The sequence below is a fragment of the Herpetosiphonaceae bacterium genome, assembly GCA_036374795.1.
In the GTDB taxonomy this organism is placed as follows: domain Bacteria; phylum Chloroflexota; class Chloroflexia; order Chloroflexales; family Kallotenuaceae; genus LB3-1.
In genome coordinates this window covers 1-43,406 of record DASUTC010000339.1, presented here as the reverse complement: position 1 = coordinate 43,406, position 43,406 = coordinate 1, and the positions used below count along the sequence as shown (strand labels likewise).

General features: G+C 63.8%; 39 protein-coding genes and 1 tRNA gene. 29 read left to right on the top strand and 11 right to left on the bottom strand.

Annotated features, from left to right (window positions below):
• Window positions 1-44: 44 nt before the first annotated feature.
• Window positions 45-131 (bottom strand) — tRNA-Leu (locus tag VFZ66_26060).
• A gap of 259 nt (window positions 132-390) precedes the next feature.
• A complete protein-coding gene (locus tag VFZ66_26055) occupies window positions 391-1,392 on the bottom strand; it encodes an endonuclease/exonuclease/phosphatase family protein (protein ID HEX6292675.1) in 1,002 nt (333 codons plus the stop codon).
• Between the two features lie 280 nt (window positions 1,393-1,672).
• Here VFZ66_26055 and VFZ66_26050 point away from each other — a divergent pair, with 280 nt between their 5' ends.
• The 3 genes from VFZ66_26050 (at window position 1,673) to VFZ66_26040 (ending at window position 5,976) form a co-directional block, all read left to right on the top strand.
• Window positions 1,673-2,008, top strand: a complete 336-nt coding sequence (locus tag VFZ66_26050; protein HEX6292674.1) for a hypothetical protein — start codon at window positions 1,673-1,675, stop codon at window positions 2,006-2,008.
• A gap of 128 nt (window positions 2,009-2,136) precedes the next feature.
• Window positions 2,137-3,924 (top strand): peptidoglycan DD-metalloendopeptidase family protein, encoded by a 1,788-nt coding sequence (locus tag VFZ66_26045; protein HEX6292673.1) that lies wholly within the window; start codon window positions 2,137-2,139, stop codon window positions 3,922-3,924.
• A 60-nt stretch (window positions 3,925-3,984) separates the two neighbouring features.
• A complete protein-coding gene (locus VFZ66_26040) occupies window positions 3,985-5,976 on the top strand; it encodes a GAF domain-containing protein (GenBank protein HEX6292672.1) in 1,992 nt (663 codons plus the stop codon).
• Between the two features lie 97 nt (window positions 5,977-6,073).
• On the opposite strand, the gene VFZ66_26035 is transcribed toward VFZ66_26040, so the two are convergent.
• Together VFZ66_26035 and VFZ66_26030 are read right to left on the bottom strand one after the other, a co-directional pair.
• Window positions 6,074-6,442: a type II toxin-antitoxin system PemK/MazF family toxin gene (locus tag VFZ66_26035; GenBank protein HEX6292671.1), complete on the bottom strand. Its 369-nt coding sequence runs from the start codon at window positions 6,440-6,442 to the stop codon at window positions 6,074-6,076.
• Window positions 6,408-6,659 (bottom strand): hypothetical protein, encoded by a 252-nt coding sequence (locus tag VFZ66_26030; GenBank protein ID HEX6292670.1) that lies wholly within the window; start codon window positions 6,657-6,659, stop codon window positions 6,408-6,410. Before VFZ66_26030 ends, VFZ66_26035 begins: the two co-directional genes overlap by 35 nt.
• 123 nt (window positions 6,660-6,782) lie before the next feature.
• Here VFZ66_26030 and VFZ66_26025 point away from each other — a divergent pair, with 123 nt between their 5' ends.
• Window positions 6,783-7,568, top strand: a complete 786-nt coding sequence (locus tag VFZ66_26025) for a TatD family hydrolase (GenBank protein ID HEX6292669.1) — start codon at window positions 6,783-6,785, stop codon at window positions 7,566-7,568.
• 48 nt (window positions 7,569-7,616) lie between these two features.
• Entirely contained in the window at window positions 7,617-10,091 is a 2,475-nt protein-coding gene (locus VFZ66_26020) for a transglutaminase domain-containing protein (protein HEX6292668.1), read from the top strand.
• 122 nt (window positions 10,092-10,213) lie between these two features.
• On the opposite strand, the gene VFZ66_26015 is transcribed toward VFZ66_26020, so the two are convergent.
• From VFZ66_26015 to VFZ66_26005, 3 genes are all read right to left on the bottom strand, one after another.
• Complete coding sequence (locus VFZ66_26015) at window positions 10,214-11,485, bottom strand: cation:proton antiporter (protein HEX6292667.1); 1,272 nt, start codon at window positions 11,483-11,485, stop codon at window positions 10,214-10,216.
• 294 nt (window positions 11,486-11,779) lie between these two features.
• A complete protein-coding gene (locus tag VFZ66_26010) occupies window positions 11,780-12,601 on the bottom strand; it encodes a formylglycine-generating enzyme family protein (GenBank protein HEX6292666.1) in 822 nt (273 codons plus the stop codon).
• An 11-nt stretch (window positions 12,602-12,612) separates the two neighbouring features.
• On the bottom strand, window positions 12,613-13,293 hold the full coding sequence (locus tag VFZ66_26005) for an HAD family phosphatase (protein HEX6292665.1): 681 nt from the start codon (window positions 13,291-13,293) through the stop codon (window positions 12,613-12,615).
• A 215-nt stretch (window positions 13,294-13,508) separates the two neighbouring features.
• Here VFZ66_26005 and VFZ66_26000 point away from each other — a divergent pair, with 215 nt between their 5' ends.
• The 16 genes from VFZ66_26000 to VFZ66_25925 all read left to right on the top strand — a co-directional run bounded on the left by VFZ66_26000 (window position 13,509) and on the right by VFZ66_25925 (window position 31,021).
• The gene (locus tag VFZ66_26000; GenBank protein ID HEX6292664.1) at window positions 13,509-13,967 is read left to right on the top strand and encodes a chemotaxis protein CheW; all 459 of its coding nucleotides are present in this window, start codon (window positions 13,509-13,511) and stop codon (window positions 13,965-13,967) included.
• Window positions 13,957-14,322 carry a hypothetical protein gene (locus VFZ66_25995; GenBank protein HEX6292663.1) on the top strand — a complete coding sequence of 122 codons (366 nt, stop codon included), beginning with the start codon at window positions 13,957-13,959 and terminating at the stop codon, window positions 14,320-14,322. The genes VFZ66_26000 and VFZ66_25995 overlap by 11 nt, the downstream gene beginning before the upstream one ends.
• Complete coding sequence (locus tag VFZ66_25990; protein HEX6292662.1) at window positions 14,319-15,803, top strand: methyl-accepting chemotaxis protein; 1,485 nt, start codon at window positions 14,319-14,321, stop codon at window positions 15,801-15,803. Before VFZ66_25995 ends, VFZ66_25990 begins: the two co-directional genes overlap by 4 nt.
• A gap of 269 nt (window positions 15,804-16,072) precedes the next feature.
• Window positions 16,073-18,439, top strand: a complete 2,367-nt coding sequence (locus tag VFZ66_25985; protein ID HEX6292661.1) for a hybrid sensor histidine kinase/response regulator — start codon at window positions 16,073-16,075, stop codon at window positions 18,437-18,439.
• A 207-nt stretch (window positions 18,440-18,646) separates the two neighbouring features.
• Window positions 18,647-19,006, top strand: a complete 360-nt coding sequence (locus VFZ66_25980; GenBank protein ID HEX6292660.1) for a response regulator — start codon at window positions 18,647-18,649, stop codon at window positions 19,004-19,006.
• A gap of 107 nt (window positions 19,007-19,113) precedes the next feature.
• On the top strand, window positions 19,114-20,544 hold the full coding sequence (locus tag VFZ66_25975; protein ID HEX6292659.1) for a chemotaxis protein CheB: 1,431 nt from the start codon (window positions 19,114-19,116) through the stop codon (window positions 20,542-20,544).
• Window positions 20,544-22,064: a CheR family methyltransferase gene (locus tag VFZ66_25970; protein HEX6292658.1), complete on the top strand. Its 1,521-nt coding sequence runs from the start codon at window positions 20,544-20,546 to the stop codon at window positions 22,062-22,064. The genes VFZ66_25975 and VFZ66_25970 overlap by 1 nt, the downstream gene beginning before the upstream one ends.
• 17 nt (window positions 22,065-22,081) lie before the next feature.
• Window positions 22,082-23,155 carry a PP2C family protein-serine/threonine phosphatase gene (locus tag VFZ66_25965; protein ID HEX6292657.1) on the top strand — a complete coding sequence of 358 codons (1,074 nt, stop codon included), beginning with the start codon at window positions 22,082-22,084 and terminating at the stop codon, window positions 23,153-23,155.
• Window positions 23,156-23,253: 98 nt separating this feature from the next.
• Complete coding sequence (locus tag VFZ66_25960; protein ID HEX6292656.1) at window positions 23,254-24,801, top strand: tetratricopeptide repeat protein; 1,548 nt, start codon at window positions 23,254-23,256, stop codon at window positions 24,799-24,801.
• A gap of 17 nt (window positions 24,802-24,818) precedes the next feature.
• A complete protein-coding gene (locus tag VFZ66_25955) occupies window positions 24,819-25,244 on the top strand; it encodes an ATP-binding protein (protein ID HEX6292655.1) in 426 nt (141 codons plus the stop codon).
• A gap of 102 nt (window positions 25,245-25,346) precedes the next feature.
• Complete coding sequence (locus VFZ66_25950; GenBank protein ID HEX6292654.1) at window positions 25,347-25,691, top strand: STAS domain-containing protein; 345 nt, start codon at window positions 25,347-25,349, stop codon at window positions 25,689-25,691.
• Between the two features lie 137 nt (window positions 25,692-25,828).
• Entirely contained in the window at window positions 25,829-26,779 is a 951-nt protein-coding gene (locus VFZ66_25945; GenBank protein ID HEX6292653.1) for a DMT family transporter, read from the top strand.
• The gene (locus tag VFZ66_25940) at window positions 26,776-27,438 is read left to right on the top strand and encodes an HAD family phosphatase (protein HEX6292652.1); all 663 of its coding nucleotides are present in this window, start codon (window positions 26,776-26,778) and stop codon (window positions 27,436-27,438) included. The genes VFZ66_25945 and VFZ66_25940 overlap by 4 nt, the downstream gene beginning before the upstream one ends.
• Window positions 27,435-27,770, top strand: a complete 336-nt coding sequence (gene cutA, locus VFZ66_25935; protein HEX6292651.1) for a divalent-cation tolerance protein CutA — start codon at window positions 27,435-27,437, stop codon at window positions 27,768-27,770. Before VFZ66_25940 ends, cutA begins: the two co-directional genes overlap by 4 nt.
• Window positions 27,767-29,449, top strand: coding sequence for a GAF domain-containing sensor histidine kinase (locus tag VFZ66_25930; GenBank protein HEX6292650.1), 1,683 nt, complete (start codon window positions 27,767-27,769; stop codon window positions 29,447-29,449). Before cutA ends, VFZ66_25930 begins: the two co-directional genes overlap by 4 nt.
• Before the next feature lie 60 nt (window positions 29,450-29,509).
• Complete coding sequence (locus VFZ66_25925) at window positions 29,510-31,021, top strand: HD domain-containing phosphohydrolase (GenBank protein ID HEX6292649.1); 1,512 nt, start codon at window positions 29,510-29,512, stop codon at window positions 31,019-31,021.
• A gap of 171 nt (window positions 31,022-31,192) precedes the next feature.
• Here VFZ66_25925 and VFZ66_25920 read toward each other — a convergent pair whose 3' ends face one another.
• Both VFZ66_25920 and VFZ66_25915 read right to left on the bottom strand, forming a co-directional pair.
• Entirely contained in the window at window positions 31,193-31,615 is a 423-nt protein-coding gene (locus VFZ66_25920; GenBank protein HEX6292648.1) for a hypothetical protein, read from the bottom strand.
• On the bottom strand, window positions 31,612-32,499 hold the full coding sequence (locus VFZ66_25915; GenBank protein ID HEX6292647.1) for a deoxyribonuclease IV: 888 nt from the start codon (window positions 32,497-32,499) through the stop codon (window positions 31,612-31,614). Before VFZ66_25915 ends, VFZ66_25920 begins: the two co-directional genes overlap by 4 nt.
• A 260-nt stretch (window positions 32,500-32,759) precedes the next feature.
• Between VFZ66_25915 and VFZ66_25910 the strand changes: the two genes are divergently transcribed.
• From VFZ66_25910 to VFZ66_25890, 5 genes are all read left to right on the top strand, one after another.
• On the top strand, window positions 32,760-33,908 hold the full coding sequence (locus tag VFZ66_25910; GenBank protein HEX6292646.1) for a response regulator: 1,149 nt from the start codon (window positions 32,760-32,762) through the stop codon (window positions 33,906-33,908).
• A gap of 386 nt (window positions 33,909-34,294) precedes the next feature.
• Entirely contained in the window at window positions 34,295-35,551 is a 1,257-nt protein-coding gene (locus tag VFZ66_25905) for a S8 family peptidase (GenBank protein HEX6292645.1), read from the top strand.
• A 235-nt stretch (window positions 35,552-35,786) separates the two neighbouring features.
• Window positions 35,787-36,641 (top strand): bifunctional DNA-formamidopyrimidine glycosylase/DNA-(apurinic or apyrimidinic site) lyase, encoded by an 855-nt coding sequence (mutM, locus tag VFZ66_25900; GenBank protein ID HEX6292644.1) that lies wholly within the window; start codon window positions 35,787-35,789, stop codon window positions 36,639-36,641.
• A gap of 3 nt (window positions 36,642-36,644) precedes the next feature.
• Window positions 36,645-37,652, top strand: a complete 1,008-nt coding sequence (locus VFZ66_25895; protein HEX6292643.1) for a glycosyltransferase — start codon at window positions 36,645-36,647, stop codon at window positions 37,650-37,652.
• Window positions 37,653-37,753: 101 nt separating this feature from the next.
• Window positions 37,754-38,374 carry a sulfite oxidase-like oxidoreductase gene (locus VFZ66_25890; protein ID HEX6292642.1) on the top strand — a complete coding sequence of 207 codons (621 nt, stop codon included), beginning with the start codon at window positions 37,754-37,756 and terminating at the stop codon, window positions 38,372-38,374.
• Between the two features lie 78 nt (window positions 38,375-38,452).
• On the opposite strand, the gene VFZ66_25885 is transcribed toward VFZ66_25890, so the two are convergent.
• Window positions 38,453-39,061: a GNAT family protein gene (locus tag VFZ66_25885; protein HEX6292641.1), complete on the bottom strand. Its 609-nt coding sequence runs from the start codon at window positions 39,059-39,061 to the stop codon at window positions 38,453-38,455.
• A gap of 239 nt (window positions 39,062-39,300) precedes the next feature.
• Here VFZ66_25885 and hflX point away from each other — a divergent pair, with 239 nt between their 5' ends.
• The 3 genes from hflX to VFZ66_25870 are packed head-to-tail and all read left to right on the top strand — an operon-like array spanning window position 39,301 to window position 41,901.
• A complete protein-coding gene (hflX, locus tag VFZ66_25880; GenBank protein ID HEX6292640.1) occupies window positions 39,301-40,677 on the top strand; it encodes a GTPase HflX in 1,377 nt (458 codons plus the stop codon).
• Between the two features lie 39 nt (window positions 40,678-40,716).
• The gene (locus tag VFZ66_25875; GenBank protein HEX6292639.1) at window positions 40,717-41,349 is read left to right on the top strand and encodes a deoxynucleoside kinase; all 633 of its coding nucleotides are present in this window, start codon (window positions 40,717-40,719) and stop codon (window positions 41,347-41,349) included.
• Between the two features lie 45 nt (window positions 41,350-41,394).
• Complete coding sequence (locus VFZ66_25870; GenBank protein ID HEX6292638.1) at window positions 41,395-41,901, top strand: nitroreductase family protein; 507 nt, start codon at window positions 41,395-41,397, stop codon at window positions 41,899-41,901.
• A gap of 81 nt (window positions 41,902-41,982) precedes the next feature.
• Here the strand turns inward: VFZ66_25870 and hisS are convergent, their stop codons facing one another.
• Complete coding sequence (hisS, locus tag VFZ66_25865; protein HEX6292637.1) at window positions 41,983-43,281, bottom strand: histidine--tRNA ligase; 1,299 nt, start codon at window positions 43,279-43,281, stop codon at window positions 41,983-41,985.
• Window positions 43,282-43,406: the final 125 nt, after the last annotated feature.

The window sequence follows — 43,406 nt, the reverse complement described above, 5'->3', positions numbered from 1 at the left end:
CCTCCGCAGGGAAGCGCTCTAATCCACTGAGCTACGGGGTCACATGGTGCCGAAGGTGGGACTCGAACCCACACGAGCGCATGCTCACTACGCCCTGAACGTAGCGCGTCTGCCAATTCCGCCACTTCGGCTCGTTTGTTTGCAAGGTGCGTTTCTCAACAGCGCGGGTATTATACCAATTGTCGGATACTTGTCAAGCGGCATTCGGCCCGGTTTTACAAACAGCGCAGAGCAGCACGTCGTATATTTTTTGCCGCGATAGCAGCCTACGATCCAGGTATAAGGTGAGTGTGTGCGCGCTTGAAGCGCGCACACACTCACAAAAAAGATCCAGTACCGCTCTGCCGAAGGCTCGTGCAGACCACCACCTGACGCCTGTCACCTGGAGGATCACGACGTAGCAACCAGCATGTCGACCAGAATCTGCCGATGGTCCATGCCCTCGCCGTTATCGGCGCGCGGATGCCCATCGTAGCCGCCGAGCACCGAGCCGTACGGCAGACTGACGGTGCCATAGGTGCCGCCGCAGGTTGTACACGGGCTGCCAAAATTCGAGTAGGCATGATCCAGATGGCGCTTGACCAGCCCGCCGCTATAGATCGCGCTGTACTCGCCGGAGTGCGTTACCAGATTCCAATGCTGACCGCGCGAATAGTTGATCTTAAACCCGGCGGGACGCTGGATCTCGCTGTCGACATCCGTATTCCAATCACCGCCGATGATCACGCGCGTGCCGGCCGCCAGCGTCCCCCAGTAGCGGTTGATCTCTTCGACACGACAGCTCGTATCCGAGGAGTTCGGATGAACCGCCACCGCCGTAATCGTCGCCTGCCCGGCCAGCAGCAGCCTTGCCCGGAAGCCCGTAAAATCATAGCTACAGTTGGCCTTGCCGTAGCTGTCGTTGCGACCATAGGCCGACAGCGCGCTGCCCGAAACATAGCTCACCCGCGACGTTTTCCAGGCGATACACTCGTGCTCATGCGACGCATTGCTGGCATTCCAGGCAACCAGCGCGCCGGTCATCCGATCGCGGCTTTCACCGCAGATTCCGGTATAGCCCGGCGGCAAGATCGGGCCGTTCATCGCCGTGCCGGTCAGTTGATCTTTACGATACACCTCGGAGAGCATGATAATATCAGGCTTCCAGGCGGCAATATAATTGCGCAGATTTTGCACGTCCTGCGCCCGGCACAGCTTGTACTCCCAGCAGCCATACTGCGGCGACGCATTGCCGACGTTGATCGCGAGATAGCGCAGCGGAATACTGGCCTGGAGCTGCTGCGAAACTGCCGTGCGGCTGCTCGCCATGTGGGCGATCACGACGATTGCCAGCAGCGCCACGGGAAGCATGCTCCGTCGATGCCAGACCGATCCATGAACTGTACGCAACATACAACGCTCCTTGAGAACACAGATTTTCGAGAATGTATTGAGCCGATGCGATCTGGTTCAAAGCCGATAGATGCGTTCGCCAGCTCCTCCTTTCCGGCAGACGCGCCGCCCGATCGTCAGGGTGTCCAGCCCTTGCAGCAAGTATCGCATACCTTTCAGTAATCGTGGCATGCGCATTGATAGATAGTCGTAGAACCAGTCGGCTGAGGTGCGCCTAGCAAGCCGTCACACGGGCAGCACTCGCCGAAGCCATGCAGCCTAGCCAAAGGAGCGTTCAGCTATGGATAGCAACGTATTGCGGCAACCCGACGATCAGGCTCAAGCCTTCGATGCGCAGGGCGTCGATGTCACCGAGGATAGCCCGCTGCCCGACGTGCCCGATGCCGGTGCCGACTCGCTGCCGCTGGTGCCGCCGGAGCCGGTCGATATTTCCACCGACAGGCTCAACATCGACGCGGCGCTTGTGGCGGGCACACTCGACGAGGGCGAGGGCCGCACGCTCTATGAGCAGGCGATCGACGCCTACGAGGAAAGCGACGCCCGCAATCCGCCTGCTGTAACGCCACAGCGGAGAGCAGGCGACCGCCGCGCCCGGATCTACGACAGCGAGCGCTAGCCGAACGATCCGCGCTCCGATCGGCGTGCGCCTGCCGTCACAGCCCCGGCATGGCGCACGTTGCCGTTCCCCGGTCTTTCCGTTATACTCCCAGGCACCTACCCTGACGTAGCTTGTGGAAGAAACGTATGCGCCACCGGGTTGTATTCATCACATGTAGTTTAGTCATCGCAACGCTGCTCACCTCGCTGCTTGTCCACCAACAGACCAGTCTACTGCTTGAGGCCAACGCCGCCCCCACCCGCCCGACCACGCCGGTCGAGCGGCAGCTTGAGGCACAGCCGGAGCGCACTAGCGAGCCTGCGCATCCCGGCCACGAGCCGGGCGGACCACCCACCGTCGGGCCGGAAGTGCCGCCGCCAGATCCGCCGCGCGCGGCGCTGATCGAGCGGCAGCGGTTTTTCTACGAGCCGGACTTTTATGGCCCGCAGATCCAGGCGTTTCTTGAGACTCAGCCCGGCCCGCTCAAGCACTATCGCGCCACCGTCGGCAACCGTGAGCACTCGTTCGCCGATCTGCTGAGCAGCCAGACGACGCTCTACAGCATCAATCCGAAAGTCGTGCTGGCGCTGATCGAGCAGCAGAGCGGTATCCTGAGCACTGGCGCGCCCTCGGAGGATCAGCAGCGCTTCATGCTTGGCTTTCGCGGCGAAGAAGAGCGCCGCGCGGGCTGGGTCGCGCAGCTGCGCTGGGCGATCCGCGAGCTCCATCGTGCGCAGCGCGATTTTCCGGGCGTGCCCGATCTGGTCTATGCCGACCAGACCCACTCGCCGATGCCGCCCGGCCTCTCGATCGCGGACTACGCGGTGATGCGCGTGCTGGCGGCGACGACAACCGCTGATGGGCTGCCCGCGAAGCTCGATCAGGGCAGCGGCTCGTTCGTGGCAACCTACGCCCGGCTCTTCGGCGATCCGCGCGACCCCGTCGCGGGCTGGCCTGAGCCAGCGCAGCCGTTCCTGTCGCCGCCGATGGAAGCCCTGCACGAGACGACCTCGTTCTTCGATCATGACGCGCCCTTTCTGACGCAGGACGGCTCGATCGTCACCTATCGCGGCGACCGCGACGAGCAGCTGAGCTACGACGGACACGACGGCTGGGACTACGGCATGCTGCCGCCGGAGCCGGTTCTATCCGCCGCCGACGGCACCGTCGTCTTTGCGGGCAACTCCGACGACGGCTGCGGCATCGCGCATGTTGTGATCATCGAGCATCACAACGGCTACCGCACGCTCTACTGGCACCTCGCGCGGGCAACCGTCGAGCCTGGGCCGATCAAGCGCGGCGAGCACATCGGCATCGCCGGGTCGTCGGGCTGCGCCACGGGGCCGCACCTGCACTTCCAGGTGCAATACCTGGGACGCGACACCGATCCGGCGGGCTGGTGCGGTCCCAAGGGCGGCGATCCCTGGGCCAACCATCCGGCGGGCCAGATCAGCACCTGGATCTGGCGCGACGTGCCCTCGCCCTGCGCGCTGCCGCAAGACGCGATCGTCGTGGATACGACCGATCCCAGCTTCAAGCGGCTCGGCGACGGCTGGGATGAGATCGCGCAGGGCATCGGCGGGACGGCGCTGAACGTGATCAGCCGACCGGACAGCAGCAGCCAGCTAACGATCGGAACGTGGCGACCGAAGCTGCCGGGCGTCGGCACGTATCGCGTGCTGGCCTGGGTGCCGTACGTGCCGAACGGCTTGAAAGACGCGGGCACCGCGCGCTACGTCGTCGGGCACGCCGACGGCTCCGGCGACGCGCAGGAGGTGACGATCAGCCAGATGGATACCGCCAACGGCTGGGCCGACCTGGGCGTGTACGACTTCGACCCGGCGCGGCGTCCGTTCGTCGGGCTGGCCGCCAATGATACCGAGGCCGGAAACAATGTATGGTACGATGCGATCATCTGGATTCCCGTCAAGTAGGCCGCGCTCCACGCTCCCACTGCTGATTGTCACGCGGCCATCGCCTACGCGAGTATGTGTATGACTGTTTCGTCTATCGATAGCCTGCTGCCTGAGCTCCATCAGCGCCTTGAAAGCAGCAGCTCGCAGACGCTCGGCCTGATCGACGAGCTGGTGCGCGAGGCCGACACACAGGCGTGGCGGGCGCGCGCCTTCTGCCTGGGCTACATGTGGCACGACGAGCAGCGACCGCCGGACGATCTGGCCCGGCTGGGGCTGACCCTCGCGCCGTCGCTCCAGCTCGATCCGGCTAATCTGGTCAGCGAGCTGCTGCTGGGCTACGCCGCGTCGCGTGAGGATAGCCGCTCGCGGGAGTGGGAGCACCGGCTGATGCGTCAGGTAGCCGAGCTTGACGGGCTGCACCATATCGTCAGCGCGGCCAACTCGTCGCTCGACCTTGAGGCATCGCTCCAGACCGTTGCCGAGACGGTCGCCAACGTGATGAGCACCGATGTCTGCTCGGTCTTTCTCTTCGATCGCAACACCGGCAACCTGACGATGCGCGCAACACATGGCCTGGATCATGGCGCGATCGGTCATGTGGTGATCCGCCTCGGCGAGGGCGCGACCGGCTGGGCGGCGCAAGAGGGACAGCCGCTCGTGATTCAAGACGTGCTGGAAGATCAGCGCTTCAAAGTGGTGCCGCGTCTCGACGAGCGCCCGTACCGCTCGATCATCTGCGTGCCGATCATCTTGTTTGCCAGCTCGCCCGATGATTATGTAGGCGATCAGCTTCAGGGCGTGATCAGCGTGCAGGCAATCGGGCCGCGCGCCTTCCGCGAAGAAGAGGTCCACTTTCTGGAAGTGGTCGCGGGCGAGCTGGCCTTTTCGATCGCCAACGCCCAGCGCTACCAGGAGACAGACGAGCGGCTGCATCAGAAGATTCGTGAGCTAAGCACGCTTCAGCGCGTCTCCGCCGCGATTGCGGCCACCCTTGATCTCGGCACGGTGCTCAATCTGATCGTGGAGCAGGCGGTGGTGCTTTCGTCGTCGGATCGCGCCGATATTTTCCAGTGCGACGACGAGTGCCGCGAGATCGAGCTGATCGCCTCGTGGGGCGGGCGGTGGGACGAGCGGCTGCGCCGGGTGATCCTGCGCTCGATCACCGAGGCGCATCCGGTGGCGATCGCCAACGCCTACGACGACATGCGCTTTCCCGAACTGGCGGCGCTGGCCTACAGCGAGGGCTATCACTCGTTGTTTTGCCTGCCGCTGCGGATCGGCGAGCGGGTGATCGGCGCGATCGTGCTCTATACCCGTCAGCAGCGCTACTTCGACTACGAGCAGGTGCGGCTGCTGTCGAGCTTTGCCGACGAGGCGGCCATCGCGATCGAGAATGCGCGGCTCTTCAAAGAGGCCAAGCGCAGCCTGCGGATCAAATCGACGCTGTTGCAGGAGATGCATCATCGCGTGCGCAACAACCTGCAAACGATCTCGGCGCTGCTGACGATGCAGTATCGGCGGCTGGATGCCGACTCGCCGGGCGCGGCGGCGCTGGCTCAGTCGGCGGGGCGGATTCAGGCGATTGCCGCCGTGCATAATCTGCTGTGCCGCGAGGACATCGGCGTGACCACCGTGCAGGAGATCGCGCGGCAGGTCGTCGATAACGCACATACCGGATTGGTGGGCGAGTCGCCCGTCAACTTCGAGGTGCTCGGCAAGCCAGTGCCGATCTCGTCGCGTGAGGCCACGGTGATCGCGCTGATCATCAACGAGCTGGTCAACAACGCGCTGTCGCATGGAGTCTCAATCGACGGCGGCGTGGTGCAGGTCGAGGCATGGCAGAGCGGCCACGAGGCCTGCATCGAGGTGCGCGACGATGGGCCGTCGAAGCCGCCCGCGCCGCACAAGCCAAGCAGCGGGCTGGGCCTGTCGATCATCGAGACGCTGGCCTCAGCCGACCTCGGCGGCTCGTTCAGCCTCAACCTCGACGCCGAGTGGTCGCGGGCGCAGGTGCGCTGGCCCTACACGCCGCCGAAATTCTTTACCGAACCGGACGGAGATGGTGGGTAGGTGCTACGGATCACGAGGATTCGGTGAGGCAAAGCTCATGATTCCAGCGGACAATGCAGGCTGACTCAGGTGTAGCACCGCATGTTATCTCGCTTGTTCATAACGCTAGCGTACGGCGGAGGGCTGCATCAACTTGAGCCATTGGTAGGGTTCCAATAACCCGATCAATCGCCGTTTCTATAATAGTCGTAAGATTGTCCGTCATCACGACAGAGTCGCTAAGTAGCCCCGATTGTTGCCCTTCGGGTGTACCTTGCTGGATAAGAACGCGGCTGGGATGATTGGCGCGAAAAGTACGTCCAGTAATCATCGCCACAATTACCTGTGATAGTCCAGTTTGTAGATTGTCCGCCTGGATGACTAGCGCAGGACGCCGCTTCGCCGTCTGTAAGTTGGAATTCGGAAAGAGCACCAAGACAACATCGCCCCGTTTATAGACAAGCTTTGGCGGCATCATAGTCGTCATACGCATCCATCTCTGGGCTATTCCATTCTTCGGCAAACGGAGTGAGCTGCCTGCGTACGTCAGCGGCTTGTTGTGCATCAATACCACGAGCGCGAAGGTCGACATGACCACGATCAAGGAAGGTCACAATCACGCGCGTGTTATCATCCATATTCGTTGGTTGCTCACTAAGCTCAATCTGACCATTACGGTACACGCCTTCGATACTCGTAAGCATAGTGCTATCTCCTACAGACGATTCAATAGTACCAAAGCGCCTCAGGAATGCAAGTCTGAGATGATACCCATGAATTGGACGACCGCAAGTGCCCCGATCGTGCGATTGTGGTAGAATCTTGATGTGCCATTAATCGACACCCATGCCCATGTGCATATCGATGCGTTCAACGCCGACCGAGCGGCGGTGCTGGAGCGTGCCCGGGCGGCAGGCGTGGCAAAGCTGATCAACATCGGCTACGATCTGCCGTCGAGCCATGCCAGCGCCACGCTAGCCGCGCGGCACCCGCAGATCTACGCCACCGCCGGGATTCAGCCGCACTACTCGCTCATCACCACCACCGAACACCTCGACGAGATCGCCGCGCTGCTGCAACAGCCCAAGGTGGTCGCGCTCGGCGAGATCGGGCTGGACTATCACCACAACCGCGCGCCGCAGGATGCACAGCACGCGCTGTTTCGGACGCAGCTTGCGCTGGCTCGCGAGCACGGCATGCCGGTGGTGATCCACGCCCGCGACGCGCAGGCCGATACCGTGCGTATCCTGTCGGAGTCCGCGCGCGGCCTGACGATCGTGATGCATGCCTTTAGCGGCGACTGGGCCTACGCCTCGGCGTGCCTTGAGCTGGGCGCGTATATCTCTCTGGCCGGACCTGTCACCTTCCCCAAAGCCACCGAGCTTCACGAGGTCGCGCAGCGTGTCTCGCTCGATCGCCTGCTGATCGAAACCGACTGTCCCTACCTGTCGCCGCATCCGTTCCGGGGCAAGCGTAACGAGCCGGCGCGCGTCCACTTCGTGGCTGAACGAATCGCTGCGCTACGTGGTATACCATACGACGACCTTGTGCAGGCAGCCTGGGATAACGCGCACAGCGTGTTTCCCAAGCTGCAAGCTATATCTTATGGCTGATGAGGCTGCGCCGCCGCTGCGACGCAGGCATCGCCCATCACGATCTTTATGGCAGTAGTAACTCCTGTTCTCCACCGGCGGCGTCCAGCCTCCGGCGTGACACAATTCGGACCAGCGTTGATCACCATCGTGCTGGGCGCGACGATGACTCTGGCGACGGTGCAGAGCATTATCGCCTCTAACTGGGCGCGCGGCCTGCAAGTGCTGCTGATGGTAGCGGTCGGCGGTATCCTGGTTGGTGCGGGCTTCGCGCAGGCGCGCTGGCTGCCGAAGTGGCTCGCGCACAGCCTGAGCATCGTGCTCGGCGTCGTCTGGGCCGTCAACCGCATCGGCCCGCTGCTGGGCGACGCATTGCCCACCTGGAAAGACCAGGCGACCGAGATTCTGATCCGCGCGATCATCCTGATGCGTATCCTGGCGAACGGCGGCACGGGCGAGGACCTGCTGCTGTTCATCACCGTGCTGGCGCTCCTGGCCTGGGCGCTCAGCTACGCCACGATGTGGATGCTGATCCGGCGCGGCTGGTCATGGTCGCCGCTGATCTTGAACGCGCTGATCCTGCTGGTCAACCTGACTCACGCCTCGCCCAAGCCACCGGCGATTTTGTTCTATCTCTTCGCCGGAGCCAGCCTGCTGCTGCTGGTGCATCAAAGCTATCTTCACCGCGCCAACACGTGGACGGCGGCGATGATCGAGGTTCCCGATCTGCTCGGCTGGCGCTTCATCCTGTCGGGAACGATGGTTGTGGCCGTGCTGCTGACGTTTACCACGTTGCTGCCGACGCGCATCACCAGCGCGCAGGTCGCGCATGTCTGGCAGCGGATGCGCGAGCCGTGGCTCAACATTCAAAACCGCTGGGACAAAGCCTTCTCGAACATCAACGCGCCGGCCAACGCGGGCGGCGGCGGCTTCTTCGGCGGTCGCGCGCTGAACCTGGGCGGCGCTCGCTCGCTCGGCAACGAGCTGGTGATGGAGGTGCGCTCGGTCGATGGCGAGGACAAGCCCTACTTCGACTACTGGCGGGCTACGGCCTACGACCGCTACGTCGGCGATTTCGGACCCGGCGGCCTCTCGTGGTCGGATACGACGGGCCAGGTGGCCGCCGCGACACTTGGGCTGAGCCAGGAGGAGCGCGCGCGCACGCCGATCGAGGCTGGCAAGAGCATGTCGCAGCTCGACATCGTCGCCCGGAGCGTGGTGACGCAGACCTACACGCTGCGGCAGAGCTTCCCGCAGGCCACGCTGTTCGCGGCAACACAGCCGATCTCGGTCAGCGTGCCGATCCAGGTCAAACACTCGTTCATCACGGTCGATGGCAAGACCGTCGCCAACTACACCGACACCTCGCTCTTTTCCGCACAGTCGAGCGGCGTGCGCACCGGCATGGAGTATACCGTCGAGTCGCTGGTGAGCGCTGCCAACAAGCAGGACTTACGTCAAGCACCCATCGAGTACGCGCCGTGGGTTCAGCGCTATCTGCAACTGCCCGAAGGCAACCAGCTCGATCGAGTCAAGGCCAGGGCGCAGGAGATCGCGGGCGGCGCGAGCAATCCCTACGACAAGGCCGAGGCGATCCAGACCTTCCTGCGCTCGTTTCCGTACGACGAGAAGATTCCGTTTCCGCCGGAAGACCGTGATCGCGTCGACTGGTTCCTCTTCGATCTGAAGCGCGGCTACTGCGATTACTTCGCCTCGGCGATGGCGATCATGCTGCGCTCACAGGGCGTTCCGGCGCGGCTCGTCTCCGGCTACGCGGGCGGCGAGTTCAACTCCGAGAAGGGTCTGTACGAGGTCCGGCAAAACGTAGCGCATACCTGGGTCGAAGTCTATTTTCCGGGCTACGGCTGGCAGCGCTTCGAGCCGACACCGGCCTCCTACACCACGCTGCCCGAACGACCGGAAACTCCTGCGTCGGAGGGCGGCCAGGGCGACGCCAGCAGCGATGCACAGAGTCCGCTGTTCATGGGACGCCAGATGAGCCTGGAGGAGCTGGAGCGTCGTCTGGCCGAGACTGAAGGCAACATCTCCGATCCTGAGCAGGTCAAGCGGTTGATCGCCGAGCAGGAGGCGCGCGAGCGGCGCGTAGCGCTGATCCGAGGCGGCGCGATCGGCGGCAGCGTGATCGCACTGGCGCTGTTTGCCGTCTTTTTCCTGCGGCGGCCAAGCGGCGCGGGCGCAGCATCGCTGGCCTATGCCCGCACGCTGCGCGTAGCGCGCTGGGCTGGCCTGGGGCCGAAGGAATCGATCACGCCGCACGAGTTTGCGGTGCAGTTTGCCGAGCATATGCCCGCCCAGCGCGCGCCGCTGGTCGACATCGCCTCGGCCGACACCCGCGAGCGATACAGCGCGCCCACGGAGCGGCGCGCGCACGCGGGCACCGTCGAAAAAGCCTGGGAGCAGCTTCGCTGGCCGCTGCTCGGCACGCTGCTGACGCGCTGGGCGGGTATGGGACGCCGCGCGCGCAGCAGGTCGGATGAGCGCCGCGCAGGTCGTCGCCGCGCGGGCAATCGCAAGCGCCGCTGATCTGGCGCAGGACGTACCGGACGGTCATGGGCCTGGCTCATGACCGTTTTTGTTTGCGCTGCGCGCCTGTGGCAGCGCCCGGAGCAGCGGCAGCAGGAATATGCGATTGATCACTGGCCTGCTCACGCCTGCGAAACCTTGCTCGTCTCGATCACCTGACGAAGCTCAGTCTCGTGCTCCCGCGGCAGCGATAGACGATAGATCGGCATTGCCATCGCGGTGGTGATAATGGTCATCAGCATAAGGATCGAAAAGACATCCTGTGTGATCATGCCATAGGCCAGTCCCAAATTGATCAGCATCAACTCCATCAATCCTCGCGCATTCATCAGCCCGCCGATGGCGGAAGATTGCCGCCAGGAAAATCCCATCATGCGCATCGTTAGGCCACACCCGCCATATTTTCCGACCACCGCCGCCAGGAGCACAATCAGAAACGGGACCAGCAGGGCGATGCCGGTCAAGCCGTTGAAGCGGGTATTCAATCCTGAATAGGTGAAAAAAACCGGAATCAAGAGCACCACATTAAAATCCAGCAGCCGGTCGCGTAATTCCCGCCGTAAGATCTGCGTGCGCGGCATACACAGGCCGGTAATAAAACCGCCAAAGACCGAAAAGATCCCGATATAATCGGTGAACCATGCAGCGCCAAGCAAAATAAGCAGAACGAACGCCAATCCAGGCTGGCTAAGCGTACCGCTGCGCTCGGTCGCATCGCCCAAAGGCCGCACCATTGGCCGCACGACCACCAGCATCATCGCTGTGAACATGATGCCGCCGAGGATCGTAGCAAGCCCGGCAAAGAGCGTCCGCGCCTGGAACATCGCCGTGATAATCGCCAGGAAGGACCAGGCGACGGCATCGTCGATCGATGCGGCGACGAGCGTCAGCGAGCCGATCAGCGAGTTGGACAGACCACGCTCCTGGAGAATGCGAGCCAGCATCGGGAAGGCCGTAATTGACGATGCACAGCCCATGAAAAAGGCAAACTTCAGCGCGCTTATATGCTCAAGTGCGAGCGCTCCGTGTAGCCAGTAGCCAACCGCCACGCCCAACAGAAAGGAGGGCACGATACCCGATACCGCCAGGATCACCGCACGCTGGATCTGCCCTCCGACAAGCCAATCACGATCGATCTCTGCCCCTACCAAAAACATATAGGTGGTGAGGCCGATGTTACCCAGCACATACAGCACAGCCTTGACATCGGGTGAGAAGAGCGCCTGGTGTAGCTCTGGAGCAATCAGCCCAAACAGTGATGGGCCAAGCAGCAGACCAGCTACCATCTCGCCGACGACTCGCGGCTGACCGACGGCTAGCGCCAGCCGACTCATAAGCTGCGAGAAACCGACAATCACGGCCAATGCAGGGACGACCGCTAAGAATAACGCCATGTGATTTGAGTTCACGCTGATCGTATCCTTTCGCTTGGGCTATCCGAAGTTGCGCGTTCCAAGCCCCAGGGATCAGGGAGTCGGGGGTCAGGCGTCAGGCCGTGCGCTGCCGCTTCCCGCATGCCTGGTCCCCATGCTCCTTGGTTCTTCCGTTGGTTCTTGGTGCTTGGCGCGGCCCTCACCCGTCCCCCTTCCCATCTTCGCCGGTCGCGTTCCCGCTCGGCCTGCGGCAGAAGCGAGGGAGAGTTGGGTTCTTGGTTGTCCGTTCTCCCCTTTGTTCTTTGTTTGTACGCTCTATGCATCGCGGATCAGCCGAATCCCAAGAAAGGGCGTGCGGCGCTCAGGCTGGAGCCGCAGACGACAGGCGCAGCGGGCAAAGCCTTCGGGATTGGCAAAGCAGCCGCCGCGAATGACCCGCCGCGTCTCAACCGGGGGCGGCGCGTGCTCTGGCGCGGTTCGCAGCAATCGCTGCAAAAAGCGCGGCGTGCGGCGCTCGATCCGTGGCTCCATGCCGTCGCGTCTATCGTCGGCGCGGTAGGGGTAGGGCGCTTGCAGCGATTGCGTCCACTCCCACACACTGCCAGCCATGTCCAGGCAATCGTACGGCGACGCGCCCGCGAGATACGAGCCGACCGGCGTGGTCATGCCCAGGCCGCTCTCGCGGACGTTGCAGCGCCGTAGATCGAACTCGTCGCCCCAGGGAAAGGCGCGTCCATCGCTGCCGCGCGCCGCCTTTTCCCACTCAGCCTCGGTCGGCAGGCGGTAGCGCTGCCCGGTCTGCTCGACGAGCCAGGCGCAGAGCGCCTGCGCCTCGTGCCAGCTTACATCGACCACCGGATGATCGCGCAGGGCATCGGTCAGCGCGCCGCCCCAGACGATCGGACGATGCGCGCCGGTCGCCTGCTGGAACGCGGCGTACAGTGCGTTCGTCACGGGCACCTGGCCGATCGCGAACTCGGCAAGCAGCACCTCGTGCTGGGGCGACTCCTCGGCGTAGCTTTCGCGGGTGCCGCCGTAGCGCGTCGCCAGACGGGAGCGCTCGGCGTCGAACGTGCCCATCAGGAACGGACCAGCCGGGATCGTGATGAACGGCGGCAGTAGCATCTCTAGACTCATAGCGACATCGCCTAAGCCACGCCGTCGAGCAGCCGATCGAAGGCATCGTCCGGCAGCTCGTCGAGCGTCGGAACCACGAGATCGGCTGAGAGCGCGGGATGCGACGACAGCACGCCGACGGTACGCATCCCCGCGCGGCGTCCGCCCTCGACTCCGGCGGGCGCGTCCTCCACGACAATACAGCGCTGTGGCGCGACGCCCAGCTTCTCGGCGGCGACCAGAAAGACCTGCGGGTCGGGCTTGCCGCGCTGCACGTCCTCCGCCGAGGTAATCGCCTCAAAAAGCGGCGCGATCTCCAGCGCCTCCAGAATCGCCGCGACGTTGAGCCGGGGTGCCGACGAGGCCACCGCCTGCCGCCACCCGGCGGCGTGGAGCCGATCCAGCCAGCGGCGGACGCCCGGCAGCGGCTTGACGCCACGCTCACGCATCAGCCTGCGATAAAGCGCCTCTTTCGCATCGCCGATCCGCGCGATCTCCGCATCGGTCAGATCCGCGCCCAGCCAATCGCGCAAAATGGCATCGTTGCGCCAGCCAAACGACGCAGCGAAACGCTCGCGGGCCAGATCGAAGCCTTCCGCCGCCATCGTGTCGCGCCAGGCCAGCCAATGATAATCCGCGGAGTCGAGCAGCGTGCCGTCGACGTCCCACAGCACCGCACGCGCGCGGCCCGTCGTCGTGTTTTGGTCTATCATCGATGATCGCTCCCATCTGTCGTAACCAAATGATGATCCATGCCCATCGGTCGGCAGAGATTGTACCAGTGTCCTGGGCGTCTTCTGCTACGCCCGTATGATACACACAAGAGTACTGAGAAAGGGCATACCTCTCGTACTAGCTGCGCGGCTTGACCCGACCATACCGGCTCGTTATCCTGACGTTACACATCCCCTTAAAAAGATATGTGGATATGCTGGTAGCTACTGAGACGATACGCTTCTTGCTATGTAAACTTGCGGACGAGCACTACGGCCTGTCGATGGATGTCGTGCGCGAGGTGCTGCGCTGGCGCACGCCCACGCCAATTCCGGGCACGCCGCAGACGGTGATCGGCATGCTCCATCACCGGGGGGCGATTCTGCCCGTGCTCGACGTGCGCTCGCTGCTGGGCATCGGCAAGCCGCTGCCGACACGCAGCACGCGGATTATCGTCGTGGAGCAGGGCGCGATCCAGGCGGGCATCATCGGCGATGCGGTTGCCGACATCGTCTACATCGACGACGGGGCGGTCGAGCCGCTGCCATCGTCGCTGCCAGCCGCGCAGGCGCAATATCTCTCCGGTCTGGTCACATACGATGATCAGCCGGTCGCGCTGCTCGATCTGCCGGCAATCTTCGCGACGATCACGGCAGAGCACGATGCACGATGAGCAATTGATCATCGTGGCAGCGGGCGGGCAGCAGTATGCCGTGCCGCGCCGGACAGTGCGCGAGCTACAGCGGGCGGGCGCGGAGCAACCGCTGATCGGGCTGGCCGATCTGCTGGGAGCGACGACCGCCGCCGACGAGCAGTACGCGCTGGTCGTCGCTGGCACCGAGCGAGATGTCGCGTTTCGCGTGCGCCGCGCCGATCTGCGCGAGGCGCTGCCGCGGTTCCAGCTTCCGGCCTGGCTCGCAGGGCAGGCCCATCCAGCCGTATGTGGGCTCATTCTTGACGATACCGAATTAATGCCGTTGGTTGACCTGGTGCAACTCGCGCTTCAGATTGGATACGATGCTCCATGAACCTGTCGATTGTACAACGCCTGGTACCTGATGTTTCGGCGCATGATACCGACGACACCGCCCGCTACCGCCCGCTGGTTCAAGCGATCGGGCTGGGCGGGATAGCTGGCTTTGGGCTCATGGCCGTGGCGATCCTGCTGGTCTGGCTCCAGACCCACGAGCCGAACCTGCTCTGGCCGCTGTGGGTTTCGCTGATCGCAGTTGTCGCCGGTATGCCGGTACCGCTGCTGGCGTTTCGCAACCAGATCATGCGGGCCGGACGCTACAGTCTGATCTACCTGATGATCGCGATCACGATCGAGATCTGGGCGTATAACGGCATCACCGGGCCGGTTCCCGTCTACTACGTGCTGCCGATTATCCTGGCCGGGCTGATGAGCGGCATCGGCGACAGCATGCGGATGGGCGTAATCGTCCTGCTGTGCTACGTGGCGCTGGCTGTGCTGGAGGCGTTCGGCGTGATCGTGCCGCGACGAGTTGAGAGCGAGATGCTCAATCTCCTGTTTAGCACGCTCAACTACGTGCTCACGTTTCTTGTCGTCACGATGACGATCACCGTCTCGACCAGCTCGCTGGACAACAGCTCGGCCAAGGCGCGCACCTGGGCGCAGGAGCTCTTGCAGACCAATAAGATGCTGCTCGAAAAGAACGCGCAGCAGATCGAGCTGGCGTCCGAGCTTTCGGCTGCCGCCTCCGAGATGTCGGCGACCTCACAGCAGCAGGCCAGCGGCGCGACCGAGCAGGCGTCGGCGGTGGCCGAGGTGACATCGACGATCGAGGAGCTGGGCTATACCTCGCGCCAGATCGCGCAATCGGCGGAGCAGGTCAGCGATGCCGCCAGCGCGACGCTCGAAAATATCAGCCAGGGCCAGAGCGCCGTGGACGAGAGCGTCGCCGCGATGGAGCGCATCAAAGGCAAGGTGCAGGATGTTGCAACCCGCATTCTGGCGCTGGGCGAGCGCTCGCAGCAGATCGGCGAGATCATCGATCTGATCGACGATATTTCGGATGAGACGCATCTGCTGTCGCTGAACGCCGCGATCGAGGCCGCAGGCGCGGGCGAGTACGGGCGGCGCTTCGCGGTGGTGGCCGCCGAGGTCAAGAATCTCGCTAACCGCACGATCGCCGCCGCCAAAGAGGTCAAGAGCGTCGTCGCCGAGATCCAGGCCGCAACCTCGTCGGCGGTCATGGCGACCGAGGAGGGCGTTAAGGAGGTCGAGCGCGGCGCGCTGCTGGCGAATCGCGCCGGTCAGGTGATGGATACGATCGTGATGATGGCCGAGCGAACGGTCCAGTCGTCGCAGGAGATCAGCCTGGCAACCTCGCAGCAGCAGACGGCCAGCGAGCAGGTCGTCGAGACGATGCGCGATGTCGCCGAGGTATCGCGGCAGACTGCGGCAGGCTCGCGGCAGATGGCCGAGGCGGCGGCAACGCTGACGGCGATTGCCGAGCGGCTGCACGGCCTGACGAGTAGCGTGTAGCAGAGAAGCGCAAAGAACAAAGAACAAAGAGCAGAGCCTATGCTCGTATCCTTTGTTCTTTGTTCTTGATTTTTGTATATACCGGCACTATCCCGAATCGAACAAGCCCTTTATGTTTCTCGCATAGCTGACATGAATCACAGAAAAAGAAGTCATTAAACAGCAATTGGTTCCTTTCTCGTTTTGTTCTTTGCTCTCTGTTCTCTATTCTCGTTTTGTTCTTTGTTCCGTTGTTCTTTGTTCTCTGTTCTCGCTTTATTCTTTGACCTATGGATCTCAGCGCGTTCTACGCCCAATTCCGCGAAGAAACCATCGACAATGTCCGCGTGATTGCGGAAGGATTGCTGGCGCTCGAAAACGATCCCGGCGATCGGGCGACGCTTGATGGCGTCTTTCGGGCGGCGCATACCGTCAAAGGCTCGTCGCGGCTCCTGGGCTTCGGCGCGGTTGCCAATGTCGCGCACGCGATGGAGAGCCTGCTGGGGGCGCTGCGCGATGGCAACATCGCGCTCTCGGCCACGCTCAACGATCTGCTGCTCAAAGCCAACGATACCTTGCTGACGCTTGCCACGGCGGCCAGCGAGCAGCGCAGCGTGGAGATCGATACCACGGCGCTAATCGCCCGGCTTGAGGGCGCGGCCAGCGGTCAGCCGCTCCCAGATCCGGCTCCAAACAGCCCCGCGCCCGATCCGGTCGATGCATTGCCTGCGGACGAGCAGCCGCCCGCAGGCGAGCCGCCCGTAGCCGCAGCCGAGACGACACCGACGACAGCGGCGACACAGGCGCCACCGGCCAGCACGCGGCCCACGGCAGCGGTGTCAGCGCCGACAGCACCGGCGGCAGCGCCCACAGCGCCCCCCGCACCATTGACACCCACGGCGACAGCGGCGAGCCCACGAGCGCAGCGCGGCACGGTGCGGGTGCGCGTCGATCGGCTCGACCGGCTGCTGGCGGTCGCGGGCGAGCTGATGGTGGGGCAGCAGGAAGATACGCTGCATCTCCAAAGCTTACAAACGCTCACGTCGCTGATCTCGCAGCAGCAGCGCACGCTTCAGGCGCTTGAAGGCGAGCTGCGTCACGCGCGTCTATCGCCGTCGCAGCGCCAGAGCGTCACGCACCGGATCAACGAGCTGCAGACTCGATCCGGCGAGCTTGGGCAGATCGTTCGCTCTCAGCACGATATGTACGCCCGGCATACCGCCGCGCAGGCGCTACTGGTCGACGAGCTGGAGGCCGAGGTGTTCGCGGCGCGACTGGTGCCGGTGGCGACGATCTTCGCCACGCTGCCGCGCGCCGTCCGCGAGCTGGCCCGCACGCTCAACAAGCAAGTCGAGCTTGAGCTGCAAGGCGAAGAAACCGAGGCCGACCGCAAAGTGCTTGATGCGCTGAGCGATCCGCTGCTGCATATGGTGCGCAACGCCCTCGACCACGGCCTGGAGTCGGCTGAGGAGCGGGCGAGCGCCGGAAAGCCCCCGACCGGGCGAGTCATCGTCGCGGCGACCGCCGAGCACGGGCAGATCCGCATCGACGTGATCGACGATGGGCGGGGCATGAACCCGACGGCGCTGCGGGCGGCGGCGGTTCGCAAAGGGCTGCTCGACGAGCAATCGGCGGCGATGCTCAACGATGCCGAGGCGATCGATCTGATCTTCATGCCGGGCTTCTCGATGAGTCCGATCATCACCGACGTATCGGGGCGCGGCGTCGGCATGGACGTGGTTCGCTCGCGCATGGTCGAGCTTGGTGGTCAGGTCGCCGTGGACAGCACGCCTGGCCGGGGCACGACGATCTCGCTGATTCTGCCGGTGTCGCTGATGACCTCGCAGGTGCTACTGGTAGAGGCGGGCAAGCAGCTCTGGGCGCTGCCCTCGCGTAGCTGCCAGAGCCTACTGCGGCTGGAGCGCGAGGCGGTCCATCGCGTCGAAGGGCAGCCGCTGATCCAGATCGACGGCAGGCTGGTGCCGCTGGTGACGCTGGCCGATCTGCTCGATCTGCCGCAGGACGACGTTAAGCTCGCGCGCGACCACGCACTGCTGATCGGCACGACGCGCCCGACGGCGGTGCTGGTCGATCGGCTGGTAGACGAGCGTGAGGTCGTGGTCAAGCCGCTTGGCCCGCTCTTTCCCAATCATCCGCTCGTCTCCGGCATCGCGCCGCTGCCTGACGGCTCGCTCGCCGTGGTGCTGAGCGCTCAGGGCCTCCTCAGCCGCACCCGACGGGCGCGCAGAGCAAGCTTCGCCAGCAAGAAGGCCGCGCGCAGGCATCGGCTGCTAATCACCGACGACTCGTTTACGACCCGCGAGCTGCTGCGCTCGATCCTGCAATCCGCCGGCTACGACGTCACAACAGCGGTCGATGGGCAGGACGCGCTGGACAAACTGCGCGCCGATCAGCGCTTCGATCTGGTCGTCAGCGATGTCGAGATGCCTCGGATGGACGGCTTTGGCCTGACCTCCAACATCCGCACCGATCCGGCGCTGACACACATCCCCGTGATCATCGTCACCAGCCTGCACTCAGACGAGCACAAGCGCCAGGGCATCGTCGCGGGAGCGCAAGCCTACATCGTCAAATCGCAGTTCGATCAATCGAATCTGCTGGCTGCCGTGCGCGATCTGGTGGGCGCAGCGCCGTGATAGCCGTCCCTTTCCGTATCTATCAAACGGCGACAAAAGTGTAGGCTCCAGTACTATACCCGCGTGCTGGAGATTCTCGTATGCTGCACAACAGTCATGAACCGGGTTGAGCGATTATCCACGCCGCACATAGAGAGACAGTTCTTACAGCCACCAAGTGATACGTAGCGCATGCGATATCGGCACGATCGCATGCTGGAGGTTTGCATGAGCGCCACCATCCTGATTGTCGACGATAGCAGACTCGTTACCGACATTGTCAAAATGCGGCTGGAAATGTACGGCTACGAAGTCCAGGTCGCGCATAGCGGCGAAGACGGGCTGGATCGGGTCCACGATGTTATGCCCGACCTGATCGTGCTGGACGTTCAGATGCCGGGCATTGATGGCTACGAGGTCTGCCGCCGCCTGCGCGAACAACCGGCGCTGGAAGATCTGCCGATTATCATGCTGACCTCGATGGACGACCGGCGCGCGGGCTTTGAGGCAGGTGTCGATGATTACCTCAACAAGGATCTCGATCTGCTGGATCTGCCCAACCGGGTCAAAGTACTGCTCGGCGTATAACTATTCATGAGTTTCAAGTTTCGAGTTCTGAGTTCTCCCTGGTTCTTAGTTCTCGGTTCTTTCGTCCGCGTCCCTGGATTCGATCGCTTCGGAGTTGCGATACCGCTATGCCTATCCGTGTGTTGATTGTCGATGACTCTGCGCTGATGCGTCGCGCACTGACGGCGCTGCTCACGTCCGATCCTGAGATCGAGGTCGTCGGGACGGCGCGTGATGGGCAGGCTGCGATCGAGCAGGTGGTAGCGCTGCGGCCCGATGTGATTACGATGGATGTGCGCATGCCGGTGATGGACGGCTTGCAGACTACCGAGCACATCATGGCGTACTACCCGACGCCGATCCTGGTGCTGACGGCCTCGCTCTCGCGCTTCGATATCGACATCACCTTCCGCATGCTTGGCCTGGGCGCGCTCGATGTGATGGAAAAGCCCTCCAGCAGCGATCCCGGTGGTCTGGAGCAGGCCCGCGCCGCGCTGATCAAGCGGATCAAAGTCTTGTCGCGCGTGCGCGTCGTGACGCATCTCCGTGGTCGGCGGCGCTCCATGCGCGACACGTCGGAAGCCGACAGCAGCGATGCGGCCCAGCGGCGACTTCGCGGCTCTCGTCCGCTCGGCGGCGGCGACGCGCTGCGCCGCGCGCGCGGCTCGCGCCCATTATCCGGCACGGACTCCCTGCGCCGCACACGGGGAACGCTCTCGCTGGCGCCCGGCGATGCCGCCCAGCGCAGGCTGCGCGGCTCCCGTCCGCTCGGATCTGCGCCGCCGAGCACCTCTACGCCCGGCGATGCCGCCCAGCGCAGGCTGCGCGGCTCCCGTCCGCTCGGATCTGCGCCGCCGAGCACGCCGCCAGCGAAAACACCCGCTACGCCCCCGACGACCAGCCCGGCGGCAAAAACGCCTGCCAGCGCTCCGGTGAACCCGCCGCCGATCGTCACGCGGCGCTCGACGATGGGCGCGGCCAACAAGGTGATCGTGATCGGCGCGTCGACTGGCGGGCCGCGCGTGGTGCAGCAGATCTTGCGCCAGTTGCCGGTCAACCTGCCTGCCTCGGTCCTGCTGGTGCAGCATATTGCGGACGGCTTTACGCGCGGCATGGTCGACTGGCTGGCCGCATCCACTCCGATGCCGGTTCAGCTTGCGAAGTCGGGCGATATAGCGCTGCCCGGACGAGTCTTTGTCGCGCCCGACAACATGCACCTGCTGATCGACGGCGACGGCGTGCTGAGCCTCTCGTCGCAGCCCGCGCTGCTCCAGCGGCCCTCGGTGGATGTGACGATGCAGCGCGCGGCGGAGGCCTACGGCACCCGCGCTATCGGCGTGCTGCTGACCGGCATGGGCCGCGATGGGGCGTCGGGCATGGGCGCGATCTACCGCGAGGGCGGCTATACCATCGCTCAGAACAGCGAAACCTGCATCGTCTTTGGCATGCCGCGCGCCGCGATTGAGGCGCAGGTAGTCCACGAGGTGCTGAGTCCAGAGGCCATCGCGGGCCGCTTGCAGGTCTTGCTGCGCGAGAACGTGGTCAAGGAGCAACGCTGATGCGACCGACTCTCTCCACCGCCCAGTTTCAAACGCTCGCCGGCAGCATCGCCGAGTACAGCGGCTTTTTGATGGACGGCAGCCGCCATCGATCGCTTGAGAGCGCCATCGCGGTGCGCATGGAAACGCTTGGCCTCGACGAGACACACACCTATCTGCAACAGATCGACGCCGCCGAGCTGCACCGGCTGACGGAGCTGGTCGTCAACCATGAGACGCAGTTCTTCCGCACTCCGGCGCATCATCGCGCGCTGCGCGAGCATATTTTGCCTGCGCTGCACCGCGAGCGCACAGCGGCCATGCCGCTCCGCTGCTGGAGCGCTGGCTGCGCTACCGGCGAGGAGCCGTACTCGCTGGCGATCTCGATCCTTCAGACGCTCGGCGAGCCGTTGCCGCGCCAGGTGGAGATCCATGCTACCGACATCAGCACCCAGGCGCTGGCGAAAGCGCAGCTTGGGCGCTACCGGGGCCGCACGCTGATGAATGTCAAGCAGGAAGAGTTCACGCGCTACTTCACGCCGGATCAGGGCTACCATCTGGTGCGGCCTGAGGTGCGCGCGCTGATCCACTTCGAGCAGCATAACCTGCACACGCCCGTGCCGAAATGGGCGCGCGCGCTCGATATTATCTTCTGCCAGAACGTGACGATCTACTTCTCGGTGGATGTGTGCCGGGCGTTAATGGCTCGCTTCTTCGAGGTCCTACGACCGGGTGGGTATCTTTTCCTGGGCTTCTCCGAGACTCTGTGGCGTATCTTCGACCGCTTTGAGACGGTTGAACTGGCGGGAGCATTTGTCTATCGCAAGCCGCTGCCGCGCACGGGCGCACTGCGGGCACGGCATCAGCACCAGCTTCGCGAGCGAACCGAGCGCGCCGCAGCGCGCGAAAGCCAGAAGCTCCTGCGCGAGCAGCCAGCGCCCTTCGAGGCACCACCCCGTGAGCGCACCCCCCAGCGCGAAGCGCGGCCTCGTACGGCAGCGCGGCTACCGTCCCGCCCGCCCGCGCCGACGAGTCAGGCATTTCTGGATCAGGGCCTGGCCCACCTGCAAGCCGGACAGCTCGACGATGCGCTGCACACGCTGCGACGAGTGCGCGCCGACGAGCCAGCCTACCCGCACGCGCTGGCGGCCATCGCCCGCATTCATGCCAATCGCGGCGACTGGGAGCAGGCGGCGACCGAGGCGCAGCGCGCGATCGAGTGCGATGTGCTGGTCCATGACGCGCATCTGCTGCTGGGAATGCTCTACGCCAACCAGGAGCGCTGGGACGAGGCGGTGATCCATCTTGAGCGCGTGCGCTATCTGCTGCCACAGGCACCGCTGCCGTCGTTCCATCTGGCGAACGCCTACCGCAGCCAGCAGCGGCTCGACCTGGCCGAGCGCGAGTACCGCAGCGCGCTGCGCAAGCTGGCCGACCTGGACGAGGCTGAGGTCCTGGATGGCGTGACCGTCGCCTGGCTACGTGAAACATGTCAGCGGTTTTTGCAACATCTCGAAGCCGATCGATTCCAACACCGCTAGTTTAGAGGATGCCTTGCATGTCGTGGAAAAGTCTCGTGAGCCATCGCTCTCCCCATCAACGCCTGACGGGACGCCCCGCGGTGGTTGCGCGGAGGCCGCGACGGGCAACACCCGGCGATCACCCTGAATTAGCTCAAGATCTGCGCATGGCGCGCGAGCTACAGCAGGGCTTGCTGTTGCAGACGGTGCCGCGCTTGCATAAATGGGAGCTGGCCGCAGCCTCGCTGCCCGCGAGCGAGCTCGGCGGCGATCTCTACGATTTTCCGGCGCTGGACGACAACTGGCACGGCCTGATGATCGGCGATGTCTCAGGGCACGGCCTGGCGGCGGCGCTGCGCATGGCCGTGGCGCGCACGCTCTTTCGGCAGATCGCCCGCGAAAAGCTCGCGCCGGGCGCGACGCTGGCCGCGCTCAACCGCGCGCTGATCAGCGAGATGCCCCACGGCATGGTGACGATGCTCTACGTCCACGCCGAGATTCATACCGGCACGCTGCATATCGCCAACGCCGGGCATAACTTCCCGGTGCTGATCGGCCATGATGTCCATGAGCTTGAGGTGACGGGCCTGCCACTGGGGATCGACCCCGACGCCGAGTACGAGACGATCACCGCGACGCTGGCTCCCGGCGAGACGGCGCTGCTCTATACCGACGGTATCACCGAGGCCAGCGATCCCCGCGAGCGGATGTACGGCTTTACCCGGCTGCAATCGCTGCTGCTGCGCAGCCACCAGCAGCGTCCGCGCTCGATGATGGCGACGATCCTCAACACGGTCAAGACATGGAGCGGCAACACGCTGGCCGACGACATGACGATGGTGGTGATGCGCCGACGGCTGCCCGATCTGAACGCCGAACTGCGCAACATCAGCGTCGATGTGATGGGCGAGATGGGCGCGGCGGCGCTGTGGGTCGAGATCGGGCAGATCCCGGCGGATGTGCAGGAGTGGCAGGCGGCGCTGCCGCAGATCGGCAAGATCGTGCAGGCTCGTCATGGGCGCGGCCTGAGCCGTGAGCTGCTGGCCCAGCTCCGATTGACGCTGGAGGAGTACCGCACGACGGTACGCGCAGAAATGGATGCATGTGTATAGCTGTGTGGAGCCGGTACTCGCGCGTGACACGACGTGCCAACCGTTATGAGCGCGCGATCGACCGGCCAGCTCCCCGTTCTACGTTGCAGGAGCCATAGATGATTACCTCCGAGCCGCTGGTGTTCATGCCGCTCGACCTCGATACCTTTGTGGGCAGCGAGCGCTTTATGGACGGCTCAGAACTGGGCACGGCCTTTACCCAAGGCATTCGCGCCTATCTCAGCGCGCAGTACCCGGAAGCCGTAGAACGTTTCAAAGCAGCGCTGATCGCGGCGTATGTCGATGGGACGCAGCACGCGCTTATCTCCGACCGCGAGCGCGCGATTATTTATCTCTATATTGGCAACGCCTGGGCCTTTGCCGAAGATTGGGATGCGTCGCTGCGCGAGTACCTTGAGGCCGTGCGCACCGATCCGTCGCTGTCTGAGGCGCACTACAATCTCGGCGTGGCCTTCGCGGCCATGGGCCAGACCGAGCGGGCCATCGCGGCCTTCAAGGAGGCGCTGGAGCACAACGATGGCCTGTACGAGGCGCATTTCGCGCTCGGACGCTGCTACCAGCATCTCGACGACTCGGTGCGGGCCTATATTCACTATGCCTCGGCGCGCGAGGTGCGGCCACAGGCGGGCGAGCCGCTCTACTACATGGGCCTGATGCATCAGCGCCACGGCGCGCACGAGCTGGCGCAGCGCTGCTTTGCCGAGGCGCTGCGCGTCGAGCCAACCTTTATCTCGCCCGAATCGGAGCCGCAGGAGCTCGTCAACAAAACCGAGGCCGACACCTCGCAGTGGTACTATCGCCTCTCCGACGATCTCAAAAACCAGGGCGCGGAAGAAGAGGCCGAGCGGATCTACCGCGCGCTGCTGGAATGGAAGCCGGAGGAGCATCGCGCGCGCTTTCTGCTGGGCAACCTCCTGGCACGGCGGCGGCGCTGGGAAGAGGCCGTGCGTGAATATCTGCATATTCCGCCGCAGGACCCGTTCTATGTCGCCGCGCGGCTGCGCATCGCGGCGGTGCTGCGTCTGGGCAAGCGCCTGAAGCAGGCCTACACCATCCTCTACGAGTGCGCGCGGCAGCGTCCGACCGAGGGCCAGATCTTTGTGCAGATGGGCAAGCTGCTCTACGATCTGGGCAAGCCCCAGGCGGCGGCTCGTGCGCTTGAGCGCGCCACCCACCTGCTCGGCGACGACTCGGTCGCGTTCTATTTGCTCGGCTTTATGTATCTGGTGATCGGCAAGGAGCACTGGGCGATTACCGCGTGGAAGCAGGCGATTACGCTGACGCCGCGCGCCGCCTCGCTGCGCTACGATCTGGCCTGCATCTACATTCGGCGTGGACGGCACGATCTGGCGACGGTGGAGCTGGAGGCCGTGCTTGAGCAAAAATCGCAGGACATCGAGGCGGCCTTCCTGCTGGGCACCTGCTACAAGGAGCTGCTTGAGCCCGCGCGGGCGATCCCGCTCTTCGAGCAGGTGATCAAAGCCCAGCCGAACCATGCCCAGGCGTTGTACTACCTGGGAGCGTGTTATCTCCAAACCGGCAACACCCCCGTCGGGCGGGCCTACCTGCGGCGCTACGATCGGTTCATGGCGCGCGGTGGTCGCGTCCCTCGATTGCCGCATCAAGTCATGCCCTCATCTTCGTAATGGTCGGAGCGTAGTGTATGCATCGTGTAACGTTATCCATCCCTTCTGATCCGGCGTTCGAGCGAGTTGTACGGGCCAGCGCGGCGGAACTTGGCGATACGCTCGGCTTCGACCCTGAGCGGATTGAGGACTTGAAGCTGGCCGTGAGCGAGGCCGTCAACAACGCGATCGATCACGGCAGCAAACGTCAGAGCCATCTTCCGGTGGATGTGTCGTTCAGCGTGAACGGCGATCATCTTGAGGTGCGCGTGACGGATCACGGCGGTGGTGTGGAGCGGATCGACTGGAGCAGGCGGGTGGTCGAAGAAGACAACCTGGACGCCGGAATGCTGCGCGGCTTCGGCATGTATCTGATCAGCTCGCTGGTCGATCAGTGCGAAGTGACCAGCACCGCCGAAGGCACGGTTATGACCTTACGAATCTTCCGCAAGCCGGAGGAGTAAGCCGCGATCGAGCCGGGATGGTCTGCCGAACCGGCACGAGCGGCAGCGATCGAACCAACGCATTTATGCAAGCGTATTGGCTACCATAGAAAGGATGTTCATATGGCTCAGCACACGATCCGACGCGAAGAACAAGGCGATCTGGCGGTTTTGCGCATCAGCATGCCCAGCATCGACGCCATCTCGGCGGGATTGATTGAGCAGATGTGCAGCGATATGCGTCCGATCACGGCGCTCGATTTCGCGCAGGTCAACTTTATCAACTCAGCCGGAATCTCGGCGCTGCTCAAGTTTGTCGTCGCGGCGCGCAAATCGGGCTACAAGCTGTTTGCGATCAATGTCAGCCCGCACCATCAGAAGATCTTCAAGATGGTCGAGATGTCGCGCTTCATGCCGATCGTCGACGAGGCCGATCTCGCGGCGTATCGCGAACCAGCCCGTGTTTGATTGGGTATAATGCTGCCAATCGTTGAACGTTTAGAGGATGTACGCGGCGATCTTCCCTATCAGCCTGCGGCAGGACCGCAGGCCAATCTCTTCCATCGCGTGCCGCCTGTGATCGTCACATGTTTGGGAGCAGTAGGGTGAGTCAACGGCGGGCAGATCTTTTGCTGGTATTGATCGCGCTTATCTGGGGCACAACGTTTACCATCGTCCACGAGGCGGTGGCGACGTTTCCGGCATTGGCGCTGATCGCACTGCGGTTTGGATGCGCGGCAGCGGTCTTCTTGCCGACGCTGGCGCGGCGACGGGCCGAGCTAACCCGACAGGTCGTAGTGGTCGGCGCGCTGCTGGGCGCTCTGTTATTTGCCGGGTTTGCCAGCCAGACGCTCGGCCTTCAGTACACCAGCCCGGCGCGGGCCGGATTCATCACCGGGCTGAACGTGGTGCTGGTGCCGCTGCTTGGCCTGGGCTTTGGGCAGCAGCCGCCCCGGCGCGCGGTCGTCGGCGTGGCGCTGGCCGTGGTTGGCTTAGCAGTTCTTTCGTGGGGCTGCCGCATACCGTGGCTTGGCTGTACCGTGGGCGTGGACGCGACGCCCGCCCAGCGCTTGGGCGACCTGCTGGTGCTGGTCTGCGCGTTTGCGTTCGCCATGCATATCGTCGCGGTTAGCCGCTGGGCAACCACGCTGCCGATCGTGCCGATCAACACGGTTCAGTTGATCGTCGCGGCGCTGCTGGCAACCGGCGCGGCGATCATGAGCGATTGGCCGCTTCCCGCGCCGTCCTGGGGCGTCTGGGGAGCCGCGCTGTTTCTGGGATTGGTTGCGACCGCGCTGGTGTTCGCGCTGCAACTGAAGCTGCAACGCTACACCACGGCGACGCATACGGCGTTGATTTTTGCGCTTGAGCCGGTCTTTGCGGCGCTCTTCTCGTGGCTGTGGATCGGCGAGGTGCTGACGGCGGCGGTCTGGCTCGGCGGCGGCCTGATGCTGCTGGGCGTGATCGTGGCCGAGGTTTCGCTCAGCCGCAATGCGTCACCCGACAAGCTGGCCCAGGTGATCGCCGACGACGTGATGCTGGACGGTGCGCGATGATCGCGGCGGTGCTCTTCGACCTCGACGGGCTGCTGGCCGATAGCGAGCCGCTGCAAAAAAGAGCGTGGCATCGCTTTGTCGAGCGCTACGATCGCGTGCTTGAGCCGGAGCTGATCGATCGCATGTTTGGCCTGCGGCTGCTCGACAGCGCCGCGCTGGTGCGCCAGGAGTTGAGCCTGCCGCTCTCGGTCGAGCAGGTGATGGCAGAGCGCGACGCGCTTTTTCTGGACTCGCTGCCGGGCGTGCTCCAGCCAATGCCGCAGGCGAGCGCGACGGTCGCGGCGATGCACAGGCTTGGGCTGCGCACGGCGCTGGCGACATCGGGACACCAGCGCTATGTGACGATCGCGCTGCGTGAGCTGGGGCTGGAGCACGCCTTCGATGCGATTGTCACCGGCGATACGGTGACACGGGGCAAGCCCGCCCCGGATATTTTCTTACGAGCCGCCGAGCTGCTGGACGTGTCGCCCGCGCAGTGCGTGGTGGTGGAAGATGCGCCGCATGGGATCGCAGCCGCGCGGGCGGCGGGCATGTTCGCAGTGGCGGTGCCCAACGAGCTGACACGCGATCTCGACTTCGGCGCGGCGCAGATGCTATGCCAATCGCTGGGCGCGTTTCGAGTCTGGATCGAGCAGCAACAACGGCAGGTTGGACGATGAGCGATACGACGCTGGTGGTGCTGGTGACGGCACCAACGATCGAAGAGGCGGCGCAGCTTGGCCGGGCGCTGGTAGAAGAGCGGCTGGCCGCCTGCGCGAACCTTGTGCCGGGCCTGCGGTCGATCTATCGCTGGCAGGGGGCGATCCAGGATGATGCCGAGGTGCTGCTGCTGATCAAGACCAGCGCAACGCATCTCGATCAACTGACACAGCGGATCGTGGAGCTGCACTCATATGAGACGCCTGAGGTGCTGGCGCTGCCAGTTGTCGGCGGCTCGTCGGCGTATCTACAATGGCTAGCCATGCAGGTGGGACCGGAGGACCAGCCATGATCTCACAGACCTTTCAGGAAGACTCGTCCTCACCATCGCCCGCATCGGAGTCGGACACGTTCGACCAGATCCTTGACCGACAGCTCCAGCAACTGCTGCTCGACTTACAGCTCTACGTGCCGTACGATGTCGCGGCGGTCTGGCTGGGCCATGACGATCACCCGGCCCTGCGCGTGGTCTATCCCGACCACGCGGTGCTGCCGTCGACGCTATCGCCGCGCCATTTTATCTTTCAAACCACCGCCGAGGCCGCGCGAATCGCCGATCTGCACAGCCAGCCGGACATTCACGAGGGCGATCTGCGCTGCTGGCTGGGCGTGCCGCTGGTGCTGCACGGCATGCGGCGCGGCTGGGTCGAGATGCTCAGCACACAGCCGAATCGGTTTAGCGACACCCATCTGCGGCAGGCCGAGACGCTGGTACGCTACGCGGCGCTCGGCCTGGCGCAGCTCGAAGTGGCAGCGCACACGCGGCATGAGATGGCGGCGCAGCGCCATATGCTGCGCGGCATCGAAGCGGCGCTGCTCGCGCCCAGCCTGCGCGATACGTTTCAGGCGCTGCTCGGAGAAATCGTGACGGCGAGCGAAGCCGTGGCGGGAACGCTGATGCTGCCGACCGAGCTGGCCTATGGGCTTGGCTTCAATCAGGCGGTGCCGCCGCCACCAGATGCAGGCCCGATCGAGGACGAGCGCCTGATGACGGTCGTCGCGCAGTGGCCGCAGCCCGATCCGGCGGGCCAGCCCGATCCAGCAGCCGGGTCGGCGGCGACGATGCAGCGGGGCGAGGCCGGGCTGGTGCTACCCTTTATCCACGAGCACGAGGCGCTCGGCTGGGCCGAGCTGTATTACACGACACCGCTGCCGTTTGGCGTGGTCGAGCCTGCGGCGCTCCAGCAGATCAGCGCGATCGTGACGGCGCTGATGGTCTGGCTGCGCGAGCAGATCCAGTGTGAGCAGCAGGCGCAGCAATCGGTGCGTATGCTGGTGCAGCATATCCACCAGATGCGCTCCAGCGCGATCAGCGATCTGGTCGAGGGTCTGGCGCACGAGCTCCAGAATCCGATCAGCGCGATTATCGGGCTGGCCTCGCTGCTGCGGCGCGACCCGACGCTCCCGGAGGCGGCGGACAGCGATGCGCAGGCGATCATCGCCGAGGCGCAGCGCGTCGGCGAGTTTGTCAAGCGGCTGTCGAACTTCGGCCATACCAGCGCCATGACCAAAGTGCCGGTCAAGCTCAACGAGGTCGTCGGCGATACACTGGCCGTGGTCAAGGGCCTGACCCAGCAGCGACAGGTGGCGCTGCATTGCCGTCTGCCGGAAGAATCGCCGGTGGTGCTCGGCAATCGAGCGCAGTTACAGCAGGTCTGCCTGGATCTGCTCAACAACGCGCTCGACGCGATCGAAACCAGCGACGAGCCGGAGATCACCGTCGAGGTCGGCTGCGAGGGCCAGTGGGCGCTCGTGCGGATCGGCGATAACGGCTACGGCATTCCCGAAGATCTGCGCGACCGGATCTTCGCGCCTGGGTTTACCACCAAAACCTCCGGCGGTATGCGGCGCGGCCTCGGCATCGGGCTACCGATCGCCCTGGACATCGTTCGCAACCACTGGGGCACGATCACCGTTACCTCGCAGATCTGGGAGGGAAGCTGTTTTACAATGCGTTTGCCGCAGATCTAGACGTTCACTATTGTTAACGGTACACTTCTGATACTACGCCCACCCGTAAGGAATGTCTCTATGCAGATAACCCAGGCGCTGAGTGCTCCAACGACGACTCCACGGCTGCTGGTCGTGGAAGATGATCCGCTGGTCCGAACCGTCTGCGTACGGTTGCTGAAGATGCGGCAGTATGAAGTCGATCAGGTTGACAATGGGCTGCGCGCATTAGAGCGGCTGGGCGAGGCGGCCTATGACATCGTGCTGACCGACCTGAGCATGCCGCTGCTCAACGGGCTGGGGCTGCTGCGCCAGGTCAGGGAGCGCTACCCCGACACCGACACGATCATGATTACCGCCTTCGGCTCGATCGACACCGCCAAGCAAGCGATCAAGCTCGGCGCGTTCGATTATCTGACCAAGCCGCTGGAGCTTGACGACCTGGAGCGCACGGTCCAGACCTGTCTGGAGATGCGCGAGCTGAAACGCCTCCGCAACGAGCGCGAGACACTCTCGGAGATGGTCGCCCTGATGGAACTGAGCCGGACGATCTCGGCGCGGCTTGACGTGACTTCGCAAATCCGCGATTTTATCGGCCAGCTTCGCAACCGCTTCAGCCCGACGAGCGTGGCCCTCTCGCTGCTCGATCCCAACGAGCATAAGCTCACGCTGATGGATCAGAAAGGGATCGCCAACGGCATCGATGTTGGACGGGCCGTGGCGCTGACCAGGCTGAGCAGCGATGAGAGCATCGTACGGGCACACGCCGATCTGGTGAATCATCACGAAACCGAGAATCAGATTATGCATGTGCTGCGGGTGCAGGATCGGCCCGTGGGTGTGCTCCAGATGACCTGGAGCGAAAGCATGCCGCTGAGCGGTAAAGACGCGCAGCTCTTCGAGGTCTTCACCTCCAGTATGGCGGTCGCGCTGGAGAACGGACGGCTGTACAGCAAGCTGAAGCATCAAAATCTGCAAACGATCGCGGCGCTGGCGGCGGCGATCGATGCGCGCGATACGTACACCAGCGGCCACTCCGAGCAGGTGACGAAGTATGCCGTGCGCATGGCTGAGGTGATGGAGCAAACCGAAACCTGGATCGAGCGGCTGCGCTACGGCGCGCTGCTGCACGATGTCGGTAAGATCGGCGTGCCCGACTCGATCTTGCTGAAGCCGGGCGCGCTCACGCCCGAAGAGTTCGAGCGCATGAAGCAGCATCCGATCACGGGCGCGCGCATCGTCGAGCGGGTGCTGGACGATGTCCGCGATATTATTCGCCATCACCACGAGCGCTACGACGGCACGGGCTATCCCGATGGCCTCAAGGGCGAGGAGATCCCGCTTGAGTCGCGGGTGATCGCCGTGGCCGACGCGCTGGACGCCATGACCTCGGATCGAGCCTATCGCAAGGGCATGTCGGTGGAGCAGGCGGTCAAGATCTTGCGCGCCGGTCGCAACGAGCAGTGGCAGGGCGACATCGTGGATGTGCTGATCGATCTGATCGAGAGCGAGGGCGAGACGCTGCTGGAAGGCAAGGATCGGCCAGCGCAGGCCACGTTCTGCGACGGCAACATCGGGACGTTGATCCAGTAGGCCCTCACCCCGCTTCGCTGTGCCCAGCACCCCTCTCCCATCGCGATAGGAGAGGGGACGGGTGTGAGGGCCGGTGCTGGCCTCTAGCTAAACTACCTCCGGTATTCATGAAACACAAAACGATTCGGGAGTGTTTCCCGAATCGTCTTTGCTTTCCGTGTGATCGCGCAGCTAGTCCTGAAGCTCAAAGTTGGCGATCGGCGTGCCCTGGTGCAGCACAAAGAGATTGCCGTCGCGCGTCTCGACCTCGACGTACTCGCCGACCAGATGCTCCGGCAGCGGGCCGTACCGCTTGCCGCCGAAGCTGATCCGGTGGGTGCTGCTGACCTTCCGGCGCATCACGCCGCCCTCGTCATGCTCCTCCTCGCCGCCCTGCTCATCGACGGCCTCATCCTGTCCGCCCCGGTCAGCATCCGCAGCCGCACCCGGCTTACTGCGCTCCAATGCGCTCCACGGAATCACAAAGCGCTCGGCCTGATCGATGATCGGCTGTGGCAGCGCGGCGGCAAGCTGCTGGCGACGGCGGACGATCACGAAGGCGAGCAGCCCGCTGGCGAGCGCCAGGAGCAACCAACGAAATTGCTGTTGAGTCATATCGAACTCTCTACACTTTCTGTTATGGATGATGCCGTTTCGTGGCGGAGGCTACGCAGCAGTGTCAGATTACGAATATCGGCGCTCTCGTCGGGCTCTTTCGGCGTTTCGATCACCATCGGCAGCGCGGCAAAGCGCGGATCGTTGACCAGCAGCCGAAAGCCTTCAACGCCGATCTCGCCCTCGCCGATCGCGGTGTGCCGGTCCAGGTGGCTGCCAAGCTTGCCCTTGCTATCGTTGAGGTGAAAGGCCTTGATGCGCTCGGAGCCGACCAGGCTGATCAGGCGATCGAACACGGCCTCATAGCCTTCCGGCGTGCGAAAGTCGTAGCCTGCCGCGAAGATATGGCAGGTATCGACACACACGCCGACCCGATCGGGACGCGAGACGCGATCCAGCAGCCAGGCAATCTCCTCGAAGCGACTACCCAGGCAGGTGCCCTGTCCGGCAGTAGTTTCGAGCAGCACCATCGTCTCGCCGCCGACGCCCTCGGCAAACAGCCGGTTGAGCGCCTCGACCTCACGGGCCAGGCCCGCGTCGCAGCCTGAGCCGGTGTGCGCGCCCGGATGCGTTACCAGATAGGGGATGCCAAGCTGCTCGCAGCGCTCCAGCTCATGCGCAAAGGCCGCGATCGATTTTTCCCAGAGATCGTCTTTGGGCGACGCCAGATTGATCAGGTACGAGTCGTGGACGATCAGCGGGCCGATGCCGGTGCGCGCCTGCTCCGCCTTGAACTTTTGGATAGCTTCCTCGTCAAGCGGCTTGGCATTCCACTGCCGCTCGTTCTTGCTGAAGATCTGCATCGTCCGGCAGCCCACGGACTCGCCGCGCGCAAAGGCCGTGTACAGGCCACCAGAGATCGACATATGTGCGCCAAAATTCATGAAGCGCATTATAGCACCGCTGGCGTTGCGGCGCATCCTGTGCGGGAATTTTGAAAGCCGAGAACAAACGAAAGAACAAAAAAACCAGGCGCTCAACTTCTTTGTTCGCTTGTTCCCTTGCTCGCCTGATCCCTTGCTCCCCAACCCAGACTAAGGATATTGTAATCGTCCCATGTTCTGTAGCGCCGCGTCGTATGGTATAATGCGCGCCGCTTTACCACCCACACACAACGTTCTGTGCGATAGTTGGAGTGTTTCTCGTGCCCACGATCCTTATCGTCGATGACGATGCTAACTTACTTTCATCGCTTGGGGCAATCCTTGAGGCCGATGGTCATCGCGTGCTGCACGCCAGCAAGCTTGAGCAGGCAGGCCGCTTTGTCGCCACCGAGATCATTGATATTGTGCTGCTCGAAGTTGAAACCGACCACGGACATGGCTGGGATTTTCTCCGCGAGCTTGCCACACTCCGCAGCGCGCCCGTGGTCGTCATAAGCAGCCATGGCCTCGAAGAAGATGTTGTCGCCGCGTTCGATCTGGGCGCCGTCGATTATCTTGCCAAGCCGTTTCGGACCAACGAGCTGATCGCGCGGGTTCGTGTCCGCTTACGTGAGGCCCTGCGGCAGAGGCCGATCACGCCCCAGCCGCAGGCTCCGATCGGCGGGCCGGTTTCCCGACCGGCTGCACCGCCGCCTGCGAGCACGCCCGAAACAAGCATGTACGCCGCCGATGATTTCGATCGGGACGCGCCCGTCTTTATGGACGCCGCCGCCGAGCATTCGCTACTTCAGGAGCGCGCCGCCTTCGAGGCATATGCCGGGAACATTGAGGAGCTGCCGCTGGGACAACGCCTGCGCGCGGCCCGTCAGCGGGGCAACCTCTCGCTGGTACAGGTCGAACTCGACACCAAGCTGCGCATCTGGTATTTGCAGGCCATGGAGGAGGCCCGCTTCGGGATGCTGCCGCGCGGCATGGCCGAGCAGATGCTGCGCACCTACGCCAAGTACCTGGGCCTGGATGTCGAGCACGCTGTTGGCGATTTCCAGCGTGAGTTCGCCGATCTGCCTGTACAGCCGCTTGCCTACCTCGGCGGCAAGCCGGAGCCGCGTGATATTCCGCGCTGGCTCGTGATCACAGTTTCGGCGCTGCTGGCGCTGGCGCTCGGTATCGGCGGCCTCTGGTTCTTCGCCCCCGATCAGGTGATAGCGCTCAACAGCAACCTGCGCACGATGATCAGCCCGCCCACCGCGACGGCTACCCCGACGATCACGCCGCCCCCGACGCTGACGCCCACGCGCACGCCGGAGCCTACGGCAACCGCAACGGCGACGCCGACCACGACGCCAACCGTGACGCCGACCTCACCGCCGCCGCCGGAATTAACCGAGACGGCGACCGCAGGACCGTAGCGCCATTATGCCGGGGTGTGGGGCCTCCCCCACACCTTCCTCTTTCTCATGCACAATCACGTGTACAGTCCATGCTCGCTGATTCTCCGCTTGCTGAAGCTGATCGTCAAAAACGATCGCGGCATGATTTTTGCACTTTAATTCACAATATTGACCGAAGTTAAACCCTTTGTTATCCTTGGTACAACTGTCCTGCAAGACAGATTGACCATCACACCACGGCTGATCATCACATGTCAAGCACCTCAGTTTTACCGCGATACCGTGCAGCGCTGGTACGCTTGACCGTCCTCTGATCGTCAACATTGTTGTGTCGAAACGCCGACAATCCGTTGATGGCCCCCTGTTGAGATCAAAGAAGATCTCAGTCATTTAGGAGGATTCGAATGCCGAATTTGGTCCGTATCTCCCTTGGTCTTGGCCTCTCACTGGCCTGTGCTCTGGCCGCCCTTCAGCCCGCCGCCGCGTCTCCCACCGGCTCCGCGAAAGTCCCTGGTCAGTATATCGTCGTCCTGAAAGATAACGTCTCGGATGTCGATGGCCTGACCGGCAGGCTCGCCGCGCAGCATGGCCTTGGCGTGCTGCACACCTACAAGGCGGCGCTCAAAGGCTTTGCGGCAAAGGTTCCAGAAGGCAAGCTGGCCGATCTTCAAGCCGATCCAAACGTCGCATCGATCACCCAGGATGAAATCGTCTCGCTGCCTGTCCAGACCATGGCAAAGCCCGGCGGTGGCTCGCAGGCACAGAGCATCCCAACCGGCATTCTGCGTATTGGCGGTAACTTGAGCAGCACGCTTTCGGGCAACGGCTCCGGCTCGGTCAACGTCGACGTGGCGGTCATCGACACCGGCATTCAGATCAACCACCCCGATCTGAACGTGGTCGGCGGCAAGAACTGCCAGACGGGCAACTCCTACGATGACGGTCACGGCCACGGCACGCACGTCGCCGGTACGATCGCCGCGAAGGACGATGCCAACGGCGTTGTCGGCGTCGCGCCTGGCGCTCGTCTGTGGGCGGTGCGCGTGCTGAATAACTCCGGCTCCGGCACCACCTCGACGGTGATCTGCGGTATCGACTGGGTGACGGCCAACGCCGGTACGATTGAGGTCGCCAACATGAGCCTCGGCGGCTCCGGCAGCGATAGCAACTGCGGCGGCAGCGATACCTACCACAACGCGATCTGCAACTCGGTCAACGCGGGCGTGACCTACGCCGTCGCGGCGGGCAACTCGGCGGCGGACGCCCGGAGCTTCCGCCCGGCGACCTATAACGAGGTCATCACCGTCTCGGCACTGGCCGACTTCAACGGCGCGCCCGGCGGCGGCGCTGCGGCTACCTGCCGCGCGGACGTCGACGATACCTTCGCCGACTTCAGCAACTACGGCGCGGACGTGGACATCATCGCGCCGGGCGTCTGCATCAACTCCACCTGGAAGGGCAGCGCCTACAACACGATCAGCGGCACGTCGATGGCGTCGCCGCACGTCGCAGGCGCTGCGGCGCTCTACAAGGCCAACAACCCCAGCGCCTCGCCGAGCCAGGTCAAGAGCGCGCTCCAGAATGCGGGCAACCTCAACTGGAATACCGCGACCGACCCCGACGGCAACCCGGAGCGGCTGCTGAACGTCAGCAGCTTCTAGCGCTTCCGCACAATCCACGGCAATCGAGCGAGACGTGATGAACATGTCTCGCTCGTCGTTTAAGCGCCCCGGCTTTGACACAACACAGACGAGCATGGCACAATGAAGCGGCAGCGTGCCGCGAGGCCGGGGGTTCGGGATCTCCGTATCGTCCCGCTCGTCGATCAGGCATCGCGGCAGAGATTCTGAGCCTGTCGTCGGATCTGAAAGCAAGAAGGAACAAGCCCACAAGCTCATGCCAGAACTACCCGAAGTCGAAACCGTCAGACGTTCGCTCCAGCAAGCGCTGGCCGGACGCAGTATCGCCGAGGTGACGCGCGTCTCCTGGCCGCGCACGATCGCCGAGCCTGCGCCCGAAATCTTCTGCGAACTCCTGCGTGATCGCGCGATCCGAAGCGTCGATCGCCGTGCCAAATATGTGATCATCCATCTCGATCGTGATGAAGCGCTGGTGATCCACCTACGCATGACCGGACAGCTCACGGTGGTTGATGCCGCCGCCGCGCCCGACAAACATACGCATGTCGCGCTGCGCCTCGAAACGCATCAGCAGATCTTTTTCCGCGACACGCGCAAGTTTGGCCGGATCTGGCTGCTGGACCGGCAGGGCCTTGAGGCGCTCGACCGCAAGCTTGGCCCTGAGCCGCTCGACGAGGCGCTGACCGCCGAGGAATTTCGCACGCTGCTGCGCAAGCGCAAGGGACGGCTCAAGCCGCTGCTGCTGGATCAGCGCTTGATCGCCGGGCTGGGCAACATCTATGCAGATGAGGCGCTCTGGATGGCGCGGCTGCATCCGCTGCAAACCGTCGGCGAGACGAGCGACGAGCAGATCGATGCGCTGCACGACGCGATCCGCGAGGTGCTGAGCCGCAGTATCCAGAATCGCGGCACCACGCTCGCCGACTACCGCGACGCGCTGGGAATCAAGGGCGACAACCAGAACCATCTCAGCGTCTACGCCCGCAAGGATCAGCCCTGTCTGCGCTGCGGCACGTCGATCGAGCGCATCACCGTTGCGCAGCGCGGCACGCATCTCTGCCCGCACTGCCAGCAGATCCCAGCCGATGCGCTGCGACGCGGCGAGGGCTAGCCTATGGCAGTTTCGACGCTCACGGACGCGCCGCAGACCACAATGCAGCGCCTGGCCGTCTCGCTGATCGCCACGGTCAAGAACGAGGCCGACAACATTGCCGATCTGCTCGACTCGATGCTGGCGCAGACGCGCGCGCCGGACGAGATCGTGATCAACGATAATCACAGCACCGACGAGACTCCCGCGATTGTCGAGCGCTATATCGCGGCGGGCCATCCGATCAGGCTGGTCCGGGGCGGCTTCAACATTCCCTCCGGTCGCAACAACGCGATCCGTCACGCGCGCGGCCCGCTGATCGCCTCGTGCGATGCCGGGCTGGTCCTGCCGCCTCACTGGCTGGAGACGATCGTCGCGCCGCTGGAGCGGGGCGAGGCCGATCTGGTCGGCGGCTTTTACGAGCCAGCGCCGCGCTCGACCTGGGAGCTGGCACTGGGCGCGACCAACTTTCCCGATGCCCGCGAGATCGATCCGGCGGCGTTTCTGCCGGGCGGCAACTCGATGGCCTTCACCAAAAGCGCCTGGGGGTCGGTCGGCGGCTACCCCGAATGGGCCGACACCTGCGAGGATCTGGTCTTCGACCTGGAGCTGAAGCGGCGCGGCTATCGCATGGTCTTCGCGCCGGAAGCGGCGGTGCAGTTTCGGCCCCGCGAGAGTGCGCGCGCCTACTTCTGGCAGTACTTCACCTATGCCCGTGGCGACGGCGTGGCCGATCTGTGGCTGCGGCGTCATCTGATCCGCTACGCCTCCTACATCGGGCTGCTCGGCGTGGTGCTGCTCGCGCGGCGCTGGCGATCGAGCCTGCTGCTCTTGCTGCCGGGCATCGTCTACCACACCTACAGGCCGTACCGTCGCCTGTGGTCGCGCAGCCGCGATCTGCCGCTCCGCCAGCGGCTGGCAGCCTGCGCCTGGGTGCCAGCGGTCCGGCTGATCGGCGATCTCGGCAAGATGGCGGGCTATCCGATCGGGCTGTGGCGCAGACGCGCCAGACGCCAGGCGCAGGGGCGATAGCGCGATGCTCTGGAATAGACGGGTTTAGGCAGCCTCCGTCGCAGCAGAAAAGGCGTATCATACGTTAAGAACGTGTTACCGGATGAGACGAGGAGCGCCATATGTTCGATCGTTTCCGCAAAACGTATGACCGTACGCCGACGGGCATGGCGGATCGCGTGCCGCCGGGCCAGTACGTGACCGAAAAGTTCCCCGTGCTGCACTACGGCTCGGTTCCCACGTATAAAGATGTCGAGAATGACTGGGATCTGCGCGTCTGGGGCGAGATCGAGGAGCCTCAGCGGTTTTCATTCGCCGAGTTTCGCGGCCTGCCGACCACGACGATCACGACTGACATCCACTGCGTGACGCGCTGGAGCAAGCTCGACACTCCCTGGACCGGCGTGCAGTTCAAGGAGTTTTTGCGGCATATCCCGCCGCTCAAGCCGGGCGCGAAGTATATTTTGTGGCACTGCGAGCACGGCTTTACCGCCAACGTGCCGCTTGAGATCATGCTTGAGGACGACGCGATGCTGGCCTATCTCTTCGAGGGCCGGGAGCTAGACCCGGAGCATGGCTTTCCACTGCGTGCGCTGGTGCCCAAGAAATATTTTTGGAAATCGGCGAAGTGGCTGCGCGGCATCGAGTTTCTTAGTCACGATCAGCTTGGCTTCTGGGAGCGCTACGGCTACAACAATCACGCCGATCCCTGGCAGGAGGAGCGCTACGCCGAAGACGAGTAGCTGGGTAGTGATTGCGAATATGTCCGTGGGGGCATAGCGCGATACGCTCCAGGGCACGGCGCGCCGTGCCCTGCAAGGTCAATCAACCTTGTGCCCGTCGCTGCCGGTTTTCGCCTGCTCCTGAAGATGGATGGTGATCGTCATCTCGCCCTCGTGAATCCGTACGCTGACGGGCAGGCCCACGCCGCGCGCGAGCCGCTGCATGCCAAGGTTTTCGGGCAGCGTAATCGCGTACAGCCGCTTGATGTCCTGCACCAGCGCTACCTGCACCAGCAGATCGAAGATCGTGCGCCCGATCCCTTCACGCTGAAAATCGTCGCGCACCACGATCGCGACCTCCGCCGTGTCCGAGAGCGGCGTTTCGCGGATCATGCGCGCGACCGCCACCGCCTGCTCGCGGCCATCCACGTCGATCGTGCCGATCAGCGCCGCCTGAATGCGCGGATCGATCTCCGAAAGGCGCGTTGCCTCATCCCACAGCCGATCTTCGGGAATGCCCACCGGCGAGAAAAAGCGTAGCCATCTGGTATGCTCCGAAAGGTTATGGAACAGATCGACCAGCAGCGTCGCATCCCGCGCCACGATATGCCGGATGCACACGCACTGGCCGCTGCGGGTCGTAATGCCAACCTTGCCGTGTCCGAGCGGATAGGGTACGCCGATGGTCGTGCTCGCTGTTTCAGTCATGGCTCTCATCGGCGATCGTTGCGATTGCCGCGCCGCTGTGCCCGCGCCGCCGACCACAACCATCGCTCCGTGTATGCGCTGCTTCTACCAACAGCATAGCACAGAACCGTGCAATCGGCGGGCCGCGCTCCCCGGTGATGCAGCACGTGCCGCAAATTGGTACACTGCTGCCTATATTCTGCGACCGCGATTGTGGCGACATTCTGTATAATAGCCAGACAGAAGTTGTTGGAGTTGTTATGGATGAGCAGGTTAGACAGGATGGCGATACGCATGTGCGCCGTCGTTTGTACAAAACGGTGCCAGATCAGCCACGCGCCTTTTTAGTTGGCCTCGAAGTCTTTGCCGATCATAGCTCGTGGAGCGCGCAAGACTCGCTCGATGAGCTCGCGCTGCTGTCGGATACCGCCGGGCTTGACGTGGTCGGCACGACCTACCAGAAGCTGAGCAAGCCGTATCCAAAGCATTACATCGGGCCGGGCAAGGTGCAGGAGATCGCCGATCTCAAGGGCGAGCTGCACTATGATATCGTCGTCTTCGACGATGAGCTGACCGGCTCGCAGACCCGCAACCTTGAGGAGTCGCTGCAAACGCGGGTGATCGACCGCACGCAGCTTATTCTGGACATTTTCGCGCAGCACGCGCAGACCCGCGAGGGCCGCTTGCAGGTGGAGCTGGCGCAGCACGAGTATCTGCTGCCGCGTCTGCGCGGCCAGTGGGGCCATCTCTCACGCCAGACCGCCCAGGGCGCCGCGGGCGGCTCCGCCGTCGGCGTGCGCGGCCCCGGCGAGACTCAGCTTGAGACTGACCGGCGGCTGGTTGGGCGGCGGATCGCCTTTCTGAAAGAGCAGATCGAGGAGGTGCGCCGCCACCGCGAGCGCTACCGCCAGCGCCGACGCCAGAGCGGCATTCCGGTCGTATCGCTGGTAGGCTACACCAACGCCGGAAAATCGACGCTGCTCAACGCGCTGTCGGGCGCGGGCGTGCGAGCCGAAAACCAGCTCTTTGCCACGCTCGATCCGACGACGCGCCAGGTAACGCTGCCGGGCGGTCGCCAGATCTTGCTGACCGATACCGTGGGCTTTATTCAGCGCTTGCCCACCGCGCTGGTCGCGGCCTTCCGCGCGACGCTGGAGGAGATTCAGGAGGCTGATATTCTGCTGCATGTCCTCGACATCACGCATCCCAACGCCGAGGAGCAATCGGAGACGGTGCTGGAGACGCTGGCCGATCTTGAGGTCGACGAGAAGCCGATCCTGACGGTGCTCAATAAGATCGACGAGCTGGAGGGCGTGGACAAAGGCGGCGTCGAGCGGCTGGCCGAGGAGATGAACCTGCCCGCCGACTATATTCCCGTCTCAGCCGAGCAGGGCTGGGGCCTGAATCTGCTTCAGGAGCGCATCGAGGAGGCGCTGGGCGGCCAGATGACGCCGCTGATAGCGCTGATTCCGTACACCCGCAACGATCTGGTCGCCCTCTGGCGACAGCGCGGCGTGCTCGACAACGAGGAGTATCAGGATCATGGCGTCTATGTCACGGGCAAGCTGCCGCTGCAACTCGTGAGCCAGTTCACGCCGTTCCGCATCGCGACCGCCGAAAATCAAGCCAACGAGTAGGCGCGAGTGTATCGCGCCTACTCTCTATAAGTAAGACGTATGCCACACTACATCGTGATCGAGGGCGTGATCGGCGTGGGCAAGACGACGCTCACCCGGCTGCTCGCCAAACCATTTAGCGCCAACGTCCTGCTCGAAGTCGTCGAGGAAAATCCGTTCCTGTCGGACTTCTACGGCGATCGGGCGCGGTATGCGTTCCAGACGCAGACGTTCTTTCTGCTGAGCCGCTACAAGCAGCAGACCGGCGAGGTCGCGCCGCAGATTGGCCGCGCTAACCTGCTCAGCGATTATCTCTTCGCCAAGAACGAGATCTTCGCCCGCCAGAATCTCTCCAGCGATGAGCTGACGCTCTTCTATCAGTTGTACCGCACGCTGTCGGCGCACATCCCGAAGCCCGATCTGGTGGTCTATTTGCAGGCCGATGTCGATACGCTCATGGCGCGGATCGCGCTGCGCGACCGGCCCTTCGAGCGCGACATGGACCGGCAGTACATCGCCGATCTACGCGACGCCTACGAGGAGTTTTTCGCGAGCTACACCGAGACGCCGCTGCTGACGGTCGCGACGGATGCGCTGAATCTGGTGCGCGATCTGCAGGCCCGCGCGCAGGTTGTCGGGCAGATCCGCGCGGCGCTGGCAGGCTACCAGCAGCCGTCGCTGCTGCCGCTGTAGCAGGACCAGATCAAGCGGACGTATTTCTGCTGAAGGGAGCAGGCGATGGATGTTTTCGAGGCGATCTCTACGCTCCTGGCCGTGCGAATCTACCAGGACCGCCCCGTGCCTGAGGAGAGCATCCGGCGGATTTTGGAGGCCGGGCGGCTGACCGGCAGCGGCAGGAATGCGCAGCCCTGGCATTTTATCGCCGTTCAAGATCGCGACACGCTGCGCCAGATCGGAGCCCTGATGCCCACCGGCCCCTACATCGCGCAGGCACCGCTGGCGATCGTCGTTGCGATCGACCAGATGCCGACCGCCGTCTCGGATGCCAGCCGCGCGATCCAGTCGATGCTGCTGACCGCCTGGGCCGATGGGCTGGGATCGAACTGGGCCGGCTTCGGCGGGGTGGACGTGCTCAAGCCGCTGCTGGGCATTCCCGATGATCTGGACGTTTTCGCCGTTCTCTCGATTGGCTACCCCACGAGCGCGGTCGGGCAGGGCAAGAAAGTGCGCAAGCCGCTTGCTCAGGTCGCGCATCGCGAGCGCTTCGGCGATCCGTTCGAGTAGCGCGCCTGTGGCCCGATCCGCCCGCCGCCCACGCCACCGATTGATGATCGATCGTGAGCGGCGGGTGAAGATCCCCCGGAATTACTGCCGCACCAGCGCCAGCACCCGATCGCGGGCGACGCTCTGCTGCTCGCCGGAGCGCAGATTCTTGACCACCACCTCGCCGCGCGCCAGATCGTCGGGGCCGAGCACCAGCGCGTAGGGCACGTTCTTCTGATCGGCCTCCTTGAGCTGCTTGCCAAGCTTATCGGGCTGGAGCGCGGTGATCGTCGGAATGCCAGCGGCCCGTAGCTCCTGAGCCAGCCTGAGCGACTCGGCGACCTGCTCCGGGCCGAAGAGCGTCACATAGACACGCGGTGCGGAGTCGATCGGCGGCTGAAGACCAAGCTCGGTCATCACGATCTGCAAGCGCTCGATGCCGAACGCCGTGCCGACGGTGGGCACCTCTCGCCCGGCGAACGAGCCGATCAGCCTGTCGTAGCGCCCGCCGCCAAGCAGCGAGCCGATCGGCGGATTCTCGATCACGGCCTCGAAGACCAGCCCGGTGTAGTACGACAGGCCCCGCGCCAGACGCGGCGCGACCGCGTAGGCACGCGGATCGACGCCCTGCTCGGCCAAAAGCTGCACCACGGCAGCCACCGCCTCGACCGCCTGCTGGCCGCGCGGATCGGCTTGCAGCGCGCCGCGCATCGCCGAAAGTACTGTTTGCGGATCGCCCTCGATCGCGATGAGCTCGACGATCCGCGTCGCCGCGTCCGCGCTCACGCCGCTGTTGATCAGCTCATTGCGCACGCCATCCGCGCCGATCTTATCGAACTTATCGATCGCGCGATAGACCTGGCCCGCCTGCTCCTCCGCCACGCCCGCCACCCGCGCCAGCGCGGTCAGCACCTCGCGATGATTGAGCAGCACCTTGAAGCCGGTAAAGCCCAGCCGCGTCAGCGCCTCGCAGATCACCGCCACCACCTCCGCATCGGCCACGCGCGAGTCCACGCCCACGATGTCGAGGTCGAACTGGTAGAACTCGCGGTAGCGACCGCGCTGCTGTCGCTCGCCCCGGTAGGATGGCCCGAACGCATAGCGCCGGAACGGAAACACGATCTCGTTGGGATACTGCCCGACCACGCGCGCCAGCGAGACGGTCTGATCGTAGCGCAGTGCCAGCCGGTCGTCGCCGTACTGCAAGCGATAGATCAGCTTCTCATCGTCGCCGAGCTTGCCCGCCAGCGTCGCCTCGTACTCCACAATCGGCGTCTGCATCGGCTCGAAGCCGTAGCGCTCGGCCACCTCGGTCAGCGTCGCGACGATATATTGCCGCAGCCGCATGTCGCGCGGCAGGTAATCCTTCATGCCCTTGTAGGTTTGCGCTTTCACTGCCATCGGTATGCTCCTTAGATGAGGGATTGGAACATGTATCGATCGACGGACACACAAAAGCCTGGCCGCTGCTGCACGAGCGCTCGTGCATGTACGACACAGGCTTGAAGACGCGGACGACGCGGGGA

Coding starts and splice junctions, on each gene's coding strand:
- VFZ66_25920 (HEX6292648.1), bottom strand. CDS start 31,615: ATGACTCAACAGCAATTTCGTTGGTTGCTCCTGGCGCTCGCCAGCGGG.
- mutM (HEX6292644.1), top strand. CDS start 35,787: ATGCCAGAACTACCCGAAGTCGAAACCGTCAGACGTTCGCTCCAGCAA.
- VFZ66_25965 (HEX6292657.1), top strand. CDS start 22,082: ATGTCGTGGAAAAGTCTCGTGAGCCATCGCTCTCCCCATCAACGCCTG.
- VFZ66_25995 (HEX6292663.1), top strand. CDS start 13,957: ATGCACGATGAGCAATTGATCATCGTGGCAGCGGGCGGGCAGCAGTAT.
- VFZ66_25975 (HEX6292659.1), top strand. CDS start 19,114: ATGCCTATCCGTGTGTTGATTGTCGATGACTCTGCGCTGATGCGTCGC.
- VFZ66_26030 (HEX6292670.1), bottom strand. CDS start 6,659: ATGCTTACGAGTATCGAAGGCGTGTACCGTAATGGTCAGATTGAGCTT.
- VFZ66_25955 (HEX6292655.1), top strand. CDS start 24,819: ATGCATCGTGTAACGTTATCCATCCCTTCTGATCCGGCGTTCGAGCGA.
- VFZ66_25890 (HEX6292642.1), top strand. CDS start 37,754: ATGTTCGATCGTTTCCGCAAAACGTATGACCGTACGCCGACGGGCATG.
- VFZ66_26035 (HEX6292671.1), bottom strand. CDS start 6,442: ATGACGACTATGATGCCGCCAAAGCTTGTCTATAAACGGGGCGATGTT.
- VFZ66_25940 (HEX6292652.1), top strand. CDS start 26,776: ATGATCGCGGCGGTGCTCTTCGACCTCGACGGGCTGCTGGCCGATAGC.
- VFZ66_25895 (HEX6292643.1), top strand. CDS start 36,645: ATGGCAGTTTCGACGCTCACGGACGCGCCGCAGACCACAATGCAGCGC.
- VFZ66_26005 (HEX6292665.1), bottom strand. CDS start 13,293: ATGATAGACCAAAACACGACGACGGGCCGCGCGCGTGCGGTGCTGTGG.
- VFZ66_25985 (HEX6292661.1), top strand. CDS start 16,073: ATGGATCTCAGCGCGTTCTACGCCCAATTCCGCGAAGAAACCATCGAC.
- VFZ66_26010 (HEX6292666.1), bottom strand. CDS start 12,601: ATGAGTCTAGAGATGCTACTGCCGCCGTTCATCACGATCCCGGCTGGT.
- VFZ66_25930 (HEX6292650.1), top strand. CDS start 27,767: ATGATCTCACAGACCTTTCAGGAAGACTCGTCCTCACCATCGCCCGCA.
- hisS (HEX6292637.1), bottom strand. CDS start 43,281: ATGGCAGTGAAAGCGCAAACCTACAAGGGCATGAAGGATTACCTGCCG.
- VFZ66_25960 (HEX6292656.1), top strand. CDS start 23,254: ATGATTACCTCCGAGCCGCTGGTGTTCATGCCGCTCGACCTCGATACC.
- VFZ66_25915 (HEX6292647.1), bottom strand. CDS start 32,499: ATGAATTTTGGCGCACATATGTCGATCTCTGGTGGCCTGTACACGGCC.
- VFZ66_26000 (HEX6292664.1), top strand. CDS start 13,509: ATGCTGGTAGCTACTGAGACGATACGCTTCTTGCTATGTAAACTTGCG.
- VFZ66_26040 (HEX6292672.1), top strand. CDS start 3,985: ATGACTGTTTCGTCTATCGATAGCCTGCTGCCTGAGCTCCATCAGCGC.
- VFZ66_25950 (HEX6292654.1), top strand. CDS start 25,347: ATGGCTCAGCACACGATCCGACGCGAAGAACAAGGCGATCTGGCGGTT.
- VFZ66_26055 (HEX6292675.1), bottom strand. CDS start 1,392: ATGTTGCGTACAGTTCATGGATCGGTCTGGCATCGACGGAGCATGCTT.
- VFZ66_26020 (HEX6292668.1), top strand. CDS start 7,617: ATGGCAGTAGTAACTCCTGTTCTCCACCGGCGGCGTCCAGCCTCCGGC.
- VFZ66_26050 (HEX6292674.1), top strand. CDS start 1,673: ATGGATAGCAACGTATTGCGGCAACCCGACGATCAGGCTCAAGCCTTC.
- VFZ66_25925 (HEX6292649.1), top strand. CDS start 29,510: ATGCAGATAACCCAGGCGCTGAGTGCTCCAACGACGACTCCACGGCTG.
- VFZ66_25905 (HEX6292645.1), top strand. CDS start 34,295: ATGCCGAATTTGGTCCGTATCTCCCTTGGTCTTGGCCTCTCACTGGCC.
- VFZ66_25980 (HEX6292660.1), top strand. CDS start 18,647: ATGAGCGCCACCATCCTGATTGTCGACGATAGCAGACTCGTTACCGAC.
- VFZ66_26015 (HEX6292667.1), bottom strand. CDS start 11,485: ATGGCGTTATTCTTAGCGGTCGTCCCTGCATTGGCCGTGATTGTCGGT.
- VFZ66_25885 (HEX6292641.1), bottom strand. CDS start 39,061: ATGACTGAAACAGCGAGCACGACCATCGGCGTACCCTATCCGCTCGGA.
- VFZ66_25970 (HEX6292658.1), top strand. CDS start 20,544: ATGCGACCGACTCTCTCCACCGCCCAGTTTCAAACGCTCGCCGGCAGC.
- hflX (HEX6292640.1), top strand. CDS start 39,301: ATGGATGAGCAGGTTAGACAGGATGGCGATACGCATGTGCGCCGTCGT.
- VFZ66_25990 (HEX6292662.1), top strand. CDS start 14,319: ATGAACCTGTCGATTGTACAACGCCTGGTACCTGATGTTTCGGCGCAT.
- VFZ66_25870 (HEX6292638.1), top strand. CDS start 41,395: ATGGATGTTTTCGAGGCGATCTCTACGCTCCTGGCCGTGCGAATCTAC.
- VFZ66_26045 (HEX6292673.1), top strand. CDS start 2,137: ATGCGCCACCGGGTTGTATTCATCACATGTAGTTTAGTCATCGCAACG.
- VFZ66_25875 (HEX6292639.1), top strand. CDS start 40,717: ATGCCACACTACATCGTGATCGAGGGCGTGATCGGCGTGGGCAAGACG.
- cutA (HEX6292651.1), top strand. CDS start 27,435: ATGAGCGATACGACGCTGGTGGTGCTGGTGACGGCACCAACGATCGAA.